The organism is Rhodococcus sp. 05-2254-5, from assembly GCF_002258575.1.
Classification (GTDB): domain Bacteria; phylum Actinomycetota; class Actinomycetes; order Mycobacteriales; family Mycobacteriaceae; genus Rhodococcoides; species Rhodococcoides fascians.
Map to the genome: position 1 here is coordinate 1 of NZ_NOZG01000026.1, position 57,671 is coordinate 57,671.

General features: G+C 65.5%; 52 protein-coding genes (1 of these 52 running past the window's edge). 33 read left to right on the top strand and 19 right to left on the bottom strand.

The window, feature by feature from the left end; all coding sequences use genetic code 11:
• The 7 genes from CH278_RS15815 to CH278_RS15845 form a co-directional block, all read right to left on the bottom strand.
• Window positions 1-139 (bottom strand): biotin carboxylase N-terminal domain-containing protein (locus tag CH278_RS15815; RefSeq protein WP_143536271.1); only part of this gene is annotated, 139 nt, incomplete at its 3' end.
• A 127-nt stretch (window positions 140-266) separates the two neighbouring features.
• Window positions 267-1,736: a condensation domain-containing protein gene (locus CH278_RS15820; RefSeq protein WP_094622369.1), complete on the bottom strand. Its 1,470-nt coding sequence runs from the start codon at window positions 1,734-1,736 to the stop codon at window positions 267-269.
• A 134-nt stretch (window positions 1,737-1,870) separates the two neighbouring features.
• Window positions 1,871-2,284: a SufE family protein gene (locus tag CH278_RS15825; RefSeq protein WP_027496472.1), complete on the bottom strand. Its 414-nt coding sequence runs from the start codon at window positions 2,282-2,284 to the stop codon at window positions 1,871-1,873.
• Complete coding sequence (locus CH278_RS15830; RefSeq protein ID WP_371828020.1) at window positions 2,281-3,150, bottom strand: sulfurtransferase; 870 nt, start codon at window positions 3,148-3,150, stop codon at window positions 2,281-2,283. The genes CH278_RS15825 and CH278_RS15830 overlap by 4 nt, the downstream gene beginning before the upstream one ends.
• Window positions 3,151-3,307: 157 nt before the next feature.
• On the bottom strand, window positions 3,308-4,681 hold the full coding sequence (locus CH278_RS15835; protein ID WP_179274436.1) for a condensation domain-containing protein: 1,374 nt from the start codon (window positions 4,679-4,681) through the stop codon (window positions 3,308-3,310).
• The gene (locus tag CH278_RS15840; RefSeq protein WP_094622371.1) at window positions 4,659-6,113 is read right to left on the bottom strand and encodes a condensation domain-containing protein; all 1,455 of its coding nucleotides are present in this window, start codon (window positions 6,111-6,113) and stop codon (window positions 4,659-4,661) included. Before CH278_RS15840 ends, CH278_RS15835 begins: the two co-directional genes overlap by 23 nt.
• Before the next feature lie 118 nt (window positions 6,114-6,231).
• The gene (locus CH278_RS15845; protein ID WP_094622372.1) at window positions 6,232-7,680 is read right to left on the bottom strand and encodes a condensation domain-containing protein; all 1,449 of its coding nucleotides are present in this window, start codon (window positions 7,678-7,680) and stop codon (window positions 6,232-6,234) included.
• Window positions 7,681-8,230: 550 nt separating this feature from the next.
• Here CH278_RS15845 and CH278_RS15850 point away from each other — a divergent pair.
• A complete protein-coding gene (locus CH278_RS15850; protein ID WP_143536272.1) occupies window positions 8,231-9,577 on the top strand; it encodes a hypothetical protein in 1,347 nt (448 codons plus the stop codon).
• 5 nt (window positions 9,578-9,582) lie between these two features.
• On the opposite strand, the gene CH278_RS15855 is transcribed toward CH278_RS15850, so the two are convergent.
• The gene (locus CH278_RS15855) at window positions 9,583-10,860 is read right to left on the bottom strand and encodes a glycosyltransferase (protein ID WP_094622374.1); all 1,278 of its coding nucleotides are present in this window, start codon (window positions 10,858-10,860) and stop codon (window positions 9,583-9,585) included.
• A gap of 142 nt (window positions 10,861-11,002) precedes the next feature.
• Here CH278_RS15855 and CH278_RS15860 point away from each other — a divergent pair, with 142 nt between their 5' ends.
• Both CH278_RS15860 and CH278_RS15865 read left to right on the top strand, forming a co-directional pair.
• Window positions 11,003-12,376 (top strand): hypothetical protein, encoded by a 1,374-nt coding sequence (locus tag CH278_RS15860; protein WP_094622495.1) that lies wholly within the window; start codon window positions 11,003-11,005, stop codon window positions 12,374-12,376.
• Window positions 12,377-12,491: 115 nt separating this feature from the next.
• Complete coding sequence (locus tag CH278_RS15865) at window positions 12,492-12,935, top strand: flavodoxin domain-containing protein (RefSeq protein ID WP_027496480.1); 444 nt, start codon at window positions 12,492-12,494, stop codon at window positions 12,933-12,935.
• Between the two features lie 15 nt (window positions 12,936-12,950).
• On the opposite strand, the gene CH278_RS15870 is transcribed toward CH278_RS15865, so the two are convergent.
• From CH278_RS15870 to CH278_RS15880, 3 genes are read right to left on the bottom strand one after another with little or no spacing between them, the layout of a single operon-like run.
• Window positions 12,951-13,619: a Maf family protein gene (locus CH278_RS15870; protein ID WP_032370912.1), complete on the bottom strand. Its 669-nt coding sequence runs from the start codon at window positions 13,617-13,619 to the stop codon at window positions 12,951-12,953.
• Between the two features lie 11 nt (window positions 13,620-13,630).
• Complete coding sequence (locus tag CH278_RS15875) at window positions 13,631-13,900, bottom strand: acyl-CoA carboxylase epsilon subunit (protein WP_167325510.1); 270 nt, start codon at window positions 13,898-13,900, stop codon at window positions 13,631-13,633.
• A 47-nt stretch (window positions 13,901-13,947) separates the two neighbouring features.
• Window positions 13,948-15,588 (bottom strand): acyl-CoA carboxylase subunit beta, encoded by a 1,641-nt coding sequence (locus tag CH278_RS15880; protein WP_032390042.1) that lies wholly within the window; start codon window positions 15,586-15,588, stop codon window positions 13,948-13,950.
• 95 nt (window positions 15,589-15,683) lie between these two features.
• On the opposite strand from CH278_RS15880, the gene CH278_RS15885 reads away from it, so the two are divergent.
• From CH278_RS15885 to CH278_RS15900, 4 genes are read left to right on the top strand one after another with little or no spacing between them, the layout of a single operon-like run.
• The gene (locus CH278_RS15885; RefSeq protein WP_094622496.1) at window positions 15,684-16,520 is read left to right on the top strand and encodes a biotin--[acetyl-CoA-carboxylase] ligase; all 837 of its coding nucleotides are present in this window, start codon (window positions 15,684-15,686) and stop codon (window positions 16,518-16,520) included.
• 47 nt (window positions 16,521-16,567) lie between these two features.
• Window positions 16,568-17,167, top strand: a complete 600-nt coding sequence (locus tag CH278_RS15890; protein ID WP_094622497.1) for a PH domain-containing protein — start codon at window positions 16,568-16,570, stop codon at window positions 17,165-17,167.
• Window positions 17,168-17,206: 39 nt separating this feature from the next.
• Complete coding sequence (locus tag CH278_RS15895; protein ID WP_027496484.1) at window positions 17,207-17,887, top strand: response regulator transcription factor; 681 nt, start codon at window positions 17,207-17,209, stop codon at window positions 17,885-17,887.
• Between the two features lie 6 nt (window positions 17,888-17,893).
• The gene (locus tag CH278_RS15900; protein ID WP_027496485.1) at window positions 17,894-19,213 is read left to right on the top strand and encodes a sensor histidine kinase; all 1,320 of its coding nucleotides are present in this window, start codon (window positions 17,894-17,896) and stop codon (window positions 19,211-19,213) included.
• Between the two features lie 12 nt (window positions 19,214-19,225).
• On the opposite strand, the gene CH278_RS15905 is transcribed toward CH278_RS15900, so the two are convergent.
• Entirely contained in the window at window positions 19,226-19,780 is a 555-nt protein-coding gene (locus CH278_RS15905) for a GtrA family protein (protein ID WP_032366285.1), read from the bottom strand.
• 167 nt (window positions 19,781-19,947) lie between these two features.
• On the opposite strand from CH278_RS15905, the gene CH278_RS15910 reads away from it, so the two are divergent.
• The 3 genes from CH278_RS15910 to CH278_RS15920 are packed head-to-tail and all read left to right on the top strand — an operon-like array spanning window position 19,948 to window position 22,092.
• Entirely contained in the window at window positions 19,948-21,201 is a 1,254-nt protein-coding gene (locus tag CH278_RS15910) for a 5-(carboxyamino)imidazole ribonucleotide synthase (protein WP_027496486.1), read from the top strand.
• Window positions 21,194-21,706 (top strand): 5-(carboxyamino)imidazole ribonucleotide mutase, encoded by a 513-nt coding sequence (gene purE, locus CH278_RS15915; RefSeq protein ID WP_027496487.1) that lies wholly within the window; start codon window positions 21,194-21,196, stop codon window positions 21,704-21,706. Before CH278_RS15910 ends, purE begins: the two co-directional genes overlap by 8 nt.
• On the top strand, window positions 21,703-22,092 hold the full coding sequence (locus CH278_RS15920) for a hypothetical protein (RefSeq protein ID WP_032372702.1): 390 nt from the start codon (window positions 21,703-21,705) through the stop codon (window positions 22,090-22,092). The genes purE and CH278_RS15920 overlap by 4 nt, the downstream gene beginning before the upstream one ends.
• A 25-nt stretch (window positions 22,093-22,117) precedes the next feature.
• Here the strand turns inward: CH278_RS15920 and CH278_RS15925 are convergent, their stop codons facing one another.
• Together CH278_RS15925 and CH278_RS15930 are read right to left on the bottom strand one after the other, a co-directional pair.
• Complete coding sequence (locus CH278_RS15925) at window positions 22,118-22,828, bottom strand: TIGR03089 family protein (RefSeq protein WP_094622375.1); 711 nt, start codon at window positions 22,826-22,828, stop codon at window positions 22,118-22,120.
• Window positions 22,829-22,883: 55 nt separating this feature from the next.
• Window positions 22,884-24,314, bottom strand: a complete 1,431-nt coding sequence (locus tag CH278_RS15930; RefSeq protein ID WP_032408193.1) for an LCP family protein — start codon at window positions 24,312-24,314, stop codon at window positions 22,884-22,886.
• Between the two features lie 479 nt (window positions 24,315-24,793).
• On the opposite strand from CH278_RS15930, the gene rfbD reads away from it, so the two are divergent.
• Genes rfbD through CH278_RS15950 form a run of 3 tightly spaced genes read left to right on the top strand, consistent with a single transcriptional unit; the run spans window position 24,794 to window position 27,679 of the window.
• Window positions 24,794-25,645, top strand: coding sequence for a dTDP-4-dehydrorhamnose reductase (gene rfbD, locus CH278_RS15940; protein WP_094622498.1), 852 nt, complete (start codon window positions 24,794-24,796; stop codon window positions 25,643-25,645).
• 38 nt (window positions 25,646-25,683) lie between these two features.
• Window positions 25,684-26,595: a glycosyltransferase family 2 protein gene (locus CH278_RS15945; RefSeq protein ID WP_027496493.1), complete on the top strand. Its 912-nt coding sequence runs from the start codon at window positions 25,684-25,686 to the stop codon at window positions 26,593-26,595.
• A complete protein-coding gene (locus tag CH278_RS15950; RefSeq protein ID WP_027496494.1) occupies window positions 26,585-27,679 on the top strand; it encodes a sugar phosphate nucleotidyltransferase in 1,095 nt (364 codons plus the stop codon). The genes CH278_RS15945 and CH278_RS15950 overlap by 11 nt, the downstream gene beginning before the upstream one ends.
• A gap of 40 nt (window positions 27,680-27,719) precedes the next feature.
• On the opposite strand, the gene CH278_RS15955 is transcribed toward CH278_RS15950, so the two are convergent.
• From CH278_RS15955 to cofD, 3 genes are read right to left on the bottom strand one after another with little or no spacing between them, the layout of a single operon-like run.
• On the bottom strand, window positions 27,720-28,268 hold the full coding sequence (locus CH278_RS15955) for an NUDIX hydrolase (protein ID WP_094622376.1): 549 nt from the start codon (window positions 28,266-28,268) through the stop codon (window positions 27,720-27,722).
• A gap of 6 nt (window positions 28,269-28,274) precedes the next feature.
• Entirely contained in the window at window positions 28,275-29,627 is a 1,353-nt protein-coding gene (locus CH278_RS15960) for a coenzyme F420-0:L-glutamate ligase (protein WP_032366544.1), read from the bottom strand.
• A 23-nt stretch (window positions 29,628-29,650) separates the two neighbouring features.
• Window positions 29,651-30,640: a 2-phospho-L-lactate transferase gene (cofD, locus tag CH278_RS15965; RefSeq protein WP_032408105.1), complete on the bottom strand. Its 990-nt coding sequence runs from the start codon at window positions 30,638-30,640 to the stop codon at window positions 29,651-29,653.
• A gap of 778 nt (window positions 30,641-31,418) precedes the next feature.
• Between cofD and CH278_RS15970 the strand changes: the two genes are divergently transcribed.
• Entirely contained in the window at window positions 31,419-31,652 is a 234-nt protein-coding gene (locus CH278_RS15970; RefSeq protein WP_027496498.1) for a WhiB family transcriptional regulator, read from the top strand.
• 43 nt (window positions 31,653-31,695) lie between these two features.
• Here CH278_RS15970 and CH278_RS15975 read toward each other — a convergent pair whose 3' ends face one another.
• Window positions 31,696-32,181: a metallopeptidase family protein gene (locus CH278_RS15975; protein WP_027496499.1), complete on the bottom strand. Its 486-nt coding sequence runs from the start codon at window positions 32,179-32,181 to the stop codon at window positions 31,696-31,698.
• 72 nt (window positions 32,182-32,253) lie between these two features.
• Here CH278_RS15975 and CH278_RS15980 point away from each other — a divergent pair, with 72 nt between their 5' ends.
• The 14 genes from CH278_RS15980 (at window position 32,254) to secA (ending at window position 51,049) form a co-directional block, all read left to right on the top strand.
• Window positions 32,254-32,664, top strand: coding sequence for a DUF3499 domain-containing protein (locus tag CH278_RS15980; protein WP_174557261.1), 411 nt, complete (start codon window positions 32,254-32,256; stop codon window positions 32,662-32,664).
• 205 nt (window positions 32,665-32,869) lie between these two features.
• Window positions 32,870-34,252, top strand: a complete 1,383-nt coding sequence (locus tag CH278_RS15985) for a phosphomannomutase/phosphoglucomutase (RefSeq protein WP_052060877.1) — start codon at window positions 32,870-32,872, stop codon at window positions 34,250-34,252.
• A gap of 71 nt (window positions 34,253-34,323) precedes the next feature.
• The gene (locus CH278_RS15990; RefSeq protein WP_032408106.1) at window positions 34,324-35,466 is read left to right on the top strand and encodes a hypothetical protein; all 1,143 of its coding nucleotides are present in this window, start codon (window positions 34,324-34,326) and stop codon (window positions 35,464-35,466) included.
• On the top strand, window positions 35,466-36,701 hold the full coding sequence (gene manA / locus CH278_RS15995; protein WP_027496503.1) for a mannose-6-phosphate isomerase, class I: 1,236 nt from the start codon (window positions 35,466-35,468) through the stop codon (window positions 36,699-36,701). The genes CH278_RS15990 and manA overlap by 1 nt, the downstream gene beginning before the upstream one ends.
• A gap of 137 nt (window positions 36,702-36,838) precedes the next feature.
• On the top strand, window positions 36,839-38,350 hold the full coding sequence (locus CH278_RS16000) for an amino acid permease (protein WP_027496504.1): 1,512 nt from the start codon (window positions 36,839-36,841) through the stop codon (window positions 38,348-38,350).
• Window positions 38,351-38,649: 299 nt separating this feature from the next.
• Window positions 38,650-39,753, top strand: a complete 1,104-nt coding sequence (locus CH278_RS16005) for an alkane 1-monooxygenase (protein WP_081371345.1) — start codon at window positions 38,650-38,652, stop codon at window positions 39,751-39,753.
• A gap of 120 nt (window positions 39,754-39,873) precedes the next feature.
• Complete coding sequence (gene ahcY / locus CH278_RS16010) at window positions 39,874-41,358, top strand: adenosylhomocysteinase (RefSeq protein WP_027496506.1); 1,485 nt, start codon at window positions 39,874-39,876, stop codon at window positions 41,356-41,358.
• Between the two features lie 17 nt (window positions 41,359-41,375).
• Entirely contained in the window at window positions 41,376-42,041 is a 666-nt protein-coding gene (locus CH278_RS16015; RefSeq protein WP_032370710.1) for a dTMP kinase, read from the top strand.
• 4 nt (window positions 42,042-42,045) lie between these two features.
• On the top strand, window positions 42,046-42,723 hold the full coding sequence (gene mtrA / locus CH278_RS16020; RefSeq protein WP_027496508.1) for an MtrAB system response regulator MtrA: 678 nt from the start codon (window positions 42,046-42,048) through the stop codon (window positions 42,721-42,723).
• The gene (gene mtrB / locus CH278_RS16025; RefSeq protein ID WP_032366296.1) at window positions 42,720-44,402 is read left to right on the top strand and encodes an MtrAB system histidine kinase MtrB; all 1,683 of its coding nucleotides are present in this window, start codon (window positions 42,720-42,722) and stop codon (window positions 44,400-44,402) included. The genes mtrA and mtrB overlap by 4 nt, the downstream gene beginning before the upstream one ends.
• Entirely contained in the window at window positions 44,399-46,180 is a 1,782-nt protein-coding gene (lpqB, locus tag CH278_RS16030) for an MtrAB system accessory lipoprotein LpqB (RefSeq protein WP_370878676.1), read from the top strand. Before mtrB ends, lpqB begins: the two co-directional genes overlap by 4 nt.
• Window positions 46,181-46,221: 41 nt before the next feature.
• Window positions 46,222-46,905 carry a ComF family protein gene (locus tag CH278_RS16035; RefSeq protein ID WP_032408108.1) on the top strand — a complete coding sequence of 228 codons (684 nt, stop codon included), beginning with the start codon at window positions 46,222-46,224 and terminating at the stop codon, window positions 46,903-46,905.
• A gap of 233 nt (window positions 46,906-47,138) precedes the next feature.
• A complete protein-coding gene (gene hpf, locus CH278_RS16040; protein ID WP_027496511.1) occupies window positions 47,139-47,807 on the top strand; it encodes a ribosome hibernation-promoting factor, HPF/YfiA family in 669 nt (222 codons plus the stop codon).
• Window positions 47,808-48,127: 320 nt separating this feature from the next.
• A complete protein-coding gene (gene secA, locus CH278_RS16045) occupies window positions 48,128-51,049 on the top strand; it encodes a preprotein translocase subunit SecA (RefSeq protein ID WP_094622377.1) in 2,922 nt (973 codons plus the stop codon).
• Between the two features lie 45 nt (window positions 51,050-51,094).
• On the opposite strand, the gene CH278_RS16050 is transcribed toward secA, so the two are convergent.
• Window positions 51,095-51,691 carry an Rv3235 family protein gene (locus tag CH278_RS16050; protein ID WP_143536273.1) on the bottom strand — a complete coding sequence of 199 codons (597 nt, stop codon included), beginning with the start codon at window positions 51,689-51,691 and terminating at the stop codon, window positions 51,095-51,097.
• 174 nt (window positions 51,692-51,865) lie between these two features.
• Here CH278_RS16050 and CH278_RS16055 point away from each other — a divergent pair, with 174 nt between their 5' ends.
• The 5 genes from CH278_RS16055 to CH278_RS16075 form a co-directional block, all read left to right on the top strand.
• A complete protein-coding gene (locus CH278_RS16055) occupies window positions 51,866-53,311 on the top strand; it encodes a WS/DGAT/MGAT family O-acyltransferase (protein ID WP_027496513.1) in 1,446 nt (481 codons plus the stop codon).
• A gap of 11 nt (window positions 53,312-53,322) precedes the next feature.
• A complete protein-coding gene (locus CH278_RS16060; protein WP_027496514.1) occupies window positions 53,323-53,847 on the top strand; it encodes a DUF6912 family protein in 525 nt (174 codons plus the stop codon).
• A gap of 138 nt (window positions 53,848-53,985) precedes the next feature.
• Window positions 53,986-55,101 carry a ferredoxin reductase gene (locus tag CH278_RS16065; RefSeq protein ID WP_027496515.1) on the top strand — a complete coding sequence of 372 codons (1,116 nt, stop codon included), beginning with the start codon at window positions 53,986-53,988 and terminating at the stop codon, window positions 55,099-55,101.
• Window positions 55,102-55,209: 108 nt separating this feature from the next.
• The gene (locus CH278_RS16070; RefSeq protein WP_094622379.1) at window positions 55,210-56,505 is read left to right on the top strand and encodes a fatty acid desaturase family protein; all 1,296 of its coding nucleotides are present in this window, start codon (window positions 55,210-55,212) and stop codon (window positions 56,503-56,505) included.
• Between the two features lie 129 nt (window positions 56,506-56,634).
• Window positions 56,635-57,671, top strand: partial view of a fatty acid desaturase family protein gene (locus tag CH278_RS16075; protein WP_032370715.1) — the 5' portion only. It continues 214 nt past the right edge of the window; 1,037 of the gene's 1,251 nt are visible here — the first part of the coding sequence; its start codon is at window positions 56,635-56,637; the stop codon falls past the right edge of the window.

Sequence of the window (57,671 nt, forward strand, 5' to 3'; positions counted from 1 at the left end):
GTGCGTCGGCGTCGGGTTCGGCGTACACAGCGACACTGGCCAGCCCGGCATCAGCGGCCGCCCGGATCACCCGAACCGCGATCTCACCACGATTGGCAATAAGAACCTTGGTGATCTGAGCACTGGCATGGCTGGGCACTGAGCCTCCTACAGATGTGTTTTTCGCATCCATCGTCACGAACGTCACGTCGGAGTCTAAGCACCGACTCGGTCGTCGCTGCAATCGGTCCAGGCCGCTGCGGCGCGTCCAGGGCGACAGGATGGGACTACTGGCTGGTAGCGATCCGCCCGGTATCGGAGTGCCCGGGATCGGGATGCTGGGACGTTGCGGCAGAGAAGGAGGCGGTACCGGTGTCGGCCACCTCGGTCAGCAGGGTGCGAAAGGTGCCTATGTATTCGTGTACCCGGGCAGTTGCGAGCTCGGTGTTGGGATAGCGAGCCGCGATGTTGATTCCCTGAGGTGTGCGGTTGATCCAGATGTACACGTCGTGTTGGTATTGCTTGCTGCGCAGCGCACGCGCGTTCCAATCCGGCCAGTGCTCTGCTGCCGGCGCGAACCGCACATCCATGAACGAGACGACGAAACGTGGCCTGGCCGAGTAGCCGAGGGTGGTGAACACCCGATCGAGCGGAACCCGCGCAATCGGCTTGGTCTTCTTCACCTCGGCCGATGCTGCGACCACGACCGAGCCGAACGACTCCGCGCCGGCGATGTCGAACGAGATGGGACACAGTCCGACGAACCACCCCAGTGCCGACGCCCACTGCGGCTCGTCCCGGGTGTGTACCGGGGTGACAGTCCGAAATTGGGTGCCCCCGCCCAGCTCGGCACCGGTGATGGCCAGGACCCCCAGTAATCCGGCGAACAGACTGTTGCCGGTCTTCCGGCACGCGACCGAGAACGAATCGGCTTGCTCGGGGTCGAGCACCCAAGCAGAGAGCCCACCCTGAGGTACGTCGTCCGGGCTGGGATCACCGATGTCGAGCGGGAAGTCGGGCAGCTGGCCTTCCCCGTCGATCAGCAGATCGCGCCAGATCGCGACGGCCTCGTGCGAATGTTCCAACTCGGCGTTTCGCTCGCGTTCGGAGGACCCGAAGTCGAGATAGCTGCCGGCCTCGAACAGGGCGGCCGGTGCCCCGCCCAGCTCCTCGCCGTACAGGGCCGCGATCTCGTGGGCGACCAGGACAGTGGACAAGCCGTCGATGATCGAGTGATCTGCTGCGAAGAAGACAGTGATCGGCCGCGTCTCGTCCAGTGGTTCGAGAGTCACGAACGCGTAGGCGGGCCAGATCAGGGGCGAGGTGAACTCGTCGAAGAGATACTGAAGATGCTCGAAGACTTCACTCGATTGCGCACACCGTTCCTGCTCGACCTGCCAGATGTCGACGGCTCCCTGCGCAGCGGTCACGCGGGTCATCTCACCGGTGGCCTCGTCGATCGATGCGCTCGACCGCATGGCTTCGTGTCTGTCGATCCAGTTCAGCACCGCCCGCCGGAAAGCCTGCTTGTCCAGGGGACCGGCAATCTCGAACGCCGCGCCGAGCCACGACTCGCGTCCGCGGCGAGGGCTGCTCAGGCTGGTACGCAGGTGCGCCTCGTGGACGTAGGACGTCGGGCGAGGGTCGGGCTGCCACCCGGCGGCTTCGGGAGTGTGGGCGTGTGGGCCGACACTGGGAATCCATTCGGTGAGCGTGCCCGCGGGAACCGCGTAGTCCGCCAACTCGGTGAACTCCATATCGGCAGCAACCAGCCTTCGTCAGACGCATTCGGGGGATTGTTCGGACAGCGGGCGACGATGCCCACTGCCGAAGTCTACCGACGGCGGCGTGTATCGATCAAGACGAAGGCCGGGCGCTGCCGACCACGAGGTCAGCGCAGGTGCCTCTTGATCCGTGCGAGCATCGCCGACATCCCTCGGAGACGCAAGGGGCTCACCGCATCGCTCAATCCGAGAGCCGAGTAGAAATCGTCCGGAACGTCGAGGATTTCCTGCGCGCTGAGACCGTCGAGCCCCTGCGCCAGGATCGAGGCGAACCCGCGAGTCGTCGGAGCCTCCGGCGGCGCGCTGAAGTACAGCTCGATCCGGGCGGGATCGGATGCATCGACCGACAGGAACAACGGCGACTGACATTCGGGGACCGGCTCCATCGCATCCTGGGCCAGGTGATCCGGCAACGGGGGTAGTTCCCGGCTGAATTCGAGCAGGAGCTGCAGTTTGTCCTGGCCCTCGACTGCGGCGAAATCCTCGACGATCTCGGCCAACGATTCTGGAAGGGAACTCATCGAGCGGCCGGTGCCGATCCGGGCTCCTCGCCCCGGGCGATCGGAACGCGCACAGCATTGCCCCACTCGGTCCACGAGCCGTCGTAGTTGCGGACGGACTCGTACCCGAGCAGATGCGTCAGCACGAACCAGGTATGACTCGACCGCTCGCCGATGCGGCAGTACGCGATGACCTCGTCGGTTGCCGAGGTCTCGGAGTAGATCTCGTCCAGTTCTGCGCGTGAGCGGAATCGACCGTCCGGTGCTGCTGCCTTGGCCCACGGGATGCTCACGGCGGTGGGGATGTGGCCGCCGCGCAGCGCACCTTCCTCCGGGTAGTCGGGCATGTGGGTGCGTTCGCCGGTGTACTCCGCGGGGGAGCGTACGTCGATCAGAGGCACGGAGCCGAGAACTCCGAGCACGTCCGAGGCGAATGCGCGGATCGGTGCATCGTTCCGCTCGACGACGGGGTAGTCGGTCGCCGGAAACTCGGGGACATCGAGAGTGGTGTCGCGGTTCTCGGACAACCAGGCATCACGTCCGCCGTCGAGCAGCCGCACGTCCTGGTGTCCGAACAGGGTGAACACCCACAGTGCGTAGGCGGCCCACCAGTTGCTCTTGTCGCCGTACACGACGATTGTGTCGTCACGCGAAATACCCTTGCGGCTCATCAGTTTCGAGAACTGTTCGCCGTCGATGTAGTCGCGCGTGACCGGGTCGTTCAGGTCGAGGTGCCAGTCGATCTTGACCGCGCCGGGAATGTGGCCGACGTCGTAGAGCAACACGTCCTCGTCGGATTCGACGACGCGGAGCCCGGGCGTACCGAGATGAGCGGACAGCCATTCGGTGGATACGAGACGATCCGGATGCGCGTAGTCGGCGAACATTGCGTTGGAATCGGTTGGTACAGGCACGTATCGGCTCCTACGGAAGATATTCGGCTGGCGGCCCGCTCGGGGGTGAACGGTCTCCGTCGACAATCCTATGCCGTACCGCCACCGAGTGGCGGGAGCCGCAGGCACAGAGCGCTGCGTCGGTACTGTCTCAGCGTGTCAGGGCCGTTGTGGCGGCCTGGTCGGTCGCCTCGGCCAGCAGCGCGACCAGCGCGCCGCTGAACGCAGTCATGACCGAGTGCGCGAGGACGGTGTCGGGAAAACGTGCCCGCAGAGCCAGGCCCGAGGCTGTCCGCGACACCCAGAACTGCGCGTCGTCGGACACCGTCGCGTTGCTGACGTGGTGTGCGTTGGATTCTTCGAGTCGGCGGTGGCCCTCGATTCTGGTGTAGTCGATGTACGACACCATGAACACGTCGTTTCGCGAGAGGGTGAACGTGTCTCCGAGGGATGCCAACACCTGGGGGATGGGCACCGTGCTCAGCGGTAGCGCAGCACGAAACTCCCGTTGGGCCGCGGCGATCGTGTCGACGAGCACGTCGCCGACGTCCACGGTCATCGGGGCGTTGGTGGTGAACCAGCCCAGTGCCCGCCGGAACCGATCCTCGTGACGGGTGTGCAATGGGAACAGGAACGGTATCTGCCGCGGTCCGCCCATGGCGGCGCAGGCCTGACCGATCGCAGCCACGACCCCGGCGAACATCCCGCCGCCCGACCGAGTGCACAGGCGCTCGAACTCGGCAGTGCGGTCGGCATCGAGGATCGGCGCGACAAGGGTTGCCTGCGTGGCAGTCTCACCGTCCGCAAGTCCCAGGTCGAACGGAAAACTCGGCGTCGTACCACCGCACCGTACAAGGAATTCCGACCACCGCACCATGCGCTCGTCATGGCGATCCACTGCCGGCTCGGTTGCTTCGATTCGGCAGTAGTCGACGAATCCTCCCACCGGACTCAGCTCGATGTTCGGACTCGACGGGCAGCGCCGGTACGCGTCGTACCAGGCGCGAACCTCGTCCACGGTCACTGCGATCGACAGCGCGTCGACGTTCGAGTGGTCGAATGCGCAGACCACCGTCGAGACGTCCGGCCGGTCGATCGCGACGCACGTGTACGACGGGAACCGTCGTGCGTCGCAACGTAACTCGAGTATTCGGCGGAGATGCTCACGTAGCTCGGTCGGGCAACCGAATTCGGTCCGGTTCGACACCGCGATCTCGACCGAACCGGGGCGATGGAGTATCCTGTCCAGGCCGTCGGTCGCCTGGACGAACGAGCTGCGCAGAGTGTCGTGTCTGTCGATCAGTCGAGCGAACGCCCACGCGAGAGCGTCGACATCGATGCGGCCGGGCACATCGAACGTGCCCGCGATCCATACTCGCCGAGCCTCGCCCAGATCGCCCAGATGAAACCGTTGATTGAACGACGGTGGAATCGGGGACCGTTGTGCATCCCCGGTGACGTCGGCGGTGAATTCGACGACGACACCGGCCGCGGGATGGTACTCAGTGATCGAGGTGACCCGCACCGACCCGCTCCTGAACCGAACCGGGCGTAAGGACGTAATCGCCTGTGCGCGCGATCTTTTCCAGTACCGATGCCAGGTGTGCGTGGTACCGCTCGACCGATTCGGCAGCGACGGCCGTGTCGGGGGTCTGCGCCACCAGATACAGATGCTCACCGTCGCGGTTGATCCACATCGACGCGTTGGAGGTCGCGCCCTCGCCGGTGAAATGCTTGGCACGAGTGTCCGCATCTCGCCCGACGCCGGGGAACCAGCGAAAGTCGATGTACGAGAGCATGTTCGGGCTCACGGCGAGTTCGCTTCCGAGCGTGCCGTCTGCGGCGAGAGCGCCGAGTACCGCATGGACCGGTGCTTCGGCGATCTGCTTGGCCCGCTCGAAACCCTCGTGCGCCGGGCCCGCGACGTCGGAGAAGCGCTCGTGACCGGCGATGTCGAACGCGACCGGCGCGAAGTTGACGAACCAACCCTGGGATTGTCCGTAGTCACCGTGGTGGCGAGTGCTCAGCACCGTGATTCCGAAGTACTCCGCGTTCCCCGCGAGCTCGAAGTCGGTGATGCCGACGGCGGCGAAGATTCCACTGCTCATCCGTGCGCCGGCGGCCTTGCACGCGGCATCGAACGCTGCCGTCAGTTCTCGGTCCAACAGGTGGCGTTCGACGATTCGGACCGGGGCGCGTTCGCCGGGTGCAAGCCCCAGATCGAGGGGGAACCGAGGCATACGGCCCTCGTGCCTGGTGAAGATGTCACGCCACGCGGCGATCTCGGGGGAGTCTGCACCGAACGTCGCGGCGCGGGCGCGCTCGGCGGCGGCGTACTCGAGGTGACTTCCCGCCGAAGCCGGTTGCGGAACATCCGCCCCGATCTCGATCGCGTACAGATCGGCCAGTTCGCTGATGACCAGAGCCTGTGAACCACCATCGGTGAACGCGTGATCGGCACCGTAGTACAACGTGAAGCTGCCCGGCCTCGATACCACTCCGACGACGAACCCCGGCCAGATGTCGGCGGTGGCCTCGGTCGAGAAGCGCTGCCGCACATAGTGTTGGAACTGCTCGTCGTCGGATGTCTCACCTGCGTCGACGGTATCGAAACGAGCAACTTCCTGGCCGCCGAGGTGCCGAACCACGTCGGTGCCGTCCACATCGAACCAGCACCGCAGACCCTCGTGCCGCAGCACATACGCAGTCAGCGCACGGCTCATCGCCTCGGTGTCGATGTCGCCGTCGATCTCGGTGGCCACCCCGGTGTACGCCGTGTGCACGTCACCACGTGCGCGCGCTGCCCACGCTGCCTTCAGGTGGTCTTCCTGAAGAAACGACGGTGGAGTCGAATCGATCGGTGCCGCAGCGGCGCTCGCCTGTGCCGCCGCGGTGGGATGCCACTCGAGCAGTCGGCCGGGCGCGGGGTTCCAGCGGCCCATTGCGGTGATGATCATGTTCGCTTCACTCTTCCGGTCGGGGCGCAGTGGACGGAACGTACCGGCTGCCTACGCCGCCGTCTCCGTCCACTCCGCATCCACTTCTCCTGCGTGCACGCCTATTCTGCGTCCATGCTCATTCTGCGGCGACGACGACCGACGGCGGGGCCGCCGCGAGCACCGTATCGCTACCGCCGTCGGAGTCGATGACCGCCGTCAGAACCGCGACGAACTCGGTGATGAACCGATGGACGTTGGTCGACGCGACATCCGAACTGGGGAAGCGGGCCGAGATGTTGAGCCCTTCGAGTGTGCGATTGACCCAGAAGTAGACCTCGTCGTCGGCGTGGCAGTTGCTCCTGAGCGCCCGCCCCTTGCGCCCCTGCCACTGGGCGGCGTCGGGCAGGAACCGCAGGTCGATGTACGAGACCACGAACCGGGGGATTTCGGTGGAGTCGAGGATCTTGGCGATCTTCGAGTACGGCATACGGGCCAGGCCCTTGTTCGCAGCGCCCGCGGTGGCCGCGGCCTCGAGTGCCTCGACGAAGGTGCAGGCGTTGTCGAGCTGGATCTCCATCGGAAGAATGCCGACGTACCACCCCACCGACGCGGCCCACTTCTGCTCGTCGCGGGTGTGCATCGGCATCACCGTGCGCAGAGACCGACTGCCGGACAGGCGAGCATTCGTCAATGCGAGCGCCGCAAGAATTCCGGCCTGCATGTTGTATCCGGCAGCGCGGCACGCCGCGTTGAAGCCGTCCGACTGTTCGGAGGTCAGAAGCCACGACGAGATGCTGCTCTGGGGCGCAGGGCCGGTGTCGGCGCGGGGCCGGTCGCCCGCCAACGGAAGCGGGAAAGCAGGGAAGCGGCCGTCCTCGACAGCGAGGAAGTCCTGCCACGTTCGCACGGCACCGTGATCCGCCGTCAGGGTGTCGCCGAGTGCCCGTTCGGACTGACTGAAGTCGACGTAACTACCCACCTCGGGCAATTCCGGGTCGATGCCGTCGAGGGCCTGCGCGTACAGCCGGTCGATCTCGTTGATCGCATAGATCTGGCTGTATGCGTCCATGACCGAATGATCGGCCGCGAAGGCGAGCAGGAACGATTCCTCGGGCCCACCGGCGAGAGTGCGGGACGCGTCGTCGGGTTCGATGGTGGCGAGAACGAAATGCGGCCATGCCGTCGGAGACACGGTGTCGCCGAACCACGACTGCAGATGGCCGAACACCTGAGTTTCCGATCGCGAATCCGCGTGTGGGCGATCTGTCACCTGCACGGCGTCGACCGGTGCGGTGAAGCGCTGCCACGAACCGGACTGCTCGTCACGACGAACCTTGGTTCGGAACGCCTCGTGCCGACCCATGTACGCGGCGATGGTGCGGCGTACGGCCTCGACGTCGTAGCGACGATGGATCTCGAATACCGTGCCGATCCAGGAGCCCGGGGCGCTGCGCTCGCAATGGTCCTCGTGCGTGAACGACAGCCCGCGGGGATCGAGAGCCCACTGATCGTCGCCGACGCGGGGAACCCACTCGGTCAAGCGTCCGGCGGGAAGTGGATAGTCGGCGAGTTCGGTGTATTCCATGGTGTCCTCTTCCGTTCCGGGCTCGGCCAGCGGTATTCGGCAGTAGTGGTGTCTATCGGCATTCGATTACGGTCGAGTGGTGGATGTAACGGCGGAAGTCGTCGGTCCGGCTCGCTTTTATCGGGTGCACTCGCAATGCTTTCGACATTGAAAGAACAACTATTCGACGGACCGTGAAGTCGCAGTCCGGTCGACGTGAGTACGGCACTCACAATAGGGCGACAGCGAAACTATTTCGCGACGCGTAAAAGTAATTCTTGTCACTGTCTAGGGGGTTGACCGACGGGTGGAACATCGGTCGGAAAACTGATTCTCGCACACGTCGGCATTGTGATTCCAGCGTAACCGCACGTCAGGGCCCGATGATTCGAGAGAGCCGATCCGGGTGACGGGCTCGGAACCCAAACCTCGGGCCGGACCGGCACCCCGAGACCGGAGTCACATTCGCGCGTCCGCTCGGTGGAATGGCACTTATTGCAGACATTGAATGAATCGACCGACGGGAAACAGCACCACCTTCCCGTTTCTTTCGATGTAGTAGGTTCGGCGCGTGACTCGAATTGGATTTGCCGATCACCTTTTCTTGCGAATGCACCACGGCATCGGATTTCCCGTCTACAACCAGTTCCTGTGGTGGTTCGACGACGTCGTGCAGCGAGAAGATCTGGAAAGACTGCGTGACAACCTGTCCGACGGTCTGCTTGCGCGCAGGGTGGTGGCATCGGCAATTCCGACGGCCCGAGATCGGTGGGTGCCGTCGGCCGCCTCTCATTCACTGGATTTTCATCCAGAATTCACAGACCCCTCGATGGTGCGGCAATGGGCGGACGGCCGGATCGATCCCGATATCGACCCTGAGACCGGATTGGGTTGGCAACTCGCGGCGACGAGACTGAGCGACGGCGGCATGGTGCTGTCGTTGGTCGCCTCGCACATGGTCGCCGACGGTGGCGCCTTGATCGCTGCATTCCGTGCGGCGAACTCCGACTCCGTCGCGTCCCGTGTCTCCTCCGCCCCGGGCGGCCTCGAGGCCCTCGCTTCCGACTTCGGTGACGCCGTCGAGCAAATTCGGTCCGCGGGTGGATGGCTGGTGAACGCGGCGGTGCAGGCTCTGCCTCTGTCCGGACGCTCCGAGCCTGCCGGTGCCACCCAGTCGAGGCCGAAACCACACCGGGCAGCACCCGAGCGAGCGGCTGCGGCGGACTGGACATCCCCGCACGTGGTTGCCGAGGTGGACGCCGATGCATGGCGATCGACCGCGGAACGCTGGGGAGGAACATCCAATTCGCTGTTCGTGGCGGTCCTGACTGCTGCGTCCGGACTCGCCGGCCGTGCTTCGGTGGGAGACACGGTGCAGTGGTCCCTGCCCGTCAGTGATCGCGGCGACGCATCCGACACACGGTCCAACGCCACCAAGATCGTCAAGATCGACGTGCCGATCGCCGACCCGACCGATCTGGACCTCCGCCCGATCCGCGCCGCCAGTAAATCGGCGTTCACGGCTTTCGCCGCTGCTCAGGCCGCCGGTGCCGCTCCGGGCGGCCTGTCCCAGGCACTGGTTCAAATGCTGCCCGACGCGGTGGTCGCACGAGTGCCGCAGCCCCGCGACGGTGCCGAAGGGCTGGCGTCGAACCTCGGTTCTCTTCCCGACGACTTCACGACGGTGGCGGGGATCGCTGCCCGGGCTGTGTCCGGTCGAGCGACGTTCGCCGGAGCCGACGCCGACTTCGCTCGTTCGCTCGACGGCGGTCTGACCGCATGGTCGAGCGAGACCGGCACCAGTGTGACCGTGACCGTCCACGCCATGGACCCCGACCGATGCCCGGACGAGCACATACTGCTTGAACACCTGACCGAGGCGCTTCGGAGATGGGGACTCTCGGCACGCTTCTGGTGAGTGGGTCAGCGGTCGCGCGCTGCTGCTTCGGTGATGTCGGCGGCAGCGGCCGTCGCCGTTCGAGCAGGCGTCATCGTATCGGCAAGCGCTCGCGCGGCCAGCCGGGCGTCTTCGGTCATGAGATCGGAAATGCCCTGCTGTAGAACGGATTCGGTCAACGTCGAGAACTTCGTGCTCGACCCGGCTCCTACGCGCCGCAGCGCCGATCCCCAGAACGGTTGGTCGGCGCTGAACCAGCACACCAGGGTCGGCAGCCCGGCTCGTGCCGAGGCTGCAGTCGTCCCTGCGCCGCCGTGGTGAACCGCGGCCAGACAGCGCGGAAAGACCGTCGCGTGATCGACCGATTTCACGACGAAGACGTTCGGGTTCGATCGATGGACGGCTGAATCGGACTCCAGCAGATCGCTCCAGCCCGCGCAGACCAGGGCGCGCACGCCCAATCGATCGGTGACGTTGTCGATCATGCGCATCAGTGCAGCCGGTTCGGGCACCGGCATGCTGCCGAAGCCGAAATACACTGGCGCAGTTCCTGCGTCGAGCCATCGGCGCAACGCGGGATCCGTCTCGGTGACTCCGTCGATCAGGCCGATGAAGCCGACGAACGGGCGTAGCGGGCCCCACTGTCGGGCAAGCCCGGGGAACAGCGCCGATTCGTAGGCCTGAATTTCGATACCGCCGTAGCGCGCCGACCTCACGGGCGTCGACTCCGTGGTGGGAGGCAAACCCAGTGATGCCCTCTGCGCGTTGTCGCGCTTCTTCATCGACTTCCAGCGCAGTGCCTCGAGGGCCGCCCACATCGACCGATTGACGACGGCAGGTAGGTTCACGCCCGGTGTGATCGACACTGCATCGTTGCGCCTGAGGGGGCAGTAGTGCAGGGACACAAACGCTGTGCCGTGCGCTTCGGCCACGTTCAGAGCCATCTCCTGACCGAGCGAGCCGGTGACGATTCCGTCGCACCCTGCCGCCATTCGGTTCAGCTCGGACGTCATGTCGTCCCAGCCGTGATGAGCCAGCTCGGACAGCGCAGCAAAGCGGGTCCGCGGGTTTCGAGACTTGATACGCACTCTGACCAGATCGGACTCCAACAGCTGCTGCGTGTCGGGCCCGAACGGTTGAACCTCGATACGTTCGGAGGATGCCGTGGCAGCCGACACGACATCGGTGAGATTGGGTGGGGCACCGAACAACACGTCGTGCCCGCGATCTGCGAGTTCGAGCCCGAGAGCGATACCGGGGGTCACGTCGCCTCGGCTTCCGTTGAACGGCATCACGAACTTCACAGGCGCACTCGCAGACGTGTCGGCGTGGGGAAGAGCCCCAACCTATCAGCACCGGCCGAACCGAGCCGATACGAAAACATATGGCGGGAAACACATTTGCGACCGTTCCACCTACGTGGGCGGGCAGGGATAGTCTCTCGTGGTGGAGAGATTGACGTACGACGACGACCTGTTCCTGCGCATGGAGTGCGTACTCGGAGTGCCCGTGGTCAATCAGATCGTGTGGCGGTTCGACTCGGCCGTCCCGCTCGACGCACTCGAATCCATGTGGCAGTTGCTTGCTACCGGCCCGTTGGATCGCTCTGTACGACGCTCGGCGGTGCCCGGTGCCCGCGATGGCTGGATCACGGCCCGCACGCCCGCCGCCCCGGTCGTCATCGGACACGCGATCGCCCGGGACGGCATCGATCTGTGGATCGAGAACGAGGCAGCGGTGACGCTGGACCCCATCGACGGACCTGCGTGGCGTTTGTCGGCGACCTCGGTCGACGGCGGCGGCACGGTGGTCTCTCTCGTCGGATCGCACGTGGTCGGTGACGGCGGTGCCCTGACCTCTGCGGCGGCAGCAGCTCTCGCCGGTCGGGCGACTCCGGACGACTTCGTTCGCGGCGGGCTCGACCACGTTCCCCCGCGGTCGTCGGTACGTGCCGACATCGCGGACGGCGTCGGACAGATCGGTGCGGCATTGTCCGGGGTGGCGCGAGCGCTCGGACGTACGGCAGTGGACGCGGTACGTTCGCGAACCTCGTCCGACGAGGTAGCAGCGGGCTCCACGGCACCCGGCCCGACGCCGAGCCGTGCCGTGGCCGTCACCGCGGCACGAGAAGGCAAGTGGGTACCGAGCACGGTGGTCGTCGACTGCGCATCGGGGGACTGGGCCGCGGCCGCAGCGAGCAGGGGCGGGAGCTCGAACAGTCTCCTTGTCGCGGTCGTGCTCGGCATTCTCACCGCAAGTGGACGCGTCGGTCCGCAGGACCGGGTACGGGTGGCCCTTCCTGTCAGCACCCGAACACCCGGAGACAGTCGCGCCAACGCGACGTCCGGGGTGTCCATTCACGTCGACGGGGGACAGGGCTACCGCGACGATCTGACGGCCATCCGCGCATCGAGCAAGCAGGCGTTCACCGACCAGGCCGACAGTACGGTGACATCGGTGTTCGAGCTGCTCAAACCACTGATGCAGGTGTTGCCCGACGTCGTCGTCGCCAAGCTGGCGGCATCGGGCTCGGCACCTCTGTGTCTGTGCTCGAACCTCGGCGATCGCGGCGCGCGACTGCGCACCATCGGAGGCGTCGACGCGGCGGCAGTGGCGATGCGGTCCATCACTCAGAACACCGATGTGGCGTTGCTCCGTCGCACCGCCGGCGGGGTCAGTGCCTGGTGGAACGACTCGGGTGACCGCGCGACGCTGTGCGTCACCGGTCTCGACCCGGACGCGTTCCCCAGCAAGGAGCACCTGCGTGGGCTGGTCGAGGCCGAGTACACGAACTGGGGCCTGACTGCCGAATTCTGGTGACCTCGAGACAAATCACAACATCGGGCGTACGCGGATTTTCGGCGGGATCCCCGGTACGGCTATGCTTTTGCGACTGTTCGAGTGTTCGAGCGCATGTGAGAAAGGGGAGCGATCCATGGCAGTGGTCGTGTTGTTCGGGTCCGAGACCGGTACGGCCGAGGAGGTCGCCGACAAGATCGCGGACGTGCTCGGTGATCACGATGCCGAGGTGCGAGACATGCTCGAGTACGAGGTCTCCGACATCGACACGGACGACTTCCACGTCGTCATCTGCTCCACCTACGGCGACGGAGAGCTCCCCACCGGCGCGGAGCCGTTCTACGAGGCACTCGTCGAGGATGCCCCCGACCTCGCAGGACTGCAGTTCGCAGTCTTCGGTCTGGGAGACAAGGTATACGAGGACACCTTCAACCGCGGCGGCGAGATCATCGCCGAAAAGCTCACCGAGCTCGGTGCGAAGCAGGTCGGCACCCACGCTCGGCACGACAGCTCGTCGAACATCAAGCCCAAGGCAATGGCCGAGGACTGGGCTCGCGAGCTGATCGATCTGTTGCCCTGAGGTAGGTCTCGCCGGTCAGATCCCGATCGGGTCGTCCGGCGAGCCGTCCCAGAGGGCGGCAAGCGACGTACCCACCCGCTCGAGAAGAGTACGAACCAGCGGCAAGCCGATGCCGATCACCGACGAGGGATCACCCTCGATGCTGTCGACGAACCAGCCGCCGAGACCGTCGAGCGTGAATGCTCCCGCGACCTGCAGAGGTTCGCCGGACGCCAGATACGCGTCGAGATCGACAGCAGACGGGGTTGCGAATCGAATCGTTGTCGAGCTGTGCGCTGCAGCCTGCGCCACCACGACTCCGGCGGTCACTCGCAGAACGGCATGACCGGTCAACAGCGCCCCGGTCGACCCGGCCATGGTCCGCCAACGCTCACGGGCCACCTCGACGGTGTGCGGTTTACCGTGCAGCTCACCGGCAATCGACAGCATCGAATCACACCCGACGATCACCAAATCCGCCGAAGAATCCGCGAACGTCTCGGCGACTGCGGCGGCCTTGGCCCGCGCGAGTTCGGTGACCACGGTGGCGGCGGACGCGGACGGCCCCAGTTCGGCCGTCACCGCGTCCTCGTCGACTCCCGACACCCGGACGATCGGCTCCACGCCGGCACTACGAAGAACCCCGAGGCGAGCAGGTGACGCCGACGCCAGAACGAGTCGTACCGAATCGGCCCGGGTCGTCACGGGCGGCACCGTCACCGCGAGTATCGGCCCGACGCGGCGTACGAATACGCCGACTGCGCCGCGAAGCCGCGATGCATCGACGACGGTGCACCCCACAATTCCCGAGGCCGAGAATCCGCGCTCGATGCCGAATCGTTCTGCGCCGCAGTCAACACCGCCACCAGAGCCGCCACGTCCTCGTCGTCCGGATTGCCCTTGACGACCCGAATTGCCGCGGACATGCCTGAATCGGCAACGGCCTGACCGTCGTTCACGTCGTCATGCTTCGCTTCATCGCTCACTGAGTCATGATTCGTGTCGCTCACTGCGTCATGATTCGCTTCGCCGCTCATAGTGGGATGTTTCCGTGTTTCTTCGGGGGCAGGGTCACTTGTTTGCGTTCGAGCAGCCGCAACGCGGTCACGATCTGCCCGCGGGTGTGACTGGGCGGGATGACCGCATCGAGATACCCGCGCTCGGCAGCGACGTACGGGTTGACCAACGTGTCCTCGTACTGCTGCTGCAACGTCAGCCGCAACGCATCGACGTCCTCACCGTTCTTCGCCGCCTCGAGCAACTGCTTGCGGTAGACGAACCCGACCGCACCCGAGGCCCCCATCACCGCGATCTGCGCCGTCGGCCACGCCAAATTGACGTCGGCACCCATGTGCTTGGACCCCATCACGTCGTACGCCCCGCCGTACGCTTTACGGGTGATGACGGTGATCTTCCCGACCGTCGCCTCCCCGTAGGCGTACAACAACTTCGCCCCCCGCCGGATGATGCCGTTGTATTCCTGCCCCGTCCCGGGCAGGAACCCCGGCACATCGACCAACGTGATGATCGGAACGTTGAAACAATCACACGTGCGGACGAACCGGGCCGCTTTCTCCGAGGCATCGATATCCAACGTGCCCGCGAACTGGGTGGGCTGATTGGCCACGATCCCCACCGACCGACCGTCGATCCGCCCGAACCCGACGATGATGTTGCGGGCCCGCCCCTCCTGAACTTCCAGGAATTCGTCGTCGTCGAGGATCCGGCGGATCACCTCGTGCATGTCGTACGGAGTGTTCGGCGAATCCGGAATCAACGTGTCGAGTTCGAGATCCTCCGCCGTCAGACTGTCCTCGATGGATCCGACGATCGGATCCGACGCCACCGTCCGCGGGGCATCGGCCCGATTGTTCGACGGGAGGTAGGACAGGAGGTCGCGGACGTAGTCGAGGGCGTCCTGCTCCCCGGACGCGACGTAATGCGCGACCCCGGACTTCTCCATGTGGGTGTGCGCGCCACCGAGCTCTTCCATCGTCACGTTCTCCCCGGTGACGGTCTTGATGACATCGGGGCCGGTGACGAACATCTGACTGGTGCCATCGACCATGACCACGAAGTCGGTCAACGCCGGGGAGTAGACGTGCCCGCCGGCGGCGGGACCCATGATCACCGAGATCTGCGGGATCACCCCGGATGCGCGAACGTTGCGGTGGAAGATCTCCCCGTACAACCCGAGGGAGACCACACCTTCCTGGATGCGGGCCCCGGCGCCTTCGTTGATGCCCACCAACGGCCGTCCGGTCTTGATCGCCAGGTCCATCACCTTGACGATCTTCTCGCCGTAGATCTCCCCCAAACTGCCGCCGAAGACGGTCGCGTCCTGGGAGAACACGCACACATCACGGCCGTCGACCGTGCCGTAGCCGGTGACGACACCGTCACCGAAGGGGCGATTGTCACCCAAACCGAAATTCTGTGATCGGTGCCGCGCCAACGCATCGAGTTCGACGAACGAGCCCTCGTCGAGCAGAGCGGTGATCCGCTCACGCGCGGTCAACTTGCCCTTCGCGTGGACCCGCTCCACCGCCGCCTCACCCGACGGCATCTCCGCAGCCCCCAGACGTTTACGAAGATCGGCCAATTTACCCGCAGTGGTATGGATATCGGGTGCATCTGCCGACCCGGGTGCAGTGGAATCCTGGACGCTGGTCATGGGGCAACACTTTAACTGCGAGTGTGATCTGCGCCCCGACCGAGGGTGGTTCACGAGCCGACGTCGGTTCGTGCCGAACCCATATGCTGGTGGTCATGTGGACCAATCTGGATCGCCCACCGCTCGACGTCCGCGCACTCCGTCGAGCCTTGGTGGACGGACCGCAGGCCTCGTGGTCTCGGGTGGACGTGGTGACCGAGACCGGTTCGACCAATGCCGACCTCGTCGCTACGGCGGCAGATCGGGCGGACCGGACGGCCTTGATCGCCGAACATCAGGGGAGTGGGCGGGGCAGGCATTCGCGTCCGTTCTCCGGTGCTCCGCGATCGCAGATATTGCTGTCGATGCTGCTGAAGTTCCCGGGGATCGACCCGGCGGTGCTGGGTTGGCTGCCGCTGATGACCGGCGTGGCTCTGGTCGATGCGCTGCGTACCGTGGCCGAGGTCGATGCGCGGTTGAAGTGGCCGAACGACGTTCTGATCGGCGGTAGGAAGGTCTCGGGCATTCTGGCCGAAGTAGCCGCCCACGGACCGAGTCCGACCGTGGTCATCGGCCTGGGAGTGAACGTCTCGATGACCGAGGCCGAGCTCCCGGTGCCCACGGCGACGTCACTCGCGCTCGAACAGGCCGCGGTGCTCGATCGAGACACCCTGGTGCGTGCGATCCTGCGCGGGGTGGCCGCCGAGGTGGATTCGTGGCGGGATGCGCACTGGGATACCGAGGCGCTGGCGCACCGATACAGAGATCGGTGCGGCACCATCGGACAGCGAGTGCGTGTCGACCTCCCCGGCGGCGAGCACGAAGTGGGAACCGCTGTCGATGTGGACGAACACGGCCGGATCGTGATCGAGGTCGAACGTGCCGGCTCCGCATCGCCCTCGGTTCTCGCGGTGGCCGCCGGCGACGTCACTCATCTCCGACCTGTCTCGTGAGACCATCTTCACCCGGGCAGATCCGGCGCGAATAGTCAGGAGTGCACGTGGCTTACCCACAGGATGCGTTGGCCGACGAGGAAGAGCTACTGCTTCACCGTCACCCGCATTGGAAGATGTTGATCCTGCCGTCGATCACGTTCGTGCTCGCCACGGGTCTCGCCGGCGTCGCCCTCGGTGTCGCAGGTGCCCGACTCGAATCCACGGCCGCCGATGTGGCCACGATCGCCGCGCTGGTGGTGTGGGCAGCGATCGTCGGGTGGCGATGCCTGGTTCCGCTCGTGAGCTGGAAGTGCACTCACTTCATCGTCACCGATCGTCGGGTCCTCGTTCGGCAGGGTGTGCTCACGCATTCCGGAATCGACATCCCCATGAGCCGCATCAGCAACGTGCAATTTCGACACGGGCTGCTGGACAGGATGCTCGGTACCGGCACCCTGATCATCGCGTCGGCGTCGGACGACCCACTCGAGTTCGACGACATTCCGCAGGTGCAACGCGTCCATTCGTTGCTCTACCAGCAAGTATTCGACTCCATGGACTTTCGTCGCGAGTCCGTTCACGATCGGGACCGAGCATTCGAGCCTATGGCCGACGATGCACCGGCCGAGTCCAAGCCCGGTTGGCGCGCGGGGAAACGCAGGTAACACAGGCTGTTCTCACTTTCGAACCGTAGGGTTGCCGACGTGACCGATGTTCTGCTTGCCGAAGACGACGAAGCTATCGCCGCACCCCTCTCCCGTGCCCTCGGGCGCGAGGGCTACACCGTGACCGTCGAACAGACCGGGCCGGCCACGCTACAGCGTGCGCTCGACGGCAAGTTCGACTTGCTGATCCTGGACCTGGGGCTACCCGGAATGGACGGCCTCGAAGTATGCCGTCAAGTCCGCGCCAACCGGTCCGAGGTGGCCGTGTTGATGCTCACCGCTCGCACGGACGAGGTCGACTTCGTCGTCGGCCTGGACGCCGGTGCCGACGACTATGTGGGCAAGCCGTTCCGGCTCGCCGAGCTGATGGCTCGGGTTCGAGCGCTCCTGCGTCGACGCGGTGCCGGCGAGGACGTTCCGATCGAGGTCGGTGCCATTCGCCTCGAACCGGCCGCCCGACGGGTGCTCGTCGGAGGTACCGAGATCTCGCTGGCCAACAAGGAATACGAGTTGCTCAAGGTGCTGCTCGATCACGCCGGTCAGGTGGTCTCGCGGGAGGTGATCCTGCGCGAGGTGTGGGGCGACGCGGAGTTGCGCGGATCCAAGACACTCGACATGCACATGTCCTGGTTGCGCCGCAAGATCGGCGACGAAGGACCGGTGGCGGAGCGTCGCATCGCGACCGTTCGCGGTGTCGGATTCCGCATCAACAGCGACTAGTCGTCGATGCGGCGTCGAATCCTGGTCTCCATTCTCGCTGTCGTCATCATGACGGCCCTGCTGCTCGGGTTGCCGCTGATGTACACGGCCTGGCTGTGGGTCGAGGACTTCACTCGAAACGATCTGCAGGCACGCCTCGACCGAATGGCCGCGGAGATCATCTCGCAGGAGGGGTCGGCCGGACTGATCGAGGGTCAACTCGACATCGGTTCGCTGCGTCTGGCGATTCCGCAGGGTGGCCGCCTCGTCGTCATCTATCCGACGCCGGAGGACGCCGCGTCCCGTGCCGACATCGGCCAGGCATCCGTCCCCCGGCCACTCGTCGAATCGTTGTCGATGGGGACCTCGGGATCACTGCGACTCGAAGTACCGTCCGACGACATGCGTTCACTGCAGCGGCAGGCTCTCGGCGCGGTGACTCTGGTGGTCTTGGCGTCCGCGCTGGCAGGAACCGTGGTGGCTGTGCTCACCGCCAAGCGACTTGCCGATCCGTTGCAGGACGTCGCGCGGCGGGCCGCCCGACTGGCCGAGGGCGACTTTCGGCCGGACCCGCGTCGGCACGGCATTGCCGAGCTGGACCGGGTGTCGGAGGTTCTCGACTCGGCCACCGTCGAGATCGCCGGGCGGCTGCAGCGCGAACACACGTTGGTTGCCGACGTCTCGCATCAACTTCGTAGCCGCCTGACCGCCGTTCGACTGCGGTTGGACGAGATCTCCACCCATCCGGACCCCGCGGTGGTCGACGAGGCGAACGAGGCGATGGATCAGGTCGATCGGTTGACCCTGGCCATCGACGAACTCGTCCGCTCCTCCCGCAGCGACGGCGCCGCCGATGCGCACGAGGTATCGGTCATCGAGGAACTGACCGGCACGGTGGTCGAATGGCAGCGAAATTTCGACGATGCAGGTCGGAGTCTGGTGCTCAAGGGCGACGCCGACCTCCAGGCGTCGGTGACCGGCTCGCGTCTGCGCGAGGCCGTGTCGGTACTGGTCGACAACTCTCTGGTGCACGGCGACGGTGCCTGCACGGTTGCAGTGCGCGCCGTGTCCGCCGCCGAGGGGACCGACCGGCGGCGAGAGAAACTGGTCTGTGTCGAGGTGTCCGACGAGGGTCCAGGGGTGAGCAACGAACTGGCACCCCACATCTTCGACCGCGGATTCTCCGGAGCCGGTTCGACCGGAGTCGGTCTCGCGCTGGCCCGGGCCCTGATCGAGGCCGACGGCGGACGGTTGGAACTACAGCGCAGACGGCCGGCACTGTTCTCGGTGTTCCTGCCCGCTCGGCGCGAATCGTCGCCCGCGCTCTCGCGGCGCGAACCACGCTGACCGAATTGGGGGTCAGTCGAGCGCGTTCGATGCGTCGGTCGGATCCCCGTTGCGCTCGGCGTCCACTTCCAGGATGGTGCGCGCGTTGTCCTCGGGAAAAGCGAAGCGACGCAGCGCCCAGAAGCGGAACGCCATCTGGAGCAGGTTGCCGATTATGTAGTTCAGCACGAAGTCGATGACGACCACCATCGTCAGCGACTCGTTGGTGTCGCGGATGTCGAAGATGTTGTTCGCGATCCACAGCGGCCCGGCGGCGATGAGCACTCCAATGCCGCTGATGGCGAAGAAGAGAAGCGCTTCGTGGTGGCGTTCGCGCCCGCCGCGGTGCTTGAAGGCCCACTCACGGTTGAGGAAATAGCTGAGCAGGGTGGCGAGCACGCCCGAGATGATCTTCGCGATCACCGGCTTCTGCTCGAGCACCGTCAGGCTCAGCGAGTAGAAGATGACGAGGTCGAACACCATCGTCGTACCGCCCACGATGGCGAACTTGATCAACTCGCTGTGCCGGATCGCAAGGTCCCTGATGGGCTTGGGTAAGCGCTGAAGCACGCTGTCGATCGTCGGCACAACGGTGAAGTCTACGAAACGAACGCCCGATCCGGCGAACCGACGCTCTGTTCATCAGCGTTTCCACAGTCTCGACGACAGTGTTTCCACGTTCATCGCGACAACGACGACCGCCGTGCGACTGCCGGTTCGGCCCGAACCGGCAGGACATGACACCATGGTGAGCCGTGACAGGTACCGAACCGCGCCCCACCGCTGCGCGCCCGTCGTCGACCGGAATGCCCGTCGTGACGATGATCGGCGGAGGTCAGCTGGCCCGCATGACCCATCAGTCGGCCATCGAACTCGGCCAAACGCTGCGCGTGCTCGCCGCGGGCGCAGACGAGCCGGCGGCTCAGGTGAGCCCCGACGTCGTGTTCGGGCTGCACGACGACCTCGATGCGCTGCGCACGGCCGCGACCGGATCCAACGCCCTGACCTTCGACCACGAGCACGTGCCGACCGAGCACCTCGAGACCCTGGTCGCCGAGGGCGTCAACGTCCAGCCGCCACCGAGCGCGCTGATCTTCGCGCAGGACAAACTGCGCATGCGTCGAAAGCTCGAAGAGCTGGGGGCACCCGGACCGGCGTACGCAGAGGTGTCGTGGGCGCAGGACGCCATTGCGTTCGGTGACGAACACGGGTGGCCGGTTGTCCTCAAGGCGGTCCGCGGCGGCTACGACGGCCGCGGTGTCTGGATGCCCGCCGACGCCGAGGAAGCCGAAGAGATCGTCACTGCCCAGCTCGACCTCGGTGTGCCGCTCATGGTCGAGGAGAAGGTCGCCATGCGCCGGGAGTTGTCGGCGATGGTCGCGCGATCGCCGTTCGGTCAGGGTGCTGCGTGGCCCGTCGTACAGACCGTGCAACGACACGGACAATGCGCGGTGGTTCTGGCCCCGGCTCCGGACCTCGACGAGGACGTCGCCACGTACGCCGGTCGGCTGGCGCTCGATATCGCGGGCGCCCTCGGCGTGGTCGGAGACCTCGCGGTCGAGCTGTTCGAGACCACCTCGGGCAAGCTTCTGGTGAACGAGCTGGCCATGCGGCCGCACAACTCCGGTCACTGGACCATGGACGGCTGCCGCACCTCGCAGTTCGAGCAGCATCTGCGTGCAGTGCTCGACTACCCGCTGGGTGACACCGATCCACTGGCACCGTTGACGGTGATGGCGAACATCCTGGGTGCACCCGAAGCGCCGGAGATGACGATGGACGAACGCCTGCATCACCTGTTCGCCCGCATGCCCGACGCCAAGGTGCACCTGTACGGCAAGACCGAGCGGAAAGACCGAAAGATCGGCCACGTGAACATTCTGGGCGCGAGGTCCGGATCGCTCGGCGACCCGGCCTACGTGGCGGCCGTACGTGAACGAGCCGAACGTGCAGCGCATTGGATGTCGCACGCCGAATGGACCGACGGATGGGACCCGCACCATGACTGACGAATCCGGTACCGCCGTCGTAGGCCTGATCATGGGCAGCGATTCCGACTGGCCGACCATGGAGGCCGCAGCAGAAGCGCTGGCGGAGTTCGGTATTCGTTTCGAGGTCGGCGTGGTCTCGGCGCATCGCACCCCTCAGCGGATGCTCGACTATGCCCGCGAGGCCGCCGGTCGCGGAATCAAAGTGATCATCGCCGGTGCCGGGGGAGCGGCGCACCTGCCGGGCATGGTGGCGTCGGCGACGCCACTGCCGGTCATCGGCGTTCCGGTACCGCTGAAGTATCTCGACGGTATGGACTCGCTGCTCTCGATCGTGCAGATGCCCGCCGGTGTGCCCGTTGCGACGGTCTCCATCGGGGGTGCTCGCAATGCGGGGTTGCTCGCCGTGCGGATCCTGGGAGCGTCCGATCCTGTTCTGCAGCAGCGGATGTCGGCCTTCCAGGCGTCTCTCGAGGCCATGGTTCTGGACAAGGACGCGGCACTGCGAACCACGCTGCTGGGATGAGTGCCGCGGCGTCGCGGCGCGAGCAGATTCGACGAGCCGGCCGCGGCAAGTGGCAGTCGGTGTCGGTGACCCGGCTGGCACTGCGCTACGCGCAGCTGTGGGGCGGAACGGCGCGTTTCGACGACGAGTTCTCGATCTTCGTGTGTTCCGGCCTGCGCGGCGGATTCGGCCGCGGCGGAACCACATTCGGTGGGGCCTACCTGACGGCGAACAACACCGCCCGTCGGGTGCTGCGGCACGAGGCGATTCACGCCGACCAGTGGGCGAGGTTCGGGCTGACCTTTCCGTTCCGCTACCTCGTCGAGGAAGCGCGTCACCGCGGCAGCGCCAATCGGTTCGAGATCGAAGCGGGACTCGCGGACGGCGGCTACCGCCCGACCGGATGAGTCTGCAACTCGGTCGAGCGCAGTCTCAGTCGAGGGTCGTCGTGACCTTTTCGGTGTCGATGCGTCGTTCCTTCTTGCTCTCGTCGGAGTTGGCCACCTGTACCAACGATGCTCCGGCCGCGAGCACCGAGAGCAGTCCGTCGATCAACTCGTCGGCGGTGGTCCAGGATGCACTGGACAACACTCGATCCGCGGCCGAGAGAGAACGGGCCTCGGCGCGTTCTCTCGCTGCGGCGAGGACGTCGTCCACCGAGCGGCCGTCCAATGCCGCGGCCCCGGATCCGGTTGCCCTGAATTGGTCACCGTGTACGCGAACCGAGGTGGCGTAGTCGGTCATCCCGAGGGGCAGATCGGGGACTGCCTTGCCGAAGGCATCGAGCGAGAGCGCCAGAACTTCGTCGACGTCGGGCGCGTCCTCGAGGCGGTCGCCGTGCACCAGCGCGAGATCCGCGGAGTCGTCTGCACCGAGCACCACCTCGCCGCCGGTCCACCAGATTCCCAGAAGTACGGCAGCGGTCTGCCAGTGCGCCGGCAACAGCACGCACACGCGCGCGCCCTGATCGAGTGCGAACTCGTCACGGAGCAGGTTGGCAGTCTTGGCCGCCCAATTCGCCAGTGTCACGGCGGACACCTCGACCCGCTCGCCGGTGGCATCGTCGTAGTACGTGATGCGGGGACCGGCCGGGTCTGCCGCCAGGATCGGCTCGAGCAGGGTTTGAGTCAGGTTCGAAGCCACACCACGACCCTAGTCGACGCTGACCCGCCCCGATCTCCGCGCTGCGTTCGTACCGTCAGTTCACGCACATGGGGCCGGTGGAACCCGCGTCGATCGGTGCCGCAGGTTCCTCGGGGACTGCTGTACCTGCTTCGGGTGCCACGGTTTCGGCCGTTGCGGCCTGACCCGAGCCGGGGCCGGCGTAGTCGTCGGCGAGCACGACCCGGACGGCATCGGCCGGCATGGTGTCGTCGGCGGTGATCTGCAGGCCACCGAGTGCTGCCGACACGGCGCGAGCGGCGTCGCTGTCCACATCGGCGGTCTGGATGCGGCTCGTGGAGATGGACGAGCCCTCGTAGTTGCCGATGGTGCCACCGACGTACCCGAGCGCCGTCAACGATCCGGCCACACCGTTGGCCAAGCCTTCGATACCGCTGTCGTTCGCGACGTCCACCGTCACCGTCGACGGATTGACGGCCGGGGCATCCGAATTCTCGGCGTTGGTCTCGGCGGAGTTCCCGTCCTCGAGTAACCCGGCGACGTATTTCTTCACTGCTGCCGGGTCGACCTGCACGATGGATTCGCCGTAGTCGGTCGTCGCATTGATGTCGACCGCGGGAATGGTCTCGAACTTGACCTTGCCACCGGCGAGATCCTGCAGGCGAGTGGCGAACTGCAGGATGTCCCAGTCCGAATCGAGGGTGACCGACCGCTGCACCGCGGTACTGAGCTGACCGAGCTTGCTCGGATTGCTCAACGTCTTGGCGCTGAGCACACTGCGTACGAGGGAGGCCATGAAGACTTGCTGGCGCACGATCCGGTCCAGGTCACCGCGGGGCAGATCGTGTCGTTGCCGGACGAAACTCAGCGCCTGCGAACCGGACAGGTTCTGCTCACCGGCGGCGAAGTTCGCACCCGACAGCGGCTCCTGCACCGGATTGTTCAGGCATACCGCTACTCCGCCGACGGCGTCGGTCAGCAGAACGAAACCGAGCAGACCGACCTCTGCGTAGTGATCGACCGTGATGCCGGTGAGATTGGCAACCGAATCGATCAGCGCTTCGCGTCCGGCCTCGGTGGCCTGCGGTTCGGCGTCGGCATCGGAGACTCCCTGCTCGACCAGTTCGAGCCGTTTGTTCTCCTTGGTCGCTCCGTACGCGGCGTTGATCTTGGACATTCCGATCCCGGGCACCTCGACGTACGAGTCGCGCGGGATGGAGATGGCAGTGGCCGACGAGCCGTCGTTCGGAACGCGGATCAACACGATCGTGTCCGTGTTCGACGCAACTTCCTCGCCCGCGTTGAGCGAGGCCAGTTCTTCCGGTGAGAGCGCGTTGCCGTGGGCGTCGGTGCGGCTGTCGGTGCCGACCATCAGGATGTCGACGGCACCGTCCGCTGCGCCGCCCAGACCGAGGCCACCCGCAGTGGCGATGTTCGACCGCAGACTGTCCACACTGCGCCACGCGAAGCCGGTCACCAACAGGACGAGCACCGACAGCACGGCCACCGCAACGTGCGTCGCCGGCCAGCGACCGCCTGCGCCCGGTCGGCGGGGTGCCTCGCCTGCGTCCGGTCGTCGGTCGTCGCCTCGGGGCCCGCGCTGCGGTCGTCGTGTGCGGCCGGCCGTGGTTCGTCGTTCGTCGCCGGCCGCGCCGCCTCGGCGATGCACGCCCGGTTCGCCGTCTGCGGAGGGACGTACAGGTCGATCCTGAGAGTCGCGCCCGCGGGATGCACGAGGGTCGGTGTCACGGTCGCGTCGCTCGCCGCGCAGGCCGTCGCCGTCGGCTCGCCGCGAGGTGCGCCGGTGTGGTGGGGGCGTGCGCTCACCTCCGTGCGTGCCTGAATCTCGTGGCACCTTCGACCCTTTCCTCGTTTCCGGCAGGCATGGACACCTACCGACAGACGTTCACTCCCCCCGACTCGAAGGTTACTGGCGATCGGCCGCGCTCTCGCCGAACCGACCGCGGCGTGCCACACTTGGCAACCGTGAATGCGATCGTGGTGACCGGTGCACACGGCCAGTTGGGCCGACGGGTGGTCTCGCTCGCCGCCGAGCGTGATTCCGACGTCGAGGTGCACGGCTATTCGTCCGCCGACCTGGACATCACCGACCCCGATGCCGTCGACGCCGTGGTGACTGCGGGTGCGACCGTCGTCAACTGCGCCGCATACACCGCCGTCGATGCCGCCGAAACCGATGAGTCCAGGGCCATGGCCGTCAATGCCGACGGTCCTCGAAATCTCGCGCGGGCGTGCGGGCGTGTCGGTGCCCGACTGATTCACATTTCGACCGACTATGTGTTCGACGGCACAGCGACCGAGCCGTACGACGTCGACGCGGCGACCGCGCCGAAGTCCGTGTACGGACGCACCAAGTTGGCCGGGGAAACGGCGGTACGTGAGGAACTTCCCGAGGCCGTCATCGTGCGCACCGCATGGGTCTACGACAACACCGGCAAGAACTTCGTCACCACGATGCGAAGACTCGAAGGCGAGCGGGAGACCGTCTCGGTGGTCGACGACCAGATCGGATCGCCCACCTTCGCTCTCGACCTGGCCGCCGGTCTGCTCGAGATCGAAGCCGACGCGACGGTGACCGGCCGGACCGTTCACTTCACCAACGCCGGGCGGGCGAGCTGGTACGACCTCGCCCGGGCAGTGTTCTCGGGCATCGGTGCCGACCCCGACCGGGTGCGGCCGTGTTCGAGCGCGGAGTACGTCGTCCCGGCACCTCGGCCCGCATACTCGGTGCTGTCACCGAGTGCGTGGTCCGCAGCCGGGCTCGGTGCGCCCCGCCCCTGGTCCGAGGCTCTGACGGCGGCTCTTGCTCGGTCGTGATGCGGGATCGATGCTCGCCTCGGGCTAGTCTTGCCCGCGTGAGTTCCGACCTGGCCGTGGTGACGGTGACCTATTCCCCCGGCGAATACCTCGAGCAATTTCTGACGTCTCTTCGCGAGGCCACGACTCGGCCCGTGCGAGTCATCATGGCCGACAACGGGTCGGTCGACGGCACTCCGGAAGCCGCCGAGGCGGCGTTCGCGGAAGCAGAATTGCTGCGTACCGGCGCCAACATCGGCTACGGCGCTGCCGTCAATCGGGCGATCGCCGCGGTCGACCCCGAGGTCGAATTCGTCGTGGTGGCCAATCCGGATGTCAGGTGGCACCCCGGGTCCCTGGACGGATTGCTGGACGCCGCGGCGCGATGGCCGCGCGCAGGTTCGCTGGGCCCACTCATTCGTGAGCCGGACGGGTCGCGATACCCGTCCGCGCGATCGGTGCCCGATCTGACGTCCGGGGCCGGCCACGCAATTCTGGGCAAGCTCTGGCCGACCAATCCGTGGACTCGGCGATACCGCCAGGAGAACGAGACGGTGTCCGAGCGGCCGGTGGGATGGCTGTCGGGATCATGCCTGTTGCTTCGCCGCGCGGCGTTCGACTCCATCGACGGGTTCGATTCGCGCTACTTCATGTACATGGAGGACGTGGACCTCGGCGATCGGCTCGGCAGGGCGGGTTGGCAGAACGTCTACGTACCCGAGGTCGAGGTCACGCACTCGAAAGGCCATGCGGCAGGACGGCATCCGGAAGTGATGCTGCCCGCACACCACACCAGCGCCTACCGATTCCAGGCCGACAGACACGACCGGGTGTGGCAGGCTCCACTACGATGGGCGCTGCGCGCGGGTCTCGGTCTTCGCTCGAAGGTCGTTGTGACTTCGGCGCTTCGGGCCCGAGCTCGTGAAGAACGACCGTCGGACGAGAGAACAGAGGCTGGACATGTCGGATAGTTCCCCATCGGTCGCCGCACGGACGGATGCAGTGATCTTGGTCGGCGGCAAGGGAACTCGACTGCGCCCGTTGACTCTGTCGGCACCGAAGCCGATGCTCCCGACTGCAGGACTCCCGTTTCTCACACACCTGCTGGCCAGGATCAAGGCTGCGGGCATCGAACACGTGGTTCTCGGAACGTCGTTCAAAGCCGAAGTGTTCGAGCAACATTTCGGCGACGGGTCGGCGTTGGGCATCGAACTCGAGTACGTGTTCGAGACCGAGCCCATGGGTACCGGCGGCGGAATCAGAAACGTGTTGCCGCGACTGCGGGCGGACAACGTCATGGTGTTCAACGGTGACGTGTTGGGTGGTACCGATCTGACGGCAGTGCTCGATACGCACCGCACGACCGACGCGGACGTGACGTTGCATCTCGTTCGGGTCGGCGATCCCCGAGCGTTCGGTTGTGTCCCGACCGACGAGAACGGCCGAGTCACCGCGTTTCTGGAGAAGACCCAGGATCCGCCGACCGACCAGATCAACGCCGGTTGCTACGTGTTCAAGCGTGAGATCATCGAGTCCATCGCAGCCGACCGGCCGGTGTCGGTGGAGCGAGAGGTGTTCCCTGCCTTGCTCGCCGAGAACAAGAAGGTCTACGGGCACGTCGACAGTGCGTACTGGCGCGACATGGGTACGCCGGAGGATTTCGTCAAGGGATCGGCCGACCTCGTTCGTGGGATTGCGCCGTCGCCCGCACTGCACGGAGATCGCGGTGAGTCTCTGGTTCACCCCGGAGCGGGTGTCGCGCCGGGCGCACTGCTGATCGGTGGAACCGTCGTCGGACGTGGTGCCGAGATCGGCGCAGGCGCTCGTCTCGACGGCGCGGTGGTGTTCGACGGTGCGATCGTCGAAGCAGGGGCCGTGGTCGAACGATCCATCCTGGGCTTCGGAGCCCGCATCGGACCGCGCGCACTCGTGCGTGACGCCGTCATCGGTGACGGCGCCGATATCGGAGCTCGGTGCGAGTTGCTGCGCGGCGCACGGGTATGGCCCGGAGTGAAGCTGCCCGACGGGGGAGTGCGCTTCTCCACCGACGTCTGATCGTCGTCCCGATGGGCTGAGCGGGGCCGACCCGGGCCGATCAGCGATGCGCGGCGAGCGCGACGAGATGGTCGATGGTCTCGCGCTCGGCCGAGTCGGGTAGTTCGTCCACCGGCCACCAGCGCAGGTCCGTCGATTCCTCGCTGCGCACGGCGCGTGCGCCGTCCGGGGCGCGCACCAGGAACCGCAGGTCCAGGTGCCGGGTCGGCTTACCCAGCGAGCACGTGATCGGGTGAGTGTGCGCCGAGAGCAACTCGGGATCGATCGACAGATCGGTAATTCCGGATTCTTCGGTCGCCTCGCGCAGCGCTGCGGCGACGACCGTCTCGTCCTCGGGTTCGCAGTGACCGCCCAGTTGAATCCACCGGCCCACCCGGGGATGCAGGGTCAACAGAACGTGCCGTCCCGACGCGTCGAGTACCAGCGACGACGCCGTGATGTGGCCGGCCTCGTTCGCGCGAAGACACGCGTCGGGATTACTGTGCAGAAAGGCGATCACGGTATGCCGAAGGGATTCGTCCCTGGAGTCGGTCGGTGCCCAACGATCGAGTGTCTCGGCCGCGGACTGCCACAGTGAGGAAGCGGACATCGTCGGTCAGAGCTCCACCAGCGAAGACCCGGGCGCGGCCGGATCTCGTACCGTCAGCGGCTCGCTGGGGTGTCCGATTGCGATGGCCCCCAACGCTTTCCAATCCGCACGCAAGCCGAGCTCGGCGCGGACGGTATCGGCGGCGAAGATCGTCGAACCGATCCAGCAGCTACCGAGATCGCGAACGGCCAGGGCGACGAGCAAACCCTGAACGGCGGCACCGACCGCCACGGTGAACATGGTGTCCTCCGCTGCGCGACGCCTCTCGTCGGGATAGGTGTGCGCCCCGTCCGGCACACAGAACGGAATCACGATTTCCGGCGCATCGAACAGAATGTCACCGCGGCTCAGCCTGGCTGCGATGCGGTCCTCGGTCAGCCCGTCGCCGGCCAGATCGGCTCGCCACTGCTCGCGCATGGTCTCGAGCAGTCGTCGACGCACCGCGGGCGTTCTGATCCAGACGAATCTGACGGGGTGGGTGTGATGCGGGGCGGGGGCGGTGAGGGCGTCCGCGACGGCGTCACGAATCGAATCCGGGTCGACTGCGTCGGGGGAGAACGATCGAACCGACCGCCGGCGGAGCAGGGCCTCGCGTCGACCACGTTCGAGCGCCTCGGCGGTTCCCAGCCAGAACAGATCGTCTTCGCCGCCGCGCAGCAGGGTGGCGGCGTTGGAGCCGTCGTCGACCGGTGACAGGCCGCGGACGACGGCTATCGGAACGCCACCCAGCTTGCCCTTCACGAGATCGCCTGCCGCAGCGAGCTCGTCGGCGATCGCGACTTCGGTGACGATCAGTTCGTTGCCCTGGCCGTCTTCTGCCCCGGCGTATCGATGGACGACCGCCAGGCCGGCAGACCCGATCGCGGCATCGGTCTGACCGATCCGCCAGGCCCGGCCCATCGTGTCGGTGATCACGACAGCCACGGTGACTCCGGCCGACTCGTGCAGTGCTCGCCGAAGAGCCGCCGCGCTGGCGTCGGGATTCTCCGGGAGCAGCGCCAGTTCGCTGCCGTCGACGTTGGACCCGTCGATTCCCGACGCGGCTTGCACGATGCCGAGGCGGTTCTCTGTGATGAGCGTCCGGCCTTTTCGGGCGACGACGCGAACGGCCTCCTGATCGACGAGGACCCGGCGGGCTGCGTCCCGCTCCTCGGGGTCCTGCGGTGCGGGCACCAGACGTCCCTCGACCTTGGAGACGATCTTGCTGGTGACCACGAGGACGTCTCCGTCGCGCAGCCAGGGCGCTCGGTCGACGATCGCTGCGGCGAGATCGTCGCCCGGACGAAACTCGGGAAGTCCCGTGACCGGCAGGATTTCGATCGATCCGCCCGGTGCGTGGTCACCGGGAGCCTCCGGCATCGACGCCACCTCGCGTGGGGCGGTCACAGTTCGAGTCCGGCTGCGCGCAGGGCGGTGCGTGCCATCACCGCTGTGGTCTCCGGGTCGGTCATCAACAACGGAATCGACTGCACGTCGACTCCGTCGACCACCGCCGAGTCGGTGCTGTGCACCAGCCAGGCGTCGAGAATGCCGGTGCCGCTTCGGCTTCCGTAGAGGCGGCCGACGGCCTCGGCCGTCGTCTCGACGCCGATGACCGAGAGGCACTCGTCTGCCATGCCGCGCAACGGTTTACCGTCCACCACCGGGGACAGGCCGACGACCTTGGCGGCGGTGGTGCGCAGTGCGCCGCGGATGCCGGGTACGGCAAGAATTGCGCCGACACTGACCACCGGGTTGGACGGGGCCAGGATCACCGCGTCGGCCTCGGCGATCGATTCGGCGACTCCCGGTGCAGCAGTGGCCTGTTCGGCACCGATATGAGCGAAACTGTGCGTGGGAATCTGCGCGCGGTAGCGAACCCACCACTCCTGGAAGTGGATTGCGCGTTGTTGCTCGCCGCTGGGGTCGTCGGGGTCGGTGACCACGACGTGTGTTTCCGAGCGGTCGTCGGTGACCGGCAGCAATCGGACGCCGGGCTGCCATCGGTTGCACAGTGCCTCGGTGACGGCCGACAGCGGAAATCCGGTGCGCAGCATGCGACTGCGGATCAAGTGCGTGGCGATGTCCCTGTCGCCGAGGCCGAACCAGTCGGGATCTGCTCCGTAGGCGGCCAACTCGTCGCGGGCGTTCCAGGTCTCCGCGACCCGGCCCCAGCCTCGCTCGGTGTCGATTCCGTTTCCGAGGGTGTACATGCACGTGTCGAGATCCGGGCAGATGCGAAGGCCATGCATCCAGACGTCGTCGCCGACGTTGACCACCGCCGTGATCTCGTTCTCGGGTTCGTCGCCGAGAAGGGAGTCGCCGAACAGGGATTTGAGCCCCTGGAGGAACCGTGCGCCACCGACGCCACCGACCAGAACAGTAACTTTCACAACATGCGAGCCTAGTGCGGTTGTCGCCCGCCCGGGTGAGCGCCCACCCGGACCGTCCGCGGGGCCGGGATCCGAGCCCGAGAACCGCCGCGACACGCACGGGACGCGCTCCGATTCGGGGAGACAGCCGATTTCGGGCATGGGATGGTATTGGATTTGTGCGATCGGCTTGACCGCGACACACCTGTACGTGTCTAATCACAGGTATGTCATTCAGCGTTCGCGGCACGAGTTCGACTGCAGCGAACCTGGTTTCGAACACTCGTTCCCTTCCTGTTCGTCCCTGAGTGGACGTGGAGTAGAGGTCGAGAGTTGGACGGGTGGAGAGTCGGCTCGGACGTACCAGCTCGATCGAATACCGGCGCGGGGCAAGGTATTCGAGATTACGAGGACCGAAAGTATCTGCGCTACCACAGGTGAGGAGGCGGAAGCGATGTATGACCAGCACGTGACACGTGATCAGCGGGGCGGACCCACTGCACACCTCAGCGCTGTCGACGACGCGCCGCAAACCGAGTCCGATTCCGGCGTGGATTCGAGCGTCTCCGTCGACGCCGGTTCTGCGTACGTGACCCCGTCGAACGATGCAGTCGACGGCGAACTCTCGAGTGACGCCGTGCAAATCGATCAGGACATCGACAGCCCCGATGTCGACAGCCCGGATGTCGACGACGTCGATAACGACGACTCGGACAACGACGCCGATTCGATGCCGTTCGTGGCCGAATCGGTTCCACCCGCCAAGCCGTTCCTCAGTCTCGTGGCGGGTTTCGACGAGATGTTCGAGGAGATCGAGGATCAGTGGCAGGAGCGCGCCCTGTGCGCTCAGACCGATCCCGAAGCCTTCTTTCCCGAAAAGGGCGGCTCCACCCGCGAAGCGAAGCGAATCTGCCTCGGCTGCGAGGTCAAGGACGAATGCCTCGAGTACGCTCTCGCCAACGACGAGCGATTCGGAATCTGGGGCGGACTGTCCGAGCGTGAGCGTCGTCGGCTCAAGCGCGGGATCGGCTGAGCCGAGCGCTCTCAGGAGGATCCACCCACGAGCCGACGCTGCATCACGGCTCGGCGCTGGCGGGGTCCACCTCGTCGGGATCGATGCCCAAATACGTCGCTACCTGCTCGACCAGGACCTCGAACAGTAGGTCCTCCAAATCTTCCGGGTGCTTGGCGCGCCGCTCGAGCGGACGCCGGAACAGCACCACACGGGCGCGTGTCGTCTCTCCGCGCTTGTCGATCCCTGCGGGGACCAGTCGCGACAGGGGTACCGGTCCTTCTGCGACCACCTCGGGCGGCCACGTGACCGATTCCGGGTCCAACGCCCTGATCTTGGGCACGTCGTCGACGGCGATGTCGAGCTTCGAGAGCTTGTCGTGCCACCGGTGGTCGATGCGCGCGAACGCGTCGAGTACCAGCCGGTCGAACTTCTCTGCACGTGATCGCCGGGCAGGTAGGTCCTCGGGCAGCACCGGTCCGCGGATGCCGCGGCCGTGCCGCGCAACGGACCGCGACGTGATCCTGCGCGCGGAAGAGAACTGAGGCATGGGGGCAGGTTATCGCGGCTGTCCGGTGTGTCGGTCGTTCGGTCGGTTGCACGTACCGGATACTCTGCACTCGTGAGATCACTGCGTGGCTGCTGCAGGCCTGGTTGCAACCGTTCTGCCGTTGCGACGCTCACATATGTCTACTCCGACTCCACTGCCGTCGTCGGTCCGCTGGCCACCGTGGACGAACCGCACTCCTGGGACCTGTGCGAGGTCCATGCCTCGACGACCACGGCACCCAAGGGCTGGGAGCTCGTGCGGTACGAGGGTGGTTACTCGACATCGACCCCCGACGAGGACGATCTGACCGCGCTGGCCGAGGCCGTACGCGAAGCCGGTCGGGGAGACCGGACGCGCTCCGAGGACCGAGACAGCGGTGACCGGTCGCCGGCTCGCCACCAGGACACCGAGCGACGGGCCACGCCTGCCGTCCGAACCGGCCGACGCGGACACCTCAGAGTTCTACCCGATCCCACGTCCTAGACCCCCTGCGCAGAACGCCGCGGCGGGGCGAGGCGCTGCGTCCGCCCGAATGAACGACGGGTCGACTGGCCCGCCCACCGGGCGTCTGGCAAGGTTTGCACCAGTACCGAAACGGACAAGCCGGTCTGCCGAGCTTCGGTGTTGATCGCCCCGTACCCAACGCTGGATGTCCGACGCCGGACGACCGACAATCAGGAGAATCTTCGTGGCCCGAACCGCAGAGTCCGTCAACGCCGTCATCAAGGCCTACGACGTCCGTGGCGTCGTAGGTGAGCAGATCGACGAGGCGTTCGTCCGAGACGTCGGTGCATCGTTCGCCCGGTTGGTACGCGACGAGGAGGGCGCGGCGCGGACTGTCGTCGTCGGACACGACATGCGCGACTCCTCGCCGGGCCTGTCCCGCGCTTTCGCGGACGGCGTCACCGCGCAGGGGCTCGACGTCGTGCACATCGGTCTCGCCTCGACCGATCAGCTCTACTTCGCGTCGGGCCTGCTCGAATGCCCCGGTGCCATGTTCACCGCAAGCCACAATCCGGCGAAGTACAACGGAATCAAGCTCTGCCGCGCCGGTGCCAAGCCGGTGGGGCAGGACACCGGGCTGGCCACGATCAAGTCGGAACTGATCGACGGCGTGCCGGACTTCGACGGCCCGGCCGGTACGGCAACGTCGCGAGACGTGTTGACCGACTACGCCGGGTTCGTTCGCGACCTGGTCGATCTTTCCGGCATCGGATCCATGAAGATCGCCGTCGACGCGGGTAACGGCATGGGCGGGCACACGGTCCCCGCGGTGTTCGCTCCGCTCCCGGTGACGATCGAACCGTTGTTCTTCGAACTCGACGGCAGCTTCCCCAATCACGAGGCCAACCCACTGGATCCGGCGAACCTGGTGGATCTGCAGCGCTTCGTCGTCGAGACCGGTGCCGACATCGGGCTCGCGTTCGACGGAGACGCCGACCGGTGCTTCGTCGTCGACGAGAAGGGCGATCCGGTCTCGCCGTCGGCCGTGACCTGCTTGGTGGCAGAACGCGAGCTGGCCAAGGAGCCCGGTGCGTCGATCATTCACAATCTCATCACCTCGCGTGCGGTGCCGGAGCTGGTCACCGCGCTCGGCGGCAAGCCTGTCCGCACCCGAGTGGGGCACTCGTTCATCAAGCAGCAGATGGCCGATACCGGTGCGATCTTCGGCGGAGAACATTCCGCGCACTATTACTTCCGTGATTTCTGGGGTGCCGATTCCGGCATGCTCGCCGCGCTGCACGTTCTCGCTGCCCTCGGCGCACAGGATCGACCGCTCTCGGAGATGATGGCTTCGTACGAGACGTACAGCGCGTCGGGTGAGATCAACTCGACGGTCGACGACGCAGCCGAACGCACCCAGGCCGTGCTCGACGCGTTCGCCGATCGGACCACCGGAATCGACCGTCTCGACGGCGTGACCGTCGACCTCGAGGGTGGTGCATGGTTCAACTTGCGTGCGTCCAACACCGAGCCCCTGTTGAGACTCAATGTCGAGGCGCGCACCCGCACCGAGGTCGACGCGTTGTCGACCGAGATATTGAGCATCGTTCGCTCCGGACTGGAATAGTGGTTACCTAGAGTTCACAAGTGGGTATGCAGGCATTTCGAGTCGGTGACGTAAGGGAAGGTGCCGAGGTCATGAGGGCAGTGACGTCTCTGGTCGATCTCGACGACGCCGGCGCGATCGTGGCCGCCGATCGGGAGGGCGCGCTCCGCAGCGCCGCGCTCGCGGGTGCTCAAGTACGCGCCGTCGCCACTGCGGTCGAAGAGTCGGTGCTGGCGCGCCTGGCCGACCTGCGACCTCGCAGCGTGGTGATAGTGACCGGCGACGGCCGCAGCAGCCGTGCCGCGTCTCTGCTTGTCGCTGCTCTCGGAAACCATTTGGGCGTTCCCCTGGTTCGTAGTACCGGAACTCCGCCGTGGATCGGGCCACTGGATGTCGTCGTGGTGGCCGGCGACGATGCAGGCGATCCGCGCTTGGCCGAATCGGTCGACGCGGCAGCGCGGCGCGGCGCGGAGGTCGTCGTCGTGGCACCGGAAGAGGGTCCCTTGCGTGCCGTGCGCGGTGCCAGGGTCATGTGGTTGCCGCCGCGCATAGCGGTGCGTGACCACAATGCGCTGATGCGCTACCTCGCGGCGTTCGTGGCCGTCCTCGGCGCGGTTGCCGGTGGTTCGTGGAAGGCGCTGCTGCCCAACCTTTCTCGGCTCGCAGATCTGCTCGATGCCGAGGCTGTGCGCAACAGCCCGTCCAACGAGGTGTTCCACAACCCTGCCAAAGCGCTTGCCAGTGGGTTCAGCGGCAAACGTGTGGTGCTCAGCGGTGCCGGGCCGGCTGCCGTCGAGGTGGCGCGGCACGGTAGCGAGGTGTTGCTGCGGGTGGCCGGTCTGATCGTGGCTGCGGGTGAGCTCGGCGATGTCATCGCTGCGTCCATCCGTGCGTCCATGGTCGAGTCATCGGGGCCGGTCAGCACCTTCGACTCGATCTTCCACGACGAGGAGCTCGACGGACCGGCTCCCGAACAGCCGATGCGGGTATTCGTCCTGGCGTCCGAATCCGATCGCGCGCTGACCGAACGACGCATTGCCGGTGTTCCGAATTCCGAACTGGTACTGACCGAGTCCGGTGAGGCGACGTCCGGCGGGGAGTTCGTGAGTTCGGGTTTCGAGGCCCGCGCGGCGTCACCCGATCCGGTTACACTCTCGATGCTCGACACGATGTCGGTGTTGGCAACGCGGTTGGACACCACTGCCGCGTACTTGTCGTTGATGGGCGGTAGCTAGTGCAACTCCTGCGAGGCGCAGTCCGGTCCTACGCTTGGGGTTCGCGCACTGCTCTGGCTCGTATCCAGGGTAGGCCGGTACCGTCCGATCATCCCGAGGCGGAGATCTGGCTGGGTGCACACCCGGCCGATTCTGCGCACGTGGTTCACGAGGGTGGCAGCACGCCGTTGCTCACCCTCATCGACGGGGATCCGGAAACACAGTTGGGCGGCTCTGCAGAGGACTTCTCGTCGCGGCTGCCGTACTTGCTGAAATTGCTTGCCGCAGAAGAACCTCTGTCGTTGCAGGCACATCCGAGCAGCGCGCAGGCGCGTGAGGGCTTCGCGCGGGAGAATGCCGCAGGTGTTGCGATCGATTCCCCGGTGCGCAATTACCGGGACGCCAATCACAAGCCCGAGCTGATCGTGGCACTCACCGAATTCGAAGCACTGGCAGGGTTTCGGCAACCGGCCGAGACGGTCGAGTTTCTCGATGCGTTGGCCGTGCCGTCCCTCGCGGGGTATCGCACGTTGCTCGCCGCTCAGCCCGACGCGTCGGGCCTCCGGACGGTGTTCACCTCGTGGATCACGTTGCCCGGGCAGTCCCTGGACGACCTGTTGCCTGCGGTCGCCCAGGGCTGCATCGATTATCTGTCGGGGCCTGCCCGCGCCGACGGCGGTCGATTCGCCGCCGAGGCACGGACGTTGCTCGAGCTGGGGGAGTCGTATCCCGGTGATGCTGGAGTACTGGCGGCCTTACTGCTCAATCGGGTCACCCTGACTCCCGGCCAGGGCCTGTACCTGGATGCGGGCAATCTCCATGCGTACCTGCGCGGAACCGGTGTGGAGATCATGGCCAACTCCGACAACGTTCTGCGTGGAGGGTTGACGCCCAAGCACGTCGACGTGCCGGAGTTGTTGCGCGTGCTGGACTTCGAGCCCGCCGACATCTCTCCGATCACGCCGGGTGAGAACGATCGGCCCACCTACCGATACCCGACGCCGGCCCCTGAATTCGTCCTCAGCCGGACGGCGGTCGGTCCGGGGGAGACCGTCGAGATTCCTGGAACCGGTCCGCGAATTCTGTTGTGCACCAGCGGTTCGGTGCTGGCGACGACCGGTGACACACACGCGGGGCTCACCGTGCCCCAAGGTAGTTCGGCGTGGATTCCCGCTGCCGACCGATCGGTCACCGTCACCGCGGACTCCGACGGTGCCGAAGTGTTCGTGGCGGCGGTCGGATCATTGCAGTCGTAAGGCGCGGCAAGTCGAGTGGCCGAAGTGTCCGACACGGGTGCCCGCTACCAATAAGGTGATGTCACAGTGAATTCTGGGACGGGTGGGTCCGATCGGATCGGCCGTCTGCAGAAGCGACGTGGCGATACGGAGGTCCGATGACCAAGGCAGACCGGCCCAGGAAGCCCCCGCGTACGACGGGGTGGTTCCGGACCAAGTCGATCGAACAATCGATCAAGGACACCGACGAACCGGACACCAAGTTGCGCAAGGAGCTCGGTTCGTGGGATCTGACCGTGTTCGGTGTCGCGGTGGCGGTCGGAGCCGGCATTTTCACGCTGACGGCGAGGACTGCCGGAAACGTTGCCGGACCGGCTGTTTCGGTGGCGTTCGTGTTGGCGGCCATCGCCTGCGGGCTCGCTGCCCTCTGTTACGCCGAGTTCGCCTCCACGGTTCCGGTCGCCGGTAGTGCCTACACGTTCTCCTACGCCGCATTCGGTGAGTTCATCGCCTGGATCATCGGCTGGGATCTGATCCTGGAATTCGGACTCGCCGCGGCGGTGGTGGCGAAGGCCTGGTCGCTCTACCTGGGAGACCTGCTCGGCACGTCGGCCCCGGTACTGCAGATCGGTTCGCTGAATTTCGACTGGGGCGCACTTCTCATCGTGGTGGTGTTGACGGTTCTCATCGCCTCGGGAACCAAGTTGTCCTCGCGCGTGTCGTTGGTGATCACAGCCATCAAGGTGATCGTCGTGCTGTTCGTCGTCGTGCTCGGTGCGTTCTACATCAAGGTCGCCAACTACGACCCGTACATTCCGCCGTCCGAGCCCGCGTCCACGGGTGAGGGGCTTCATCAGTCCCTGTTCTCCTTCGTCACCGGTGCGGGCGGTAGCACCTTCGGTTGGTACGGACTGCTGGCGGCGGCGTCGCTGGTGTTCTTCGCGTTCATCGGCTTCGACGTGGTCGCGACAACGGCCGAGGAGACGAAGGAGCCGCAGAAGGCATTGCCGCGCGGCATCCTCGGATCCTTGGCCATCGTGACCGTGCTCTACGTGGCGGTGACCTTGGTGCTGACCGGGATGGTCAAGTACACGGATCTGGCCGGCGACAGTGCCACGCTGGCAACGGCGTTCGAGCTGAACGGGCTGACGTGGGCCAAGAACATCATTTCGTTCGGCGCACTGGCCGGTCTGACGACGGTGGTCATGGTTCTCATGCTGGGGCAGACTCGCGTCCTGTTCGCCATGTCGCGAGACGGCCTGGTGCCGCGCGGTCTGGCCCACACCGGGAAGAAGGGCACGCCGGTTCGGACGACGATCCTGGTCGGTGTGGTGGTCGGACTGCTCGCCGCGTTCGTCCCTCTCGGCACGCTCGAGGAGATGGTCAACATCGGCACGCTGTTCGCCTTCGTTCTGGTGTCGGCCGGTGTGCTCGTCCTCCGCAAGACGCGTCCCGATCTCGAGCGCGGGTTCCGCGTGCCCTGGGTTCCGCTGGTTCCGATCCTGGCAGTGGCCGCATGCCTGTGGCTGATGCTCAACCTGTCGGTCGAGACGTGGTTGCGGTTCCTGGTGTGGATGGCAGCGGGTGTCGTCATCTACGTGCTGTACGGTCGCCGCCATTCGGTGATGGGTCTGCGCGAGGCGAAGAAAGTCGAGTCGCGACCCGAGTGAGACGCGGCCGAGTCGTCTTGCGAGGCCGGCCCCGACCGTCGATTGTGCGGGCGGGGCCGGTTTTCTCGGATCCGACGTGTCCGGGGTATGCGTCACACCCCTCGGTCCGAACGCCCGGCATGTTATACCCTCGAAAACAAACTGATAGGACCGCAAACATTCGGTGAGAGGGTGTGGCAACTGTGAGCGTGGACGGCCGGATCACCTCATCGGACGATTCGGGTGTCGCTTTCGGGGAGCGGAATTCGGCCGGGGCTGCACCTGCGGTTCGGCGGTGGGACAACAAGCGCTACCTGTGGATGCTGGGTCTGCTGGCACCGGCATCGGCACTGTTGCCGTCCCAATTGGTGTACTGGACCGGCATGCCGGTGTTCTGGTGGAGCGGCGTCCTGGTGTTCTTCGTGATCATTCCGATCATCGATCTGCTCGCGGGCGAGGACGGTCACAACCCGGACGCGTCTGCGGCCGACAAGCTGCAGAACGACCGTTATTACCGCTGGTGCACCTACCTGTTCCTGCCCATCCAATTCATCGGTCTGATCGTCGCCTGCTGGATGTGGGCGTACGGAGGTCTGAGCGTGGTGGACAAGATCGGGCTCGCGGTGACGGTGGGCCTGGTCGCGGGAACCGGAATCAACGCCGCCCACGAGCTGGGCCACCGCGTCGAGCAGCACGAACGCTGGTTGGCGAAGGTGGCCTTGTCGCAAACCCTGTACGGACACTTCTTCGTCGAGCACAACCGCGGTCACCACGTGCGGGTGGCCACTCCGGAGGATCCGGCCAGTGCCCGGCTGGGAGAGAGCGTGTGGACGTTCGTGCCGCGCAGCGCTGTTCTCGGGCTGGCCTCGGCCTGGAAGCTCGAGGCTCGGCGGCTGCGTCGCAAGGGCCACTCCGTGTTTCACCCGTCGAACGCTCTGTTGCACACGTGGCTGCTCAGCGCCGTTCTCTTCGTCACGCTGATGGTCGTCTTCGGCTGGGCGATCGCGCCGTATCTGCTGATACAAGCCGTCGTGGGATTCGTGCTCCTGGAGATGGTGAACTACGTGGAGCACTACGCACTGCTGCGCGAGACGAACGAGCGAGGCAGATACGTGCGATGCGCACCGCGGCACAGTTGGAACAGCGACCGGCTGTGCACCAACATCTTTCTCTACCACCTGCAGCGACACAGCGATCATCATGCCAATCCGGGGAAGCGATACCAGACTCTGCTCTCGTGCGACGAGGCCCCGCAATTGCCCGCCGGGTACGCGACGATGGTTCTACTGGCAGCGGTACCGCCGCTGTGGCGTCGGGTGATGGACCCGCGGGTGCTCGACCACTACGACGGTGATCTCGTCCGGGCCAACATTCTGCCCCGAAAGCGCGAACGGATTCTGGCGCGAGCCCAGCAACACGGGTGACCGCGGGACCACTCGACGAGCCGTCTGAAGGGCATCGGACCGATTCGCCGGGCAGACGGTCGCCGCGCGCCGCGACCCGATAGCCTGGACGAAGACATTCAAGTCAACAGGAGAGGCAAGATGACGACCTCAGTTACGTCAGGATCGGCACTCACCGTGGAACACCGCGGTGGAATCGACTTCAAGGTCGCAGACCTGTCACTCGCAGAATTCGGCCGCAAGGAAATACGGCTGGCAGAGCACGAGATGCCCGGCCTGATCGCGCTTCGTCGCGAGTACGCCGACGTTCAGCCGCTCAAGGGCGCACGAGTATCCGGATCGCTGCACATGACGGTGCAGACCGCCGTGTTGATCGAGACGCTGGTGGCACTCGGTGCCGAGGTGCGTTGGGCCTCGTGCAACATCTTCTCCACCCAGGATCACGCTGCAGCGGCCGTCGTCGTAGGCCCGTACGGCACCGTCGAAGAGCCCAAGGGCGTTCCGGTGTTCGCCTGGAAGGGTGAGACCCTCGAGGAGTACTGGTGGGCCGCCGAGCAGATGCTCACCTGGCCCGAGCAGCCTGCCAACATGATCCTCGACGACGGCGGTGACGCCACGATGCTGGTGCTGCGCGGCGCTCAGTTCGAGAAGGCAGGCGTCGTTCCGCCGACCGACGACGACCAGGATTCCGACGAGTACAAGGTGTTCCTCGGCCTGCTGCGTCGCTCCCTCGAGGCGTCGACGACCAAGTGGACCGAGATTGCCGCATCCGTGCAGGGTGTCACCGAGGAGACCACGACCGGTGTGCTGCGGTTGTACCAGTTCGCTGCTGCCGGTGAGCTGTCGTTCCCGGCCATCAACGTCAACGACTCGGTCACCAAGAGCAAGTTCGACAACAAGTACGGCACTCGCCATTCGCTGATCGACGGCATCAACCGTGGCACCGACGTTCTCATCGGCGGCAAGGCCGTGCTGGTCTGTGGCTACGGAGACGTGGGCAAGGGCTGCGCCGAGGCACTCAAGGGCCAGGGCGCTCGCGTGACGGTCACCGAAGCAGATCCCATCAACGCCCTGCAGGCACTGATGGACGGCTTCGACGTGCGCACGGTCGACGAGTTCATCGAGCAGGCCGACATCGTGATCACCTCGACGGGCAACCTCAAGATCATCACGTTCGAGCACATGCGCAAGATGAAGCACCAGGCGATCCTGGGCAACATCGGCCACTTCGACAACGAGATCGACATGGCCGGCCTCGAGAAGGCTGCCGACGTCACGCGGATCAACATCAAGCCGCAGGTCGACGAGTTCCAGTTCAAGGACGGGCACTCGATCATCGTGCTGTCCGAGGGCCGTTTGCTGAACCTCGGCAACGCCACCGGTCACCCGTCGTTCGTCATGAGCAACAGCTTCTCCAACCAGGTCATCGCGCAGATCGAACTGTGGACCAAGCCGAGTGAGTACGACAACGAGGTCTACCGGTTGCCCAAGCACCTCGACGAGAAGGTTGCTCGCATCCACGTCGAAGCGCTGGGCGGCTCGATCACCAAGCTCACCAAGGAGCAGGCCGAGTACATCGGCGTCGACGTCGAGGGCCCGTACAAGCCCGAGCACTACCGCTACTGACCGAGAGAGTTCGGTCGTTGGGAAAGCTCTTCGTCATCGAGGGAGTCGACGGAGCGGGCAAGAACACGCTCGCCCGTCGGCTCGTCTCGGCGTGGGAACGCGACGGCCTGGCCGTCGTCCGGGTCGGGTTTCCCCGGTACGGAAGGTCGGTTCATGCCGATCTGGCGGCCGAGGCGCTGCAGGGGGAACACGGAGACACCGCGGGCAGCGTGCACGCCATGGCGCTGCTGTTTGCACTCGACCGCAAGGATGCGGCCGACGAGATCCGAAACTTGTTGTCCCGCAACGATATCGTGTTGCTGGACCGGTACGTGGCGTCCAACGCCGCCTACACCGCGGCGCGGTTGGAGCAGTCCGTCGACGGAGCGGCCGTCGAGTGGATCCGGTCACTCGAATTCGAGCGGTTCGGTGTGCCCGTTCCGGACGTGCAGGTGTTGCTGGACGTACCGGTGGCTCTCGCTGCGGAGCGCGCCGCCGCGCGTGAGAGTGCGGACGCCGCGCGCACCCGGGATGCCTACGAACGCGACGGCTCGCTGCAGACCCGAACCTCGGCCGTCTACGGCCGTCTCGCAGAAACGAACTGGGCGTCGCCCTGGCGAGTCGTGCGCGCCGACGTCGACCCCGATCGACTCGCCGCCGACATGTTCAATCAGCCATCCGCCGAGCCGAAAGTGACACGATAGAGCCATGAAGCCTCGGATTCTGGTTGTGGACGACGATTCGGCTCTGGCGGAGATGCTCACCATCGTGTTGCGCGGTGAGGGATTCGAGCCGTTCGTCGTCGGAGACGGCACCCAAGCGCTGGCGGCCGTCCGCGAGAATCGACCCGATCTGGTGTTGCTCGACCTGATGCTTCCCGGAATGAACGGCATCGACGTCTGTCGCGTGCTGCGAGCCGACTCGGGGGTCCCGATCGTCATGCTGACGGCCAAGACCGACACCGTCGATGTGGTGCTCGGTCTCGAATCCGGGGCCGACGACTACATCATGAAGCCCTTCAAGCCGAAGGAGCTGGTGGCACGCGTCCGGGCACGACTGCGTCGAACCGAGGACGAGCCGGCCGAACTGTTGTCGATCGCCGACATCGTCATCGACGTCCCCGCCCACAAGGTCAGCCGCGGCGACGAGCTGGTCTCGCTCACTCCGCTCGAATTCGATCTGCTGGTCGCCTTGGCCCGCAAGCCCCGTCAGGTGTTCACCCGTGAAGTTCTGCTCGAACAGGTGTGGGGCTACCGGCACGCCGCCGACACCCGCCTGGTCAACGTCCACGTTCAGCGCCTGCGCGCCAAGGTCGAGAAGGATCCGGAGAACCCGGAGGTGGTGTTGACCGTGAGGGGGGTCGGGTACAAGGCCGGACCGCCGTGATCGGTTTTTCCCACTCTCGGCGACGAATCAACGGCAAGTTCTCCCCGCTCCTGCGTTGGTTCAGGTCGCTGAGCACATCGCTGGGTCATGCCTGGCGAAGGTCACTGCAACTGCGCGTGGTCGTCTCGACCCTGACGTTGTCGCTCGTGGTGATCCTGATTCTCGGCGTTGTTCTGACCAGCCAGATCACCGATCGGTTGCTCGAAGCGAAGCTGTCTGCAGCCACCGAGGAACTCGACCGCTCGCGCACCACGGTGGAGGGCAACCTCGCCGGTGCCGATGATTCGAGCGGCCTGTCCACCCGTCTCGAACGGGCGAGAGCAGCGTTGACGAACCAGGACCTCGACGCCGCGTCGACCACCGGGTCGGCAGGGTCCTTCGACCCTGTTCTGATCGTCGAGGGCGACGCGACCCGCGCGGAAGCGTCGGTCGGTCCGGTCGACCAGATACCGGCCAGCTTGCGCGACTTCGTCAAGAAGGGCCTGATCAGCTCGCAGTACGCCACCGTGACCGACAGTGACGGCGGATATTCCGGGTCGGCGCTCATCATGGGGTCGCCCACCGGTTCCGACATATCGGCGCTGCAGCTGTATCTCATCTTCCCGCTCGCCAGCGAAGACCGGACGCTCTCCCTGGTCCGCGGCACGCTGTTCATCGGGGCCGTGGTGCTGCTGGTACTCCTTGCCGCGATCGCGATGCTCGTCGCGCGGCAGGTGGTGCTACCCATTCGATCCGCGTCCCGCATCGCAGTACGTTTCGCCGACGGCAGGCTCAAGGAGCGCATGCCGGTTCGCGGTGAGGACGACATGGCGAGGCTGGCGATGTCGTTCAACGAGATGGCCGAAAGTCTGTCCAAACAGATCACCCAGCTCGAGGAATTCGGAAACCTGCAGCGCCGGTTCACCTCCGACGTCAGCCACGAACTACGGACGCCGCTCACCACCGTGCGGATGGCCGCGGATCTCATTCACGACGCCAGTGACGATCTCGAACCTGCCCTCAAGCGTTCCTCCGAGCTGTTGGTCAACGAGCTGGACCGGTTCGAGACGTTGCTCGGTGATCTGCTCGAGATCAGCCGCCACGACGCCGGTGTCGCCGAACTGGCCGCCGAGCAACTCGACCTGCGGATGTGTGCACGCGCTGCGGTCTCCACGGTGCGTCACCTCGCCCGCGAAACCGGTACCGAGGTGATCGTCGACATGCCCGAGACGGCGGTCATCGCCGAGGTGGACCCGCGGCGTGTCGAACGTATCCTGCGCAACCTTCTGGCCAACGCCCTCGATCACGGGGAAGGCAAGCCGGTGCTGCTGCGCCTGAGATCGGATGCCGACGCGGCAGCCTTCGTGGTGCGCGACCAAGGAATCGGTCTGCGCCCCGGCGAGGAGAAGCTGGTGTTCAATCGGTTCTGGCGCTCGGACCCCTCCCGCGTCCGGCGCTCCGGCGGTACCGGCCTCGGGTTGGCGATCAGCGTCGAGGACGCCCGGCTGCACGACGGTAAGCTCGAGGCGTGGGGTGCAGTCGGCGAAGGCGCATGTTTCCGGCTCACGGTGCCACTGGTCCGTGGCCACAAAGTGATCGGCTCACCTCTGCCGTTGAAGCCGAGCACCAAGAAATACGCTCAGGGACAACCGATCCCGGCCATCGGTGCGCAGCGGGCCGCGTCGGAGTCGTCGACGTGATTCGCTCGTCTCGTCGCCTGTCTCGCTCGGTTGCAGTCTGCGCCCTGATCGCCGCCCTCGTCTCCGGTTGTGCCAGCCTGCCCGAGTCCTCGAGCCCCCAGGCCATCGGCACGTTGACCGACGGTGCCGCGCCCACCAGCGCCCCGGCTCCCGAACCCGGACGTGAGCCCGACCGGCTGCTCGACGACTTCTTCGAGGCCAGCGCAGTGTCGGCCAACCGCCACCAGGCCGCCCGACAGTTCCTGACCGAGGACGCGTCGAACACGTGGGACGACGGCGCTCGTACCGTCGTCGCAGATCGGATCGACACCCTGTCGGGGCCCCGAACTGCAGACTCTGCGCAATTCACGATTCGGTCGACGACAGCGGGAATCCTGGCTCCCGGCGGGGAATATCAGGCCGGATCGGACACGTTCGACATCGCGATCGACATGACGCGCGTCGACGGCCAATGGCGCATCTCGAAGCTGCCACCGGGTGTGGTCATCGATCGCTCGGCGTTCATGGACACCTATCAGCAGCGATCCATCTACTTCGTCGATCCGCTCGGTGGGGTGTTGGTGCCGGATGTTCGGTGGACGAGCGGATCGCAGGATCAGCTCGCAAACCAGCTCGTGCAGCTGTTGATCGATGGACCCAAGTCCGCGCTGTCCGCAGCGGTGAGCAACGAATTGTCCGACGACGTCAGTATCCGGGGGCCCATCACCAAGGCCGACGGACAGACTACACAGGTCGGAGTCGGTCTCGGCGGCATCAGAATCGACTTCGGTGGTTTGCAGAACAAGGGCGACCGCGACCGAGAATTGCTTGCCGCACAGGTGATCTGGACTCTGGCCTCGGCGGAGGTGGCCGGGCCCTACGTGCTGCTCGCCGACGGACAACCCATCGACACGACCAAGCCGGACGGGTGGACGACGGCCGGGGTCGACTCCTTCGATCCACAGAGCTCCACCAACGAATCGGTCGGCCTGCACGCACTGGCCTCCGGTCGACTGCTCCGCGTCGAGCAATCCGCGACCACACCCGCCCCCGGGTACTTCGGGCAGGCACGGAATCTGCGCTCGGTGGCCTTGTCGAACGACGGAACACTCGTGGCCGGCGTCGCGGACACCGGTAGACCCGCTCCGGCACCGTCGAGCACATTGATGGTCGGTAGCTACGACGGTGGCGCGTTCCCGGTGGCCGAGGGGCAGTCGATCACGCGTCCGACATGGGGAGCCGATGACAACGCCGCCTGGGCGGTCATCGACGGCACCAACGTCATTCGCGCGGCCCGCGACCCCTCGACCGGTCAGGTATCGGTGATACCGGTCGATGCCCGCGCGGTCACCACCCTGGGAACTCGCATCACCGAACTCCGGCTGGCCCGCGACGGCGTTCGGGCCGCACTCATCGTCGACGGCGTGGTGTACGTGGCCACCGTGGTACGCGATCCGTCGGGCGTCTATTCGCTGACGGCCCCGCGCGCGGTTGCGATCGGACTCGGCAGTGACGCCACCAGCCTGGACTGGAGCACCGGCGAGGCCATCGTCATCGCACGGGTTGCTACCGATACACCGGTGGTCCAGGTGACGGTCGACGGCTCGAGGATGGACGCCCTGCCGTCGCGCAATCTCACCAATCCCGTTCTGGCGGTCGATGCGTCGCCGGAGACCGAGTACGTTGCCGACGCCCGCGCCGTGTTCGCACTCAACAATGCCGATCCGGTCGGCGACAGGTACTGGCGCGAGGTCACCGGCCTGGCCGGGGTGAAGGCCGTGCCGATCCTGCCCGGCTGACGTCCGGCGGGTGTCGGTGGCTACCGGCACACTTCACGGTCATGAGAACGCTTCTCGACCTCGTCCTGCCCCTCGAATGTGCCGGGTGTGGGGTGCCGGGGGAGCAGTGGTGTCGCCGTTGTGAACAGGCGCTGTCGGTGCCGCCTGTCCGGGTGCGTCCGCGGGTCGATCCGGGGGTGCCCTGCTGGGCGCTGGGCACGTACACCGGCCCTCGGCGCAACGGGGTGATCGCACTGAAGGAACGGGGCCGACGGGCCGTGTCCGTGCCGTTCGGCCGGGCGCTGGCCGGTGCGGTGCACCAACTGCGTGCTGCAGGCGAGATCGATCCACCGGAGCTGAGTCCCCTCGTTCTGGTGTGCGCTCCGTCCCGGGCGCGCGCAGCGCGAGCCCGAGGGGGCGATCCGGTGCTGCGGTGTGCGAGGAACGCAGCGACCGAGTTGGCACCGGAGCGAGTACCGGTTCCCCAGCTGCTGAAGATGGCCGGGGGAGTGCGGGATTCGGTCGGGCTCTCGGCAGGTCAGCGTCAGCACAACGTGGCGGGCCGGATCGAGTTGGTCGGACAGTCGCGCCCGGCTATCGGCCGGCCGCGGCCGCGAACCGACGAACTGACCGTTCTTCTCGTCGACGACGTGGTGACCACCGGGGCGACCCTGGCCGAATGTGCAAGAGTGCTAACCGATTTCGGGATCTCGTTGGCCGGTGCGATCGTGGTGGCCAGCGCGTGAACGCGAGTCGACGAGACACGCCGACAACCAATTCGGGGTGAACGGTGGCACACGCGTCGATGACCGACTAACGTCGCGGACACGCTCCATCACGACGGAGCGGACCGGTAGAACGACCCGTAGAAACACGGACGTGAGGTGATGCCCCGGACTCGAGATGCCGGAAGGTTCCCCATTCGGCATGCACACCTGCCACGTCCAACAGTGGGCGTGGCCGATATCGGGAGGTACACGTGACGACCCCTTCACAAGCCTCGGTTTTCTTCGACGAGAAGCCTTCGGAAGAACCCGCCAAGAGCAATGCCGACGTTGTGGTCAAGGGCCGCAACGTCGAGATACCGGACCATTTTCGGATATACGTGTCCGAGAAACTGGCTCGCCTCGAGCGCTTCGACCCCTCCATCTACTTGTTCGATGTCGAACTGCAGCACGAACGAAATCGCCGTCAGGCCAAAGCATGTCAACGCGTGGAGATCACCGCGAAGGGCAAAGGCCCGGTCGTTCGTGCCGAAGCGTGCGCAGACAGTTTCTATGCCGCACTCGAAGCAGTGACCTCGAAACTCGAAAGCAGACTCAGGCGTACCAAGGATCGGCGCAAGGTCCACTACGGCGAGAAGAGACCCGTATCCGTCGCCGAGGCCACCGCTGAACTCGCCGAAGACGACACACTTGCGCTCGATCCCGAGACCAAGCTGGATTCGTTCGAGGACGATCAGACCGGCCCCGGGCACATCGTTCGCACGAAGGTTCACTCGGCCGCACCGATGAGCGTCGACGATGCGCTGTACGAGATGGAACTGGTCGGCCACGACTTCTTCCTGTTTCACGACAGCGCCACCGACCGGCCTTCCGTGGTGTATCGACGGCATGCCTTCGACTACGGCCTGATCAGGCTCACCTGACCGAGCGTGACGGCGAACGGGTCGTTCGCCGTCCGTGAAATATCCGACCACTGCAGGCTCGACGCCGGACACACGATCCCCACGTCGAGCCTGCAGTGCTGTGTCGGGGTTGTCCGAATGCCGGCGTGGTGTCGTTCGGGGACCGACAGTGGGACTGCCGTACCCACAGCGAGACCGCCTACCATGGACGCGTTCGGGTTACTGCCGCGCGGACGTCACGGTGACGAACCCGTGCGCTCGTGCAGGTAGCAGTAACGCGTCGAGTAACAGATTTGTTCGTGTCAGTACCCGTGAACCGAGGATCGAGGACGAGAAAACCCGTGCCGTCGCTGTCGTTTTCCAAGCTGCTCCGTGTTGGTGAAGGTCGCATGGTCAAGCGGCTCAAGAACATCGCTGACCACGTCTCGACCCTGTCTTCGGACGTCGAGAGTCTCTCCGACGACGAACTGCGGGGTAAGACCGCCGAGTTCAAGGAGAGGTACTCGTCCGGGGAGACCTTGGATCAGTTGCTGCCCGAGGCATTCGCGGTCGCCCGTGAGGCATCGTGGCGGGTGCTGTCCCAGCGGCACTTCGACGTGCAGGTGATGGGCGGAGCTGCCCTGCACTTCGGCAACATCGCCGAGATGAAGACCGGCGAGGGCAAGACCCTGACGTGTGTTCTGCCTGCCTACCTGAACGCCATCTCCGGCGACGGTGTGCACGTGGTGACGGTCAACGACTACCTCGCCAAGCGTGACTCGGAGTGGATGGGCCGTGTGCACCGCTTCCTGGGTCTGTCGGTGGACGTGATCCTGTCCGGGATGACGCCGGTCGAACGCCGTGCAGCGTATGCCGCCGACATCACCTACGGCACCAACAACGAGTTCGGGTTCGACTACCTACGCGACAACATGACGCACTCGCTCGACGATCTGGTGCAGCGCGGACACAACTTCGCCGTGGTCGACGAGGTCGACTCGATCCTCATCGACGAGGCGCGAACCCCACTGATCATCTCGGGCCCCGCCGACGCGTCGAGCAAGTGGTACGGCGAGTTCGCCCGGATCGCCCCCATGCTGAAGGTCGACACCCACTACGAGGTCGATATCCGCAAGCGCACCATCGGTGTGCACGAGGCCGGCGTCGAGCTGGTCGAGGATCAGCTCGGTATCGACAACCTGTACGAGGCGGCCAACTCGCCTCTGGTGAACTACCTGAACAACGCCATCAAGGCCAAAGAGCTCTACACCAAGGACAAGGACTACATCGTCCGCGACGGCGAGGTCATCATCGTCGACGAGTTCACCGGTCGCATCCTGGTGGGACGCCGCTACAACGAGGGCATGCACCAGGCGATCGAGGCCAAGGAGAAGGTGGAGATCAAGGCCGAGAACCAGACCCTCGCCACGATCACTCTGCAGAACTACTTCCGCCTGTACGACAAGCTCTCCGGCATGACCGGTACGGCCGAGACCGAGGCCGCGGAGCTGCATCAGATCTACGGATTGGGCGTCATTCCGATCCCGACGAACCGCCCGATGGTCCGCGTCGACAACGGCGACCTGATCTACAAGACGGAAGAAGCCAAGTTCGACGCGGTGGTCGACGATGTCGTCGAGCGGCACGAGAAGGGCCAGCCGGTTCTCATCGGCACCACGAGCGTGGAACGGTCGGAGTATCTGTCGAAGCAGTTCACCAAGCGCGGCGTCGCGCACAACGTGCTCAATGCGAAGTTCCACGAGCAGGAAGCGACGATCATCGCCGAGGCCGGGCGACAGGGCGCGGTGACGGTGGCGACCAACATGGCCGGCCGTGGCACCGACGTCGTGCTCGGCGGCAACCCGGACATCCTCGCCGACCTGAAGCTGCGTAAGCAGGGCTTGGACCCGGTGGAGACTCCCGAGGAGTACGAGGCCGCCTGGGAGCCTGCTCTGGATGAGGTCAAGGCACAGGTCAAGGCCGACGCGGACACCGTGCGCGAGGCCGGTGGCCTGTACGTTCTCGGAACCGAGCGCCACGACTCACGTCGTATCGACAACCAGCTCAGAGGGCGCTCCGGTCGTCAGGGTGATCCGGGCGAATCGCGGTTCTACCTTTCGCTCGGCGACGAGTTGATGCGTCGATTCAACGGCGGCGCACTCGAATCGATCATGACTCGGCTCAACTTGCCCGACGACGTCCCGATCGAGGCCAAGATGGTGTCCAAGGCCATCAAGAGCGCACAGACCCAGGTCGAGCAGCAGAACTTCGAGATCCGCAAGAACGTCCTCAAGTACGACGAGGTGATGAACCAGCAGCGCACGGTCATCTACGAGGAGCGCAGGCGCATCCTCGAAGGTGCCGACATGGAGGGCCAGGTCGAGGGCATGATCACCGACGTGATCACCGCCTACGTCGATGGTGCGACGAGCGAGGGCTACGTCGAGGACTGGGATCTGGAGCAGTTGTGGACGGCTCTGAAGACTCTGTATCCGGTCGGTATCGACCACAAGGTTCTCTCGGGCGAGAACGAGGACGGCGAGAAGGGTGACCTGAGCCGCGACGAGCTGCGCGAGGCGCTGCTCGAGGACGCCCGCTCGGCCTACGCCGCTCGCGAGGCCGAGATCGACGGCATCGCAGGCGAGAACGGAATGCGGGAGCTCGAACGTCGGGTTCTGCTGTCCGTCCTCGATCGCAAGTGGCGCGAGCATCTCTACGAGATGGACTACCTCAAGGAGGGCATCGGACTGCGTGCGATGGCCCAGCGAGATCCACTGGTCGAGTACCAGCGGGAGGGCTACGACATGTTCCAGGGCATGCTCGACGGCCTCAAAGAGGAGTCGGTGGGCTTTCTGTTCAACCTCCAGGTCGAGGCGACCCCTGCCCCGGCAGGTCCGGCCGCGTCCGCCGGTCTCGCGGTTGCCCCCGGGTTGGCCTCACCCGTCGGATCCGGTCGCCCGGCAGCTGCGGCAACGTCGGCACCTGCGGCCACGTCGGCACCTGCGGCCACGGGCGGTCAGCCTGCGGCCAAGGCGGCCCCGGCCCCTGCCGCTCCAGCTCAGGCAGCTCCCACAGCTCTGCGTGCCAAAGGACTCGACGAGCGGGACGAACAGAGATTGACGTTCTCCGGCCCGGCCGAGGGGGGCGGTACGGCTGTGCAGCGATCGGATGCTGCAGCGAGCGCGGAGTCGGCGGCCGAGGGAACCCGACGCGAGCGTCGCGAAGCAGCGCGAGCGCAGAACAAAGCACCGAAGAAGTCGGCGCGCTCCAAGCGCAAGAAGTAGTCGGCCGGGTCGATCCGGCGCGACCTCGCCGGGCGACCCGTGTTCTCAACCCACTCGCAACGAGGTGACCGTCCATCCTGGCCGCCGCGGGTCGACCGCTTGCTCGATTCGGCCCGCGAAGGCGAAGGTGCGTGGGCCGCGGGTGTACGAGCCGAATATCTCGGCCGACGTGTCCGATCTATAAGCGACGTGCACGCGACGCACCGCGGCGAATCCGAGTCGCCGTCCCGGTGGGGGCGTGCGGACGATGGTGCGAATCAGGTCGATCACGGGCGCAGTGAACAACGAGGACAGTTGCTCGGCACTGCGCCTGCGGTCGATCACCTCGATGAGCAACCGCATGGCGCGTTCGGCGCTCGCCCGCGCATCGGCGGGCACCACTTGCACGATCGGTCGATGGGGTGCCTCGGCCCGGCGGCGGGGGCGAGTGCTGCGTACCGATGCCGGATGGCGTTCCGGTGGCCTGTCCGCGCTCTCACCCCGTCCCCAGGTGTGCACCGCGCCTGCCGAGAGTGGCGGCTCGAACTGGGTCGGCCGCGACAGAAAGCAATGGTGCTCGGCGCGCAGCCGAGAGTCCGCCGGCGACGGTATCGGGCTGTCGTCCCCGGTGTCCGGCGGATCGTTGGATTCGATGACGCTCACACCGACATTGACGGTCGCGATCGAATTTCGGTTCCCGAGATCGGCGACACGTCGGTGCCCACCCGGCACTGGGACTCACGTCGCGAACCCACGTACTCTGAGTTCGAGCACACCGCGCAACAGGCGGTATCGATCGGGGCGCACCACGTGCGAGGACGGGGACCGAGACACGCGATGGCGACCAGACTGACGGCGCAGGATGCGTCGTTCTACTTTCTCGAGGCCGGCAGCAGTCCCATGCACCTCGGCTCGCTCGCCGTCTTTCGGACCCCGCGGAGCGGTTTCAGTTACGACCGACTGCTGTCGTTGGTCGAACAGCGACTGATGCTGGTTCCGCGCTACCGGCAGAAGGTCCGCGAAGTCGCGTTCGGTTTGGCGCGGCCGGTCTGGGTGGACGACGCGGATTTCGACATCACCTATCACATCCGTCGTTCCGCACTACCCAAGCCGGGGACGGACGATCAGTTGCACGACCTGATCGCGCGACTGACCTCACGGCCGCTCGATCGCACCCGACCGTTGTGGGAGATGTACCTGGTCGAGGGCCTCGCGAAGAATCGTTTCGCCATCTTCACCAAGTCTCATTCGGCCCTCGTCGACGGCGAGAATGCGCTCGACATCGGTCAGGTCATTCTGGACGCGAGCAAGAACCCCGCGCCGATGGCCGAGGAGCTGTGGATGCCCGCCCGTGAGCCCAAGGACTCGGTGTTGGTGCTCGACGCGCTCACCGAACTGGTGGTGCGTCCGGGCGAGAGCATCGAGACGTTGCGCGGCGCGGTCAACGGGGTTGCCGGTCTCGCGGGCGACGCATTGCGCGCCGCGGGCAAGGTCGCGGCCGTGCTGCGTACCGCGACACAGAGCGCCCCGTCCAGCCCACTGAACGCGCCGATCTCACGAAATCGTCGGTTCGCCGTGGCCAAGACCGAGCTGGCCGATTACCGCAGGATCCACGACAGATTCGACTGCTCGATCAACGACGTCGTGCTCGCAGTCGTCACCGGCGCGCTGCGAAATTGGCTGCTCTCGCGCGGCGAACCCGTCACGGCATCGTCCACGGTGCGAGCCATGGTGCCGATGTCGGTGTACGTCTCGTCCGATCGCGTCGGCTTCGGTGAGGGCAGCGACATGTCCGGTGAGCCGGCCGAGGACGATCGCAGCGAGGTGTCCTCGTTCCTCGTCGACCTCCCGGTGGGGGAGTCGAACGCCGTCGTTCGGCTGTCTCACATCGCGCACGCGACCGAGGCCCATTCTCATCAGAGCCGCGGTGTGACGGCTCAGACGCTGATGCGGATCAGTGGGTTCGCTCCGGCGAGCCTGCATGCCATGGGTGCGCGGGCGGGTAGCCGACTCTCGCAACGAGTGTTCAACCTGATCGTCACGAACGCGCCGGGCCCGCAGTTTCCGCTGTACGTCGGTGGTGCCCGGATGCTCGAGATGTACCCGGTGTCGCCGCTGTTCGAGAATCAGGCGTTGAGTATCGGGCTGACGTCGTACGACGGTTTCGTGTTCTTCGGGCTCAACGCCGACCGCGGAGCGATGCCCGATGTGGATGTGGTGACAGCGCTACTGCACGAGGCGCTGGAAGAGTTGGTCGACGCCAGCAACGAATCGAGAGTGTGAGGTCTTCTGCAATGCGTGTCTACGTTCCGGCGACGCTGGAATTCTTGAAAGTGCTCGCAGCCGAGGGCGAGTTCAGTCCGGTCTCGCGCACCGCATTCGCGGTGACGCCCACCTTGCGTGAGGCGTACTCGTCGGGCGACGACGAGGAGTTGTCCGAGGTCGCGATGGGGGAGGCCGCGCGTGCCTCGCTGCGCCTGATCGCCGCGGCCGTCGACGACGAGGCGGACACGGGGACGGTGGCCGACGGCGTGGTCTACCGACGGGCGGTGATTGCCGCAGACGTCGACGATCCCACCCTGCGTCCCGATCTCGACGACGCTGTCGTTCGGCTGAAGGAACCGCTGCGAATGGATCAGGTCGCGTCGGTGCACGTCGATCTGGAAGGGGCCGAGGAAGCAGTTACCAAGGCTGTCTCCGCCGTGGACGCAGCGGACATGGGCGATGCCGATGCAGAATTCGTTCTCGGTGATGCCGAAGACCACACGCTGGCGTGGTACGCCCCCCAGGAACTACCGTTTCTGCTCGATCTGCTGTGATCCTGCTCTCGGCCACGACCTGGCGATATCCACGGTTGAGCTGCCTGCAGAGGTGACCAGGGGACTCAACCTACGGTAGCGTAACCTCGATGCCCGCACGCGGTTCGGTACGACGATCGAGGGGATGGGGAACACCCGATGGATCTGAAGAAGTGGTTGGAGGCCCCGGTGGCCGGTGTCTCGGCACCCAAGCGGCCGAGGCTGAACATGCTGCGTGGTGCTTTCACCCGCATCACCACTCCCTTGCTACCCGACGACTACTTGCACCTCGCCAACCCGTTGTGGTCGGCCCGTGAACTGCGCGGCCGCGTCGTACGCGTGGAGAAGGAAACCGCTACCGCGGTGACACTGGTGATCCAGCCCGGGTGGGGCTTCAATTTCGACTATCAGCCGGGTCAGTACATCGGAATCGGACTGCATCTCGGCGGTCGGTGGCACTGGCGCTCGTATTCACTGACCTCGCCGCCGAACTGGGAAGACAAGCTGATCTCCATCACGGTCAAGGCGATGCCCGAAGGGTTCCTGTCGTCACATCTGGTGGGCGGCGTGCCGCAGGGGACCATCGTGCGACTGGCGGCACCGAAGGGCAATTTCGCACTGCCTGTTCCGCCGCCCGCCAAGATTCTCTTCGTCACCGCAGGTAGCGGCATCACCCCGGTCATCTCGATGCTCAGAGCACTCGATCGCCACGGCGACATGCCCGATACCGTGCATATCCACTCGGCCCCCACAGAGGACGAGGTGATGTTCGCGGCCGAACTCGCAGCCCTCGAGAAGTCGCATCCCGAGTTCACCTCTCACGTGCAGTTGACGCGTTCCGATGGCAAGTTCGCTCTGTCCTCGCTCGACGAGCTGTACCCCGACTGGCGTACCCGCGACACCTGGGCCTGCGGTCCCGCGGCACTGCTCGAAGAAATCGAGAAGACGTGGAAGCGCGAGGGCATCGAGCACAAGCTGCACCTCGAGCGGTTCGAGATCTCACGCGCCGATACGTCCGGTTCGGGCGGAACCGTCACGTTCTCCAAGTCCGACAAGAAAGCGGCGGCGGACGGGGCGACCACACTGCTCGAAGCAGGCGAAAATGTGGGTGTTCGGATGCCGTTCGGCTGCCGTATGGGTATCTGCCAGACGTGTGTGGTGCCGTTGACGGCAGGACATGTGATCGACCTACGTTCCGGTAAGGAACACAGCGAGGGTGACCGCGTCCAGACATGCATTTCCGCAGCCGCGGGTGACTGCACATTGGAACTGTAGGTCTGTTTTTCGCACACTGCCTTCTCAGGCTGCTGGGTTACTCTCACGTAGGTTGCCCACGCTGAACCCCGGTATTTCGGGCGCCGCACACAACTGTTGGAGGACCCGGTGGCCATCACCGACATCAAAGAGTTCGCTCACCTGACCGAAGAAGACATGGAAGCGTTCGGGCGCGAACTGGACGCCATTCGCCGCGACGTCGAGGACAGTCGCGGTGAACGCGATGCCGCATACATTCGCCGGACCATCCGAGCTCAGCGCATGCTCGAGCTCGGCGGACGCGCCGTGCTGCTCGGCAGCAAGTACCGGCCGGCATGGCTCGTGGGGACCGCGATGCTCAGCGTCGCCAAGATCATCGAGAACATGGAACTCGGCCACAACGTGATGCACGGCCAGTGGGATTGGATGAACGATCCGGAAATTCACTCCACCTCGTGGGAGTGGGACCAGACCGGACCGTCGGAGCAGTGGAAGCGGGCGCACAACTACTCGCACCACACGTACACCAACATCGTCGGAATGGACGACGACATCGGTTTCGGCATCCTACGGATGACCCGCGACGAGCCGTGGAAGCCGATCAACCTCGTTCAGCCGCTCGCCAACATCGTCCTGGCGACGACGTTCGAGTGGGGCATCGCACTGCACGACTACGACGCTCAGAAGCAGCTCGACGGGGAACACGAAAAAGGCCTCTTCAAGTCACCGGCGGCCCGCGCTTTCGCGCGCAAGATCGCCAAGCAGGTCGGCAAGGACTTCGTCCTGTTCCCGGCCCTGTCCGGCCCGGCGTGGAAGTCCACGTTGACCGCCAACGCCACGGCCAACCTGGTTCGAAACCTCTGGGCCTACGCCGTGATCTTCTGCGGTCACTTTCCCGACGGTGCCGAGAAGTTCACGATCGGTCAGTTCGAGAACGAGACCCGTCCCGAGTGGTACCTGCGGCAGATGCTCGGTAGTGCCAACTTCGAGGCCGGCCCCGTCATGGCGTTCATGAGCGGAAACCTCTGCTACCAGATCGAGCACCACATGTTCCCGGATCTGCCGAGCAATCGGTACTCGGAGATCGCCGAGAAGGTGCACGCGCTGTGCGACAAGTACGACCTGCCGTACACGACAGGGTCGCTCGGTAAGCAGTACCTGTTGGCACTGCGGACCATCCACAAGCTGTCGCTGCCCGACAAGTGGTTGCGCGCAACCTCGGACAACGCGCCCGAGACATCGTCGGAGCGGCGTTGGCGCGTCGGCGATTCTCCGACCGTGCACGCACTTCGGATCGACCCGCTCACCGGCCAGCGCCGTGGACTGCGCTCGGCGATGCAGGAGGCGCGAGGAGCTCTGCGCAACGCGAAGAAAGAAGCCAGACGACAGGCGAAGGCGCTCCGGCGATCGGACGTCACCGCCTGATTGTGAATCGTCACACAGATTCGCGCCCGTAACCTACGCGACCGTAAGTTACGATACGGTAGGTGACGGAAATGCACACGGCTCACTACCGCACGCTGTGTGTTCACAACTGCCAGGAGGCTGTTTCCCATGGCGATTTCGGACATCAAGGAATACGCGCATCTGACCGACGCCGACATCGAAGCACTGGGCCACGAGCTCGACGCGATTCGGCGAGACATCGAGGCGTCCCGTGGTGAACGCGACGCCCGGTACGTGAAGAACACGATTCGGCTGCAACGCTCGCTCGACATCGGCGGACGTGCAGTCCTGTTCGCCAGTCGCCGCCGCCCGGCATGGCTGGTCGGTACCGCCATGCTCGGGGTCGCGAAGATCATCGAGAACATGGAGCTCGGCCACAACGTCATGCACGGCCAGTGGGACTGGATGAACGATCCGGAGATCCACTCCACCTCGTGGGAGTGGGACAACACGGGGCCCTCGGCGCACTGGAAGCAGACGCACAACTACATCCACCACAAGTACACCAACGTGTTGGGCATGGACGACGACGTGGGTTACGGCCTGCTGCGCGTCACCCGCGACCAGCGTTGGAAGCCGTTCAACATCGGCAACCCGGTCTACAACCTGTTGCTGCAGCTGTTCTTCGAGTACGGCGTGGCGCTGCAGCACCTGGAACTGGGCAAGGTGGCCAAGGGTCGCGTCCCACGTGAGGAATTCGAGCAGAAGCGTCGCGAGGTTCTCGAGAAGGTCGGCAAGCAGATGGGTAAGGACTACGTCCTGCATCCACTGCTCACCGGACCTGCCTGGAAGAGCACGCTGACGGCGAACATCGTCGCGAACATGATGCGCAACGTGTGGACCAACACCGTCATCTTCTGCGGGCACTTCCCCGACGGTGCCGAGAAGTTCACCAAGTCGGACATGGAAGGCGAAACGCAGGGGCAGTGGTACTTGCGTCAGATGCTGGGCAGCGCGAACTTCAACGCGGGTCCGGTCATGGAGTTCATGAGCGGCAATCTCTGCTACCAGATCGAGCATCACCTGTTCCCCGATCTACCCAGCAATCGTCTGCGGGAGATCAAGGTTCGGGTTCTCGAACTCGCGGAGAAGTACGACCTGCCGTACACGACCGGTTCGATCGTGCACCAGTACTTCCTGTCCTG

Bases quoted from the DNA above. Each gene is read 5' to 3' on its own strand.
- ahcY (WP_027496506.1), top strand. From the start codon at position 39,874: ATGACGACCTCAGTTACGTCAGGATCGGCACTCACCGTGGAACACCGC.
- CH278_RS16065 (WP_027496515.1), top strand. From the start codon at position 53,986: ATGGATCTGAAGAAGTGGTTGGAGGCCCCGGTGGCCGGTGTCTCGGCA.
- CH278_RS15865 (WP_027496480.1), top strand. From the start codon at position 12,492: ATGGCAGTGGTCGTGTTGTTCGGGTCCGAGACCGGTACGGCCGAGGAG.
- CH278_RS15950 (WP_027496494.1), top strand. From the start codon at position 26,585: ATGTCGGATAGTTCCCCATCGGTCGCCGCACGGACGGATGCAGTGATC.
- CH278_RS15825 (WP_027496472.1), bottom strand. From the start codon at position 2,284: ATGAGTTCCCTTCCAGAATCGTTGGCCGAGATCGTCGAGGATTTCGCC.
- CH278_RS15970 (WP_027496498.1), top strand. From the start codon at position 31,419: ATGTTCGAGGAGATCGAGGATCAGTGGCAGGAGCGCGCCCTGTGCGCT.
- CH278_RS15920 (WP_032372702.1), top strand. From the start codon at position 21,703: ATGAGTGCCGCGGCGTCGCGGCGCGAGCAGATTCGACGAGCCGGCCGC.
- CH278_RS16060 (WP_027496514.1), top strand. From the start codon at position 53,323: ATGCGTGTCTACGTTCCGGCGACGCTGGAATTCTTGAAAGTGCTCGCA.
- CH278_RS15880 (WP_032390042.1), bottom strand. From the start codon at position 15,588: ATGACCAGCGTCCAGGATTCCACTGCACCCGGGTCGGCAGATGCACCC.
- CH278_RS15955 (WP_094622376.1), bottom strand. From the start codon at position 28,268: ATGTCCGCTTCCTCACTGTGGCAGTCCGCGGCCGAGACACTCGATCGT.
- CH278_RS15820 (WP_094622369.1), bottom strand. From the start codon at position 1,736: ATGGAGTTCACCGAGTTGGCGGACTACGCGGTTCCCGCGGGCACGCTC.
- CH278_RS15885 (WP_094622496.1), top strand. From the start codon at position 15,684: ATGTGGACCAATCTGGATCGCCCACCGCTCGACGTCCGCGCACTCCGT.
- CH278_RS15990 (WP_032408106.1), top strand. From the start codon at position 34,324: ATGAGGGCAGTGACGTCTCTGGTCGATCTCGACGACGCCGGCGCGATC.
- CH278_RS15975 (WP_027496499.1), bottom strand. From the start codon at position 32,181: ATGCCTCAGTTCTCTTCCGCGCGCAGGATCACGTCGCGGTCCGTTGCG.
- CH278_RS15830 (WP_371828020.1), bottom strand. From the start codon at position 3,150: ATGTTCGCCGACTACGCGCATCCGGATCGTCTCGTATCCACCGAATGG.
- CH278_RS15960 (WP_032366544.1), bottom strand. From the start codon at position 29,627: ATGCCGGAGGCTCCCGGTGACCACGCACCGGGCGGATCGATCGAAATC.
- CH278_RS16000 (WP_027496504.1), top strand. From the start codon at position 36,839: ATGACCAAGGCAGACCGGCCCAGGAAGCCCCCGCGTACGACGGGGTGG.
- CH278_RS15900 (WP_027496485.1), top strand. From the start codon at position 17,894: ATGCGGCGTCGAATCCTGGTCTCCATTCTCGCTGTCGTCATCATGACG.
- CH278_RS16055 (WP_027496513.1), top strand. From the start codon at position 51,866: ATGGCGACCAGACTGACGGCGCAGGATGCGTCGTTCTACTTTCTCGAG.
- CH278_RS16035 (WP_032408108.1), top strand. From the start codon at position 46,222: ATGAGAACGCTTCTCGACCTCGTCCTGCCCCTCGAATGTGCCGGGTGT.
- CH278_RS15840 (WP_094622371.1), bottom strand. From the start codon at position 6,113: ATGATCATCACCGCAATGGGCCGCTGGAACCCCGCGCCCGGCCGACTG.
- mtrA (WP_027496508.1), top strand. From the start codon at position 42,046: ATGAAGCCTCGGATTCTGGTTGTGGACGACGATTCGGCTCTGGCGGAG.
- CH278_RS16005 (WP_081371345.1), top strand. From the start codon at position 38,650: ATGCTGGGTCTGCTGGCACCGGCATCGGCACTGTTGCCGTCCCAATTG.
- CH278_RS15845 (WP_094622372.1), bottom strand. From the start codon at position 7,680: ATGGAATACACCGAACTCGCCGACTATCCACTTCCCGCCGGACGCTTG.
- purE (WP_027496487.1), top strand. From the start codon at position 21,194: ATGACTGACGAATCCGGTACCGCCGTCGTAGGCCTGATCATGGGCAGC.